General features: G+C 59.9%; 53 protein-coding genes (1 of these 53 running past the window's edge). 21 read left to right on the top strand and 32 right to left on the bottom strand.

Going from position 1 to position 56,322, the window contains the following annotated elements; translation table 11 throughout:
• Positions 1-69: 69 nt before the first annotated feature.
• The 3 genes from nadE to KGB07_RS20020 all read right to left on the bottom strand — a co-directional run bounded on the left by nadE (position 70) and on the right by KGB07_RS20020 (position 3,288).
• Complete coding sequence (gene nadE / locus KGB07_RS20010; RefSeq protein ID WP_046039857.1) at positions 70-897, bottom strand: ammonia-dependent NAD(+) synthetase; 828 nt, start codon at positions 895-897, stop codon at positions 70-72.
• 4 nt (positions 898-901) lie between these two features.
• Complete coding sequence (gene pncB, locus KGB07_RS20015) at positions 902-2,128, bottom strand: nicotinate phosphoribosyltransferase (protein WP_046039859.1); 1,227 nt, start codon at positions 2,126-2,128, stop codon at positions 902-904.
• Between the two features lie 248 nt (positions 2,129-2,376).
• A complete protein-coding gene (locus KGB07_RS20020; RefSeq protein ID WP_046039860.1) occupies positions 2,377-3,288 on the bottom strand; it encodes a LysR family transcriptional regulator in 912 nt (303 codons plus the stop codon).
• A 175-nt stretch (positions 3,289-3,463) separates the two neighbouring features.
• Here KGB07_RS20020 and KGB07_RS20025 point away from each other — a divergent pair, with 175 nt between their 5' ends.
• The 10 genes from KGB07_RS20025 to KGB07_RS20070 all read left to right on the top strand — a co-directional run bounded on the left by KGB07_RS20025 (position 3,464) and on the right by KGB07_RS20070 (position 14,499).
• The gene (locus KGB07_RS20025; protein ID WP_046039862.1) at positions 3,464-4,954 is read left to right on the top strand and encodes an aldehyde dehydrogenase family protein; all 1,491 of its coding nucleotides are present in this window, start codon (positions 3,464-3,466) and stop codon (positions 4,952-4,954) included.
• Between the two features lie 89 nt (positions 4,955-5,043).
• Positions 5,044-6,327: an NAD(P)/FAD-dependent oxidoreductase gene (locus KGB07_RS20030; RefSeq protein WP_223466344.1), complete on the top strand. Its 1,284-nt coding sequence runs from the start codon at positions 5,044-5,046 to the stop codon at positions 6,325-6,327.
• A gap of 362 nt (positions 6,328-6,689) precedes the next feature.
• Positions 6,690-7,823, top strand: coding sequence for an ABC transporter substrate-binding protein (locus KGB07_RS20035; protein ID WP_008048115.1), 1,134 nt, complete (start codon positions 6,690-6,692; stop codon positions 7,821-7,823).
• A gap of 239 nt (positions 7,824-8,062) precedes the next feature.
• Positions 8,063-8,977 carry an ABC transporter permease subunit gene (locus KGB07_RS20040; protein WP_046039867.1) on the top strand — a complete coding sequence of 305 codons (915 nt, stop codon included), beginning with the start codon at positions 8,063-8,065 and terminating at the stop codon, positions 8,975-8,977.
• A gap of 3 nt (positions 8,978-8,980) precedes the next feature.
• Positions 8,981-10,264 (top strand): high-affinity branched-chain amino acid ABC transporter permease LivM, encoded by a 1,284-nt coding sequence (gene livM, locus KGB07_RS20045; protein WP_046039868.1) that lies wholly within the window; start codon positions 8,981-8,983, stop codon positions 10,262-10,264.
• A complete protein-coding gene (locus KGB07_RS20050) occupies positions 10,261-11,133 on the top strand; it encodes an ATP-binding cassette domain-containing protein (RefSeq protein ID WP_046039870.1) in 873 nt (290 codons plus the stop codon). The genes livM and KGB07_RS20050 overlap by 4 nt, the downstream gene beginning before the upstream one ends.
• Positions 11,130-11,846: an ABC transporter ATP-binding protein gene (locus KGB07_RS20055; protein ID WP_007979701.1), complete on the top strand. Its 717-nt coding sequence runs from the start codon at positions 11,130-11,132 to the stop codon at positions 11,844-11,846. The genes KGB07_RS20050 and KGB07_RS20055 overlap by 4 nt, the downstream gene beginning before the upstream one ends.
• A 204-nt stretch (positions 11,847-12,050) precedes the next feature.
• Positions 12,051-12,299 (top strand): hypothetical protein, encoded by a 249-nt coding sequence (locus KGB07_RS20060; RefSeq protein WP_046039871.1) that lies wholly within the window; start codon positions 12,051-12,053, stop codon positions 12,297-12,299.
• A gap of 297 nt (positions 12,300-12,596) precedes the next feature.
• Complete coding sequence (locus KGB07_RS20065) at positions 12,597-13,358, top strand: SDR family oxidoreductase (RefSeq protein WP_046039872.1); 762 nt, start codon at positions 12,597-12,599, stop codon at positions 13,356-13,358.
• 235 nt (positions 13,359-13,593) lie between these two features.
• Entirely contained in the window at positions 13,594-14,499 is a 906-nt protein-coding gene (locus tag KGB07_RS20070; protein WP_223466346.1) for a cation diffusion facilitator family transporter, read from the top strand.
• Between the two features lie 7 nt (positions 14,500-14,506).
• On the opposite strand, the gene KGB07_RS20075 is transcribed toward KGB07_RS20070, so the two are convergent.
• The 7 genes from KGB07_RS20075 to KGB07_RS20105 form a co-directional block, all read right to left on the bottom strand.
• The gene (locus KGB07_RS20075) at positions 14,507-15,646 is read right to left on the bottom strand and encodes an AGE family epimerase/isomerase (RefSeq protein WP_223466347.1); all 1,140 of its coding nucleotides are present in this window, start codon (positions 15,644-15,646) and stop codon (positions 14,507-14,509) included.
• Positions 15,647-15,847: 201 nt separating this feature from the next.
• The gene (locus KGB07_RS20080) at positions 15,848-16,420 is read right to left on the bottom strand and encodes a HupE/UreJ family protein (protein WP_046039875.1); all 573 of its coding nucleotides are present in this window, start codon (positions 16,418-16,420) and stop codon (positions 15,848-15,850) included.
• Positions 16,421-16,449: 29 nt separating this feature from the next.
• Positions 16,450-17,064, bottom strand: coding sequence for an urease accessory protein UreG (ureG, locus tag KGB07_RS20085; RefSeq protein WP_046039876.1), 615 nt, complete (start codon positions 17,062-17,064; stop codon positions 16,450-16,452).
• 22 nt (positions 17,065-17,086) lie between these two features.
• On the bottom strand, positions 17,087-17,761 hold the full coding sequence (locus KGB07_RS20090; RefSeq protein ID WP_046039877.1) for an urease accessory protein UreF: 675 nt from the start codon (positions 17,759-17,761) through the stop codon (positions 17,087-17,089).
• Positions 17,758-18,258 carry an urease accessory protein UreE gene (ureE, locus tag KGB07_RS20095; protein WP_046039879.1) on the bottom strand — a complete coding sequence of 167 codons (501 nt, stop codon included), beginning with the start codon at positions 18,256-18,258 and terminating at the stop codon, positions 17,758-17,760. The genes KGB07_RS20090 and ureE overlap by 4 nt, the downstream gene beginning before the upstream one ends.
• Before the next feature lie 293 nt (positions 18,259-18,551).
• Positions 18,552-19,184, bottom strand: a complete 633-nt coding sequence (locus KGB07_RS20100; RefSeq protein ID WP_046039880.1) for a TetR family transcriptional regulator — start codon at positions 19,182-19,184, stop codon at positions 18,552-18,554.
• A 172-nt stretch (positions 19,185-19,356) separates the two neighbouring features.
• The gene (locus KGB07_RS20105; protein ID WP_223466348.1) at positions 19,357-19,869 is read right to left on the bottom strand and encodes a hypothetical protein; all 513 of its coding nucleotides are present in this window, start codon (positions 19,867-19,869) and stop codon (positions 19,357-19,359) included.
• Between the two features lie 387 nt (positions 19,870-20,256).
• Here KGB07_RS20105 and KGB07_RS20110 point away from each other — a divergent pair, with 387 nt between their 5' ends.
• The gene (locus KGB07_RS20110) at positions 20,257-22,326 is read left to right on the top strand and encodes an AsmA family protein (protein ID WP_223466349.1); all 2,070 of its coding nucleotides are present in this window, start codon (positions 20,257-20,259) and stop codon (positions 22,324-22,326) included.
• Between the two features lie 69 nt (positions 22,327-22,395).
• On the opposite strand, the gene KGB07_RS20115 is transcribed toward KGB07_RS20110, so the two are convergent.
• From KGB07_RS20115 to KGB07_RS20125, 3 genes are all read right to left on the bottom strand, one after another.
• Positions 22,396-23,085 carry a hypothetical protein gene (locus tag KGB07_RS20115; RefSeq protein ID WP_223466350.1) on the bottom strand — a complete coding sequence of 230 codons (690 nt, stop codon included), beginning with the start codon at positions 23,083-23,085 and terminating at the stop codon, positions 22,396-22,398.
• A gap of 78 nt (positions 23,086-23,163) precedes the next feature.
• Positions 23,164-23,934 (bottom strand): hypothetical protein, encoded by a 771-nt coding sequence (locus KGB07_RS20120; protein ID WP_046039887.1) that lies wholly within the window; start codon positions 23,932-23,934, stop codon positions 23,164-23,166.
• 204 nt (positions 23,935-24,138) lie between these two features.
• Positions 24,139-25,053: a LysR substrate-binding domain-containing protein gene (locus KGB07_RS20125; protein WP_223466351.1), complete on the bottom strand. Its 915-nt coding sequence runs from the start codon at positions 25,051-25,053 to the stop codon at positions 24,139-24,141.
• A 109-nt stretch (positions 25,054-25,162) separates the two neighbouring features.
• Between KGB07_RS20125 and KGB07_RS20130 the strand changes: the two genes are divergently transcribed.
• The 3 genes from KGB07_RS20130 (at position 25,163) to KGB07_RS20140 (ending at position 27,105) form a co-directional block, all read left to right on the top strand.
• A complete protein-coding gene (locus tag KGB07_RS20130; RefSeq protein ID WP_223466352.1) occupies positions 25,163-25,801 on the top strand; it encodes an FMN-dependent NADH-azoreductase in 639 nt (212 codons plus the stop codon).
• Positions 25,802-26,107, top strand: a complete 306-nt coding sequence (locus KGB07_RS20135; RefSeq protein ID WP_046039891.1) for a DMT family transporter — start codon at positions 25,802-25,804, stop codon at positions 26,105-26,107.
• A 107-nt stretch (positions 26,108-26,214) separates the two neighbouring features.
• Entirely contained in the window at positions 26,215-27,105 is an 891-nt protein-coding gene (locus tag KGB07_RS20140; protein WP_223466353.1) for an esterase/lipase family protein, read from the top strand.
• 14 nt (positions 27,106-27,119) lie between these two features.
• Here the strand turns inward: KGB07_RS20140 and KGB07_RS20145 are convergent, their stop codons facing one another.
• The gene (locus KGB07_RS20145; protein WP_223466355.1) at positions 27,120-27,995 is read right to left on the bottom strand and encodes a DMT family transporter; all 876 of its coding nucleotides are present in this window, start codon (positions 27,993-27,995) and stop codon (positions 27,120-27,122) included.
• Between the two features lie 97 nt (positions 27,996-28,092).
• Here KGB07_RS20145 and KGB07_RS20150 point away from each other — a divergent pair, with 97 nt between their 5' ends.
• The 3 genes from KGB07_RS20150 to KGB07_RS20160 all read left to right on the top strand — a co-directional run bounded on the left by KGB07_RS20150 (position 28,093) and on the right by KGB07_RS20160 (position 30,511).
• Positions 28,093-28,887, top strand: a complete 795-nt coding sequence (locus KGB07_RS20150; protein ID WP_046039894.1) for an AraC family transcriptional regulator — start codon at positions 28,093-28,095, stop codon at positions 28,885-28,887.
• A 64-nt stretch (positions 28,888-28,951) separates the two neighbouring features.
• Positions 28,952-29,263: a PsiF family protein gene (locus KGB07_RS20155; RefSeq protein WP_046039895.1), complete on the top strand. Its 312-nt coding sequence runs from the start codon at positions 28,952-28,954 to the stop codon at positions 29,261-29,263.
• A gap of 234 nt (positions 29,264-29,497) precedes the next feature.
• Positions 29,498-30,511 carry an AI-2E family transporter gene (locus KGB07_RS20160; protein ID WP_046039896.1) on the top strand — a complete coding sequence of 338 codons (1,014 nt, stop codon included), beginning with the start codon at positions 29,498-29,500 and terminating at the stop codon, positions 30,509-30,511.
• A 131-nt stretch (positions 30,512-30,642) separates the two neighbouring features.
• On the opposite strand, the gene KGB07_RS20165 is transcribed toward KGB07_RS20160, so the two are convergent.
• Positions 30,643-31,917, bottom strand: a complete 1,275-nt coding sequence (locus KGB07_RS20165) for an Hsp70 family protein (protein ID WP_223466359.1) — start codon at positions 31,915-31,917, stop codon at positions 30,643-30,645.
• A 298-nt stretch (positions 31,918-32,215) separates the two neighbouring features.
• On the opposite strand from KGB07_RS20165, the gene KGB07_RS20170 reads away from it, so the two are divergent.
• The 3 genes from KGB07_RS20170 to KGB07_RS20180 all read left to right on the top strand — a co-directional run bounded on the left by KGB07_RS20170 (position 32,216) and on the right by KGB07_RS20180 (position 39,231).
• Positions 32,216-33,163 carry a DnaJ C-terminal domain-containing protein gene (locus KGB07_RS20170; protein ID WP_046039900.1) on the top strand — a complete coding sequence of 316 codons (948 nt, stop codon included), beginning with the start codon at positions 32,216-32,218 and terminating at the stop codon, positions 33,161-33,163.
• 27 nt (positions 33,164-33,190) lie between these two features.
• A complete protein-coding gene (locus KGB07_RS20175) occupies positions 33,191-33,496 on the top strand; it encodes a chaperone modulator CbpM (RefSeq protein ID WP_046039901.1) in 306 nt (101 codons plus the stop codon).
• A gap of 464 nt (positions 33,497-33,960) precedes the next feature.
• The gene (locus KGB07_RS20180) at positions 33,961-39,231 is read left to right on the top strand and encodes a dermonecrotic toxin domain-containing protein (protein ID WP_223466360.1); all 5,271 of its coding nucleotides are present in this window, start codon (positions 33,961-33,963) and stop codon (positions 39,229-39,231) included.
• 66 nt (positions 39,232-39,297) lie between these two features.
• Here KGB07_RS20180 and ureC read toward each other — a convergent pair whose 3' ends face one another.
• The 6 genes from ureC to KGB07_RS20210 all read right to left on the bottom strand — a co-directional run bounded on the left by ureC (position 39,298) and on the right by KGB07_RS20210 (position 43,721).
• The gene (gene ureC / locus KGB07_RS20185) at positions 39,298-40,998 is read right to left on the bottom strand and encodes an urease subunit alpha (RefSeq protein ID WP_046039904.1); all 1,701 of its coding nucleotides are present in this window, start codon (positions 40,996-40,998) and stop codon (positions 39,298-39,300) included.
• A gap of 123 nt (positions 40,999-41,121) precedes the next feature.
• A complete protein-coding gene (locus KGB07_RS20190; protein WP_046039905.1) occupies positions 41,122-41,427 on the bottom strand; it encodes an urease subunit beta in 306 nt (101 codons plus the stop codon).
• Positions 41,427-41,960: a GNAT family N-acetyltransferase gene (locus KGB07_RS20195; RefSeq protein WP_046039907.1), complete on the bottom strand. Its 534-nt coding sequence runs from the start codon at positions 41,958-41,960 to the stop codon at positions 41,427-41,429. The genes KGB07_RS20190 and KGB07_RS20195 overlap by 1 nt, the downstream gene beginning before the upstream one ends.
• A gap of 6 nt (positions 41,961-41,966) precedes the next feature.
• Entirely contained in the window at positions 41,967-42,500 is a 534-nt protein-coding gene (locus KGB07_RS20200) for a GNAT family N-acetyltransferase (RefSeq protein WP_046039908.1), read from the bottom strand.
• A 9-nt stretch (positions 42,501-42,509) separates the two neighbouring features.
• On the bottom strand, positions 42,510-42,812 hold the full coding sequence (locus KGB07_RS20205; RefSeq protein WP_007945249.1) for an urease subunit gamma: 303 nt from the start codon (positions 42,810-42,812) through the stop codon (positions 42,510-42,512).
• 69 nt (positions 42,813-42,881) lie between these two features.
• On the bottom strand, positions 42,882-43,721 hold the full coding sequence (locus KGB07_RS20210; protein WP_046039910.1) for an urease accessory protein UreD: 840 nt from the start codon (positions 43,719-43,721) through the stop codon (positions 42,882-42,884).
• A gap of 251 nt (positions 43,722-43,972) precedes the next feature.
• Here KGB07_RS20210 and KGB07_RS20215 point away from each other — a divergent pair, with 251 nt between their 5' ends.
• On the top strand, positions 43,973-44,668 hold the full coding sequence (locus KGB07_RS20215; RefSeq protein WP_080925295.1) for a DUF4329 domain-containing protein: 696 nt from the start codon (positions 43,973-43,975) through the stop codon (positions 44,666-44,668).
• A gap of 5 nt (positions 44,669-44,673) precedes the next feature.
• Here KGB07_RS20215 and urtE read toward each other — a convergent pair whose 3' ends face one another.
• The 11 genes from urtE to KGB07_RS20270 all read right to left on the bottom strand — a co-directional run.
• Entirely contained in the window at positions 44,674-45,372 is a 699-nt protein-coding gene (gene urtE, locus KGB07_RS20220; protein ID WP_007979642.1) for an urea ABC transporter ATP-binding subunit UrtE, read from the bottom strand.
• A 106-nt stretch (positions 45,373-45,478) separates the two neighbouring features.
• Positions 45,479-46,348 (bottom strand): urea ABC transporter ATP-binding protein UrtD, encoded by an 870-nt coding sequence (urtD, locus tag KGB07_RS20225; RefSeq protein WP_046039912.1) that lies wholly within the window; start codon positions 46,346-46,348, stop codon positions 45,479-45,481.
• Positions 46,345-47,424, bottom strand: a complete 1,080-nt coding sequence (gene urtC / locus KGB07_RS20230) for an urea ABC transporter permease subunit UrtC (RefSeq protein ID WP_046039913.1) — start codon at positions 47,422-47,424, stop codon at positions 46,345-46,347. The genes urtD and urtC overlap by 4 nt, the downstream gene beginning before the upstream one ends.
• A complete protein-coding gene (urtB, locus tag KGB07_RS20235) occupies positions 47,424-48,926 on the bottom strand; it encodes an urea ABC transporter permease subunit UrtB (RefSeq protein ID WP_046039915.1) in 1,503 nt (500 codons plus the stop codon). The genes urtC and urtB overlap by 1 nt, the downstream gene beginning before the upstream one ends.
• A gap of 158 nt (positions 48,927-49,084) precedes the next feature.
• Positions 49,085-50,350, bottom strand: coding sequence for an urea ABC transporter substrate-binding protein (gene urtA / locus KGB07_RS20240; protein WP_046039916.1), 1,266 nt, complete (start codon positions 50,348-50,350; stop codon positions 49,085-49,087).
• 338 nt (positions 50,351-50,688) lie between these two features.
• Positions 50,689-51,111 (bottom strand): hypothetical protein, encoded by a 423-nt coding sequence (locus KGB07_RS20245; RefSeq protein WP_046039989.1) that lies wholly within the window; start codon positions 51,109-51,111, stop codon positions 50,689-50,691.
• A 196-nt stretch (positions 51,112-51,307) separates the two neighbouring features.
• Positions 51,308-52,318, bottom strand: a complete 1,011-nt coding sequence (locus KGB07_RS20250; RefSeq protein ID WP_046039918.1) for a FecCD family ABC transporter permease — start codon at positions 52,316-52,318, stop codon at positions 51,308-51,310.
• A complete protein-coding gene (locus tag KGB07_RS20255) occupies positions 52,315-53,274 on the bottom strand; it encodes an ABC transporter substrate-binding protein (protein WP_223466362.1) in 960 nt (319 codons plus the stop codon). The genes KGB07_RS20250 and KGB07_RS20255 overlap by 4 nt, the downstream gene beginning before the upstream one ends.
• The gene (locus tag KGB07_RS20260; protein WP_223466364.1) at positions 53,271-54,059 is read right to left on the bottom strand and encodes an ABC transporter ATP-binding protein; all 789 of its coding nucleotides are present in this window, start codon (positions 54,057-54,059) and stop codon (positions 53,271-53,273) included. Before KGB07_RS20260 ends, KGB07_RS20255 begins: the two co-directional genes overlap by 4 nt.
• Positions 54,060-54,215: 156 nt before the next feature.
• The gene (locus KGB07_RS20265; protein WP_223466366.1) at positions 54,216-55,595 is read right to left on the bottom strand and encodes a PepSY-associated TM helix domain-containing protein; all 1,380 of its coding nucleotides are present in this window, start codon (positions 55,593-55,595) and stop codon (positions 54,216-54,218) included.
• A gap of 110 nt (positions 55,596-55,705) precedes the next feature.
• A protein-coding gene (locus KGB07_RS20270) for a TonB-dependent copper receptor (RefSeq protein WP_046039927.1) crosses the window boundary here: on the bottom strand, positions 55,706-56,322 show its 3' end. Its footprint extends 1,501 nt past the window's final position; the window shows 617 of its 2,118 coding nt (coding positions 1,502-2,118); its start codon lies beyond the right edge, outside the window — the gene reads right to left on this strand; the stop codon is at positions 55,706-55,708.

A 56,322-nucleotide genomic window follows, 5' to 3' on the forward strand; every position in this document is an offset into this window, starting at 1 on the left:
CAAATGTGCTGGCCAAAGAAAAGCCCGCTGAGGATCACTCTTCAGCGGGCTTTTTCATTCACTCACGCCTCAAGGCGCAAATGGCATCACGCGCTTGTGATGGGTCTTGTTGTACGTATCAACAATGATCCTGAACGCCTCTTCACGCACCGAATTGCCGTGCAGGAAGGCGTCGATCTCGGCGTAGGTCACGCCGTGGGAGGCTTCGTCCGGTTTACCCGGCGACAGATCCTCAAGGTCGGCGGTCGGGACTTTTTCCACCAGAGACTCTGGCGCGCCGAAGCTGCGGGCGATGGCGCGGACCTGGTTTTTCACCAGGCCACTCAGTGGCGCCAGATCGCAGGCGCCGTCACCGAACTTGGTGAAGAAGCCCATCACCGCTTCCGCCGCGTGATCGGTGCCAATCACCAGGCCATGGGCCGCGCCGGCGATGGTGTACTGGGCGACCATGCGCATGCGCGCCTTGGTGTTGCCGAGCACGAAGTCCACCGACACTGCATGTTTGCCTTCGAAGGCTGCCACTTCATTGGCCAGGGATTTGACGGCCGGGCCGATGTTCACGGTGTGGCGCTCGTCCGGCTTGATGAAATCCACCGAAGCCTGGGCGTCGTGCTCATCGAACTGGGTTTCGTAGGGCAGGCGCACGGCGATGAATTTGTACGCGGCATCACCGCTGCGCTGGCGCAGTTCACGGACGGCCCGTTGGGCCAGCAGTCCGGCGGTCAGGGAGTCGACCCCGCCACTGATGCCCAGCACCAGGGTCTTGAGCCCGGAGTTGACCAGGCAGTCCTGAATGAAGGTCACCCGCCGGGCGACTTCGACCTCAAGGGCGGCCTCGTCGGCGAATGGCGGCTGGACCTTGAGCTGTTCAGCAATCTCACGCTGTACGGCTTGCATGAATTCACTCCTTGCTTGATGTACTGGAAAGGGCGGCAGGAACCTGGAAAACGTGTCGCAAGTAAGCGACGAAATTCGGGTCTTTGCAGTGCGTCTTGCCTGGCTCGTCGGATATCTTCGCCACCGGCTGGCCGTTGCAGGCGGCCATTTTAAGCACGATGCTCATCGGTTCGACACCCGGAATATCACAGGTCAGGTTGGTGCCGATGCCGAAGCTGACATTGATCCGACCGCGCAGCGCCCGGAATATTTCCAGGCACTTGGGTAATGTCAGGCTATCGGAGAAGGTCAGCGTCTTGCTCATCGGGTCGATGCCGAGCTTGTGATAGTGGGCGATGGCTTTTTCCGCCCAGATCACCGGGTCGCCCGAGTCGTGGCGCAAACCGTCAAAAAGCTTGGCGAAAAACAGATCGAAATCGCCGAGGAAGGCATCCATGGTGATGCAGTCGGTCAGGGCAATCCCCAGCAGGCCACGGTATTCACGGACCCAGCAATCGAGCGCGGCGATCTGGCTGTCGATCAGCCGCGGGCCGAGTTGCTGGTGCGCCATGATCCATTCGTGGGCCATGGTGCCCAGGGGTTTCATGTCCAGCTCCCGGGACAGGTGCACGTTGCTGGTGCCGACGAAGCGTCCTGGGAAGTCGTGCTTGAGCACATTCACCACTTCTTCCTGCACGCGGTAAGAAAAACGTCGGCGTGTGCCGAAATCGGCCACCTGCAATTCGGACAATTCATCACTGCTGGCATTGGCGCTCAGCCAGTCGAACTTGCGGTAGAGCTGCTCGCGGGCCTGCTCCAGCACGACCTCGCGGTAGCGATAGCGGTTGCGCACCTCGCTGACCAGCGCCAGCAGCGGCACTTCGAACAGGATCACGTGCAGCCAGGGGCCACGCAGGCGGATAAACAGCTCACCGTTTTCGAGGCCGGTGTGGATGTAGCGCAGGTTGAAGCGAAACAAACCGAGAAAACGCAGGAAGTCCGGCTTCAGGAAGCTGATGCGCTCCAGAAAGCTCAACTGGTCGGCGCTCAGGCTCAACTCGGCCAGGCGCTCGATCTGGAAGCGGATTTCCGCCAGGTACGGGCGCAAGTCCTCGCCGTTACGGCAACGAAACTCCCATTCGACTTCGACGTTCGGGTAGTTGTGCAGCACCGCCTGCATCATCGTCAGTTTGTAGAAGTCGGTGTCGAGCAGGTTCTGCACGATGCGATCGGCAAACACACTCTCGCTCATAACGGGAATCTCCAGCGTTGCAGCAGTATTGATCAGTGGCGCTAGTGGCGCATATCAGCGGCAGGGATTGCCAGCAATTTTTTAGACCGCAGCAGATCCCTGCAGGTGTGAGCTTTTGTGGCGAGGGGGCTTGCCCCCGTTCGGCTGCGCAGCAGTCGCAATAGCTCCAGCTACGAAGTTGCAAATTTTGGGGCTGCTGCGCAACCCAACGGGGGCAAGCCCCCTCGCCACAGGGAAAGTGCAAGACGTTAGTGCTGCACCACATCCGGGCTATCAATCTGCTCCAGCATCCACTTCACAAAGTCCCGCACCTTGGGCACTTCCGCCGAGTGCTCCGGGTAGGCAAGGTAATAGGCGTCGGTGCTGGGCATTGCATGCTGCCAGGGAATGACCAGTTTGCCGTCGGCCAGTTCCTCTTCCACCAGAAACCGCGGCAGCAACGCCACGCCGCAGCCAACCTGGGCGGCGCGGATGCACATATAAAAGGTTTCGAAGCGCGGGCCGTGGTAGCTGTGCTCGGTGTGGTAGCCCTGATGCTCGAACCAGTCGTGCCAGGCCTGGGGGCGGGAGGCGTTTTGCAGCAGTACCAGGTCGGACAGTTGCGTCGGATCGGTGAACGGTTGGGCAGGCAGGCTGCCCGGGGCGCACACCGGCACCAGCTCTTCGCCGAACAGCTTCAGGCACTCGGTGCCCGGTCGCGAGCCCTGGCCGAAGTAGAACGCCAGGTCGCTGCGACCTTGCAGCAGATCGTCGGCTTCCTGCTCGCTGCACAGGTCCAGGTGAATCGACGGATGACGCAGGCGCCAGCCTTTCAGGCGCGGCACGAGCCAGCGTGCGCCGAAGGTCGGCGGTGTCGAGACGCGTAGTACTTCTGTTTCGCCACCGTAGGAACGCAGGTAATGGGTCGACATCTCGACCTGCGTGAGGATCTTTCGTACCTCAACCAGGTACAGATCGCCTGCCGGCGTCATCTGCAGGCGGCGGCGTACCCGGCGAAACAGCAGGTGCTGCAACAGCTCTTCGAGTTGCGCGACCTGCTTGCTCACGGCGCTTTGGGTCAGGTTCAACTCTTCGGCGGCGCGGGTGAAGCTCAAGTGCCGGGTGACGGCCTCGAAGCACTGCAACGCAGCGATCGATGGCAAGTAGCGTTTATTCAGCATGGGCGGTCCTTGGTTCTTGTCTCTTTATTGCCAGCAATGCACAGCATGAATAAACGGAATGATATCTCTCTTAATGGTCGTTTGTTGAGTAACCTCCGGGCAGCTAAAACTATAGGTCTGATCAGCCGTGAATTTCCGGCTGCACGTGTTCTGTCTTTTGCTTGAGGAGTGACCCATGGTTGCCGCATTGCTTGATCGTCTAGGTGTGAACCCGGCCCTGTACCAGAACGGCAAAGTGCCGGTGCATTCGCCGATCGATGGCAGCAGGATCGCCGCCGTGAACTGGGAAGGCGCTGCTGAAGTCGAGCAGCACATCAGTCGCGCAGATCATGCGTTCGATCTGTGGCGCAAGGTCCCGGCACCGCGCCGTGGCGAACTGGTGCGGCAACTGGGTGACATCCTGCGTGAATACAAGGCCGATCTCGGCGAGCTGGTGTCCTGGGAGGCCGGCAAGATCACCCAGGAAGGCCTGGGTGAAGTTCAGGAAATGATCGACATCTGCGATTTCGCCGTCGGCCTCTCCCGTCAGCTGTACGGTTTGACCATCGCCTCCGAGCGACCTGGCCACCACATGCGCGAAACCTGGCATCCGCTGGGCGTCGTCGGCGTGATCAGTGCGTTCAACTTCCCGGTCGCGGTCTGGGCCTGGAACGCCACGCTGGCGCTGGTCTGCGGCAACCCGGTGATCTGGAAACCGTCGGAAAAGACCCCGCTGACCGCACTGGCTTGCCAGGCGCTGTTCGATCGCGTGCTGAAGAATTTCAGCGATGCGCCACCGCACCTGAGCCAGGTGATCATTGGCGGTCGCGATGCCGGCGAAGCCCTGGTCGATGATCCGCGTGTCGCGCTGGTCAGCGCCACCGGCAGCACCCGCATGGGCCGTGAAGTGGCGCCGAAAATCGCCGCCCGCTTCGCCCGCAGCATCCTGGAACTGGGCGGCAACAACGCGATGATCCTCGGTCCAAGCGCCGATCTGGACATGGCCGTTCGCGCGATCCTGTTCAGCGCCGTCGGCACTGCCGGTCAGCGTTGCACCACCCTGCGTCGCCTGATCGCCCATGAGTCGGTGAAAGAAGAAATCGTCACCCGCCTGAAAGCCGCGTACTCGAAAGTGCGTATCGGCCATCCGCTGGAAGGCAATCTGATCGGCCCGCTGATCGACAAGCAAAGCTTCGACAACATGCAGGATGCTCTGGAACAGGCCTTGAGCGAAGGCGGACGGGTGTTTGGCGGTGAGCGTCAGCTGCAAGACAAGTTCGCGAATGCCTACTACGTGTCGCCGGCCATCGTTGAAATGCCGGAGCAGAGCGATGTGGTCTGCCACGAAACCTTCGCCCCGATCCTGTACGTGGTCGGCTACAGCGACTTCCAGGAAGCCCTGCGCCTGAACAACGCCGTGCCACAGGGCCTGTCCTCGTGCATCTTCACCACCGACGTGCGTGAAGCCGAGCAGTTCATGTCGGCGGTGGGCAGCGACTGCGGCATCGCCAACGTCAACATCGGCCCGAGCGGCGCGGAAATCGGCGGCGCGTTCGGTGGCGAGAAAGAAACCGGCGGTGGTCGTGAGTCCGGCTCCGATGCATGGCGCGGCTACATGCGCCGCCAGACCAACACCGTGAACTATTCGCTGGAGTTGCCGTTGGCGCAGGGTATTACGTTCGATTAAGCAGCTTCAAGCTACAAGCTACAAGCTTCAAGCAAACTGGCTTGCAGCTTGTAGCTTGCGGCTTGTAGCTGCTCCGACAGGAGCTTGCAATGCCGTTACGCGAAGAGTGTCTGTGGGAAAAACTGACGCCGCAAAGGCCGGACAATTCGGCTCTCAAGGGTGAGGTTTCGGTGGATGTCTGCGTCATCGGCGCCGGGTTTACCGGTTTGTCGGCGGCGGTGCATCTGCTGGAGCAAGGCAAGACCGTTTGTGTGCTGGAGGCTCATCGCGCCGGCCATGGTGGTTCGGGGCGCAACGTCGGGCTAGTCAATGCCGGGATGTGGATTCCACCGGACGAGATCGAAGCCGGGTTTGGCGAGGCGGTCGGCAGCCAGCTCAACCGCATGCTGGGGGCAGCGCCATCCCTGGTGTTCAGCCTTGTGGACAAGTACAACATCGATTGCCAGTTGCGTCGCGAAGGCACGCTGCACATGGCGCACAACGCCCGCGGCGAAGCCGATCTGCGCAGTCGTGAAGAACAATGGAAGCGCCGTGGGGCGCCGGTGGAATTGTTGACCGGTCAGGCCTGTGAACAAGCGACGGGCACCAAGAAGATCGCCGCCGCGCTGCTTGATCGCCGCGCCGGCACGCTCAACCCGATGGCCTACACCACAGGGCTGGCCAAAGCGGCCATCGGCCTGGGTGGTCAATTATTCGATCATTCTCCGGTCACCCGACTCGAACGTCAGGGCCAGCGCTGGTCTGTGCAAACCGCCCAGGGCTCGGTCATGGCTGAGAAAGTGGTGATCGCCTCCAATGCCTACACCGAAGGCGACTGGACGGAACTGCGGCGCAATTTCTTCCCCGGTTATTACTATCAGGTGGCCTCGGCCCCGCTGACCGAAGAAGCCGCCCGGCAAATCCTGCCCGGGGGCCAGGGTTCCTGGGACACCCGCCAGGTGCTGAGCAGCATCCGTCGGGATAAAGACGGTCGCCTGCTGCTTGGCAGTCTGGGTAATGGCAATCAGAAACCGGCCTGGTTCCTCAAGGCTTGGGCCGATCGCGTGCAGCGACATTACTTCCCTTACCTGAAACCGGTGGAATGGGAGTGCACCTGGACCGGTTGCATCGCGTTTACTCCCGACCATTTGATGCGTCTGTTCGAACCGGCGCCCGGTTTGGTGGCAGTCACCGGTTACAACGGCCGGGGCGTGACCACGGGAACGGTGGTTGGCAAGGCCTTTGCCGATTACCTGTGTAACGGAAATCCTCAAGCGCTACCGATTCCCTTTGCTCCCATGCAGCCATTGGCCGGGGTGGGGTTGCGCAGCTGTCTGTATGAGGCGGGATTCTCGCTGTATCACGCAGGCCAGTGCCTGCGGATCGTGATCTGAAGGTTGATTTTTGCAGTGGGAAGCGGCGCTTTTTCGATCTGCAGCTAGCCTGTAGTGGTGCGGGTTGTAGCAGTCTCGCACCAGCAGTGTGCACTTCGGTGACGCACGTTGTTACAGGCTGGTTGCACGTCGTTTAAAGCCGCGGTTGCAATGATGGCGCAGGAGGGTTGCGCCTCAAAAAAATAATGGTTTTACCTTCCGCGGTTTAGACGGTTGCACGCCCAATGAAAATGGGCCCGAAACAGTCGAAATAACAAGAAAGCAGCGACTTTTTTCAGAATAAAAAACCGATGGCACGGCCCTTGCTCTGAGCATTCAGTGAAGTCGCAGTGCCAATTAAAAAAACCATGGAGCACCACCTCATGTCCCAGACGTTTTACAAGAAAGGTTTTCTGGCCCTCGCAGTGGCAACTGCGCTGGGTGTTTCTGCGTTTGCTCAGGCTGACATCAAGATCGGCGTAGCGGGACCAATGACTGGCGCCAACGCGGCATTTGGCGAACAGTACATGAAGGGTGCACAAGCGGCGGCCGATGCGGTCAACGCGGCGGGCGGGGTAAACGGGGAAAAAATCGTACTGGTCAAGGGCGATGACGCCTGCGAACCGAAACAGGCTGTGACGGTCGCCAAAGACCTGACCAACCAAAAAGTCGCCGGCGTGGTCGGTCACTTCTGCTCCTCGTCGACCATCCCGGCCTCCGAGATCTACGACGAAGCGGGCATCATTGCCATCACTCCAGGCTCCACCAACCCGGCTGTGACCGAGCGCGGCCTGAGCGCCATGTTCCGTATGTGCGGGCGTGATGACCAACAAGGCATCGTGGCCGGCGACTACATTGTCGACGTGCTCAAGGGCAAGAAAGTGGTCGTGCTGCACGACAAGGACACCTACGGCCAGGGCCTGGCGGATGCCACCAAGGCTCAACTGGTCAAGCGCGGCGTAACGCCTGTGCTGTATGAAGGCCTGACCCGTGGCGAGAAAGACTTCAGCACCATCGTGACCAAGATCCGCGGCGCCGGCGCTGACGTCGTCTACTTCGGTGGCCTGCACCCGGAAGCCGGTCCTCTGGTGCGTCAACTGCGTGAACAAGGCCTGAAAGACGTCAAGTTCATGTCCGACGACGGCATCGTGACCGACGAATTGGTGACCACCGCTGGCGGTCCGCAATTCGTTGACGGCGTGCTGATGACCTTCGGCGCCGACCCACGCCTGCTGCCAGACAGCAAGACCGTGGTAGACGCCTTCCGCAAGGCCGGTACCGAGCCTGAAGGCTACACCCTGTACGCCTACGCTTCGGTCCAGACCCTGGCAGCAGCCTTCAACGGCGCCAAGTCCAACAAGGGCGAAGAAGCGGCTGCATGGCTGAAGAAGAACCCGGTCAAGACCGTCATGGGCGAGAAGACCTGGGACAGCAAGGGCGACCTGAAAATCTCCGACTACGTGGTTTACCAGTGGGACAAGGATGGCAAATACCACCAGCTGGAAAAACAGAAGTAAGGGCTGACTCAATCGGGTGAACCCCAAGGGTCCCCTGTGGGAGCGAGCTTGCTCGCGATGACGGACTGGCAGGCGACAACTTTGTTGAATGTTCAACCGCTATCGCAGGCAAGCCAGCTCCCACAGGGGCCGTGGTGGCTTGCCTGATCGTGGCTGACATTGCTCCGACGTAAATCTGTATTTTCCTTAGAAGAACCGCACAGCCACATGTGCAGGTTCTCATTGCGTGAGATTGCGTTATGGATGGTATTTTCCTGCAGCAACTGGTCAACGGCCTGACCCTCGGGTCGGTCTATGGCCTGATCGCCATCGGCTACACAATGGTCTATGGCATCATCGGCATGATCAACTTCGCCCACGGCGAGGTTTACATGATTTCCGCTTACCTCGCGGCAATCAGTCTGGCTCTGCTGGCTTACTTCGGTATCGAATCTTTCCCGCTGCTGATGCTTGGCACACTGATCTTCACCATCGTCGTCACGGCGGTGTATGGCTGGGTCATCGAGCGTGTCGCCTACAAACCCCTGCGTAACTCCACTCGACTCGCACCGCTGATCAGTGCGATCGGTATTTCCCTGATCCTGCAAAACTACGCACAGATCTCCCAGGGCGCGAAGCAACAAGGCGTTCCGACTCTGCTCACGGGTGCCTGGCGCGTTGATATCGGTACCGGTTTCGTTCAGTTGACCTACACCAGGGTCTTCATTCTGGTCGCCGCGTTTGTCGGGATGGCCGCGCTGACCTACATCATCAAGTACACCAAGCTCGGCCGCATGTGCCGTGCAACCCAGCAAGACCGCAAGATGGCTTCGATTCTGGGGATCAACACCGATCGGGTGATTTCCTACGTGTTCATCATCGGTGCAGCGATGGCGGCCCTGGCCGGCGTGCTGATCACCATGAACTACGGCACATTCGACTTCTATGCCGGCTTCATCATCGGGATCAAGGCGTTCACCGCCGCGGTGCTCGGCGGGATTGGTTCGCTGCCCGGCGCGATGCTTGGCGGGATCATCCTCGGGATTTCCGAGTCGCTGTTTTCCGGTCTGGTGAACTCAGACTACAAAGACGTTTTCAGCTTCTCGTTGCTGGTCCTCGTTCTGGTCTTTCGGCCTCAAGGCCTGCTCGGCCGTCCTCTTGTGTCGAAGGTGTAAGCGATGTCTTCAACCACTAAAAAAACCATTGATATCAAAAAAAGTCTGGTTGACGCGATTCTTGCCGGCCTCGTGGCTCTGATTGTGTTCGGCCCGATTGTCGGCATCGTCCTCGATGGCTACGGCTTCAATTTGCAGCCCACTCGCGTGGCGTGGATTGTCGCTATTGTCATGGCCGGTCGTTTTGCCCTGAGCATGTTCCTGCAGACACCCAAGGGCCTGAAAATCCTCGAAGGCTTTGAAACGACAGGCTCCGGGGTGCATGTGCTGGCGCCGGACTACAAGTCGCGGTTGCGCTGGATCATCCCGCTGATGATCGTCATTGCCGTGGTGCTGCCGTTTTTCTCCAACTCCTACCTGCTGGGCGTGGTCATCCTCGGGCTGATCTACGTGCTGCTGGGACTGGGACTGAACATCGTGGTCGGCCTGGCCGGCCTGCTCGACCTCGGTTACGTGGCGTTCTACGCCATCGGTGCCTACGGCCTGGCGCTCGGTTATCAATACCTTGGGTTGGGCTTCTGGACGGTGTTGCCGCTGGCGGCGATTACCGCCGGCCTGGCCGGTTGCATCCTCGGTTTCCCGGTGCTGCGCCTGCACGGTGACTACCTGGCGATCGTGACCCTGGGCTTCGGCGAAATCATTCGCCTGATCCTCAACAACTGGTTGTCGCTGACTGGCGGCCCGAACGGCATGCCGGCACCTCTGCCGACCTTCTTCGGCCTGGAGTTCGGCAAGCGGGCCAAGGACGGTGGAGTTCCATTCCATGAGTTCTTCGGCATCGCCTACAACCCCGACGTGAAGTACTACTTCATCTACGCGGTGCTGTTCCTGGTGGTGCTGGCCGTGCTGTACATCAAGCATCGCCTGACCCGCATGCCGGTCGGCCGCGCCTGGGAAGCCCTGCGCGAAGACGAAATCGCCTGCCGCTCCATGGGCCTGAACCACGTGCTGGTCAAGCTCTCGGCATTCACCATCGGCGCCTCTACAGCCGGTCTGGCCGGGGTGTTTTTCGCCACCTACCAGGGCTTCGTCAACCCGACCTCGTTCACCTTCTTCGAATCGGCGCTGATCCTCGCCATCGTGGTACTGGGTGGCATGGGTTCGACCATCGGCGTGGTGATTGCAGCCTTCGTGCTGACCGTCGCCCCGGAACTGCTGCGCGGCTTTGCCGAGTACCGCGTGCTGCTGTTCGGCATCCTGATGGTGTTGATGATGATCTGGCGACCGCGCGGTCTGATTCGGATCAGCCGTACCGGTGTGACCCCGCGTAAAGGAGTAGCGCCATGAGCGAAGTCGTACTCAGTGTAGAAAAGCTGATGATGCACTTCGGCGGCATCAAGGCGTTGAGCGATGTCAGCCTGAAAGTGCACCGTAACTCGATCTTCGCCCTGATCGGCCCTAACGGCGCCGGCAAGACCACGGTGTTCAACTGCCTGACCGGGTTCTACAAAGCTTCCGGCGGCAAGATCGAACTCAACATTCGTGGGCAACAGACCAACGTCATCAAGTTGCTGGGCGAGCCGTTCAAGCCAACGGATTTCGTTTCGCCGAAATCCTTCGCCAGTCGGCTGTTCTACAAGGCGTTCGGCGGCACCCACCTGGTGAACCGCGCAGGCCTGGCGCGGACCTTCCAGAACATTCGCCTGTTCAAGGAAATGTCGGTGCTGGAAAACCTGCTGGTGGCCCAGCACATGTGGGTCAACCGCAACATGCTGGCCGGCATCCTCAATACCAAGGGCTATCGCAAGGCCGAAAGCGATGCACTGGACCACGCGTTCTACTGGCTGGAAGTGGTGGACCTGGTGGACTGCGCCAACCGCCTGGCCGGTGAACTGTCCTACGGCCAGCAGCGTCGCCTGGAAATCGCCCGCGCCATGTGCACCCGTCCGCAGATCATCTGCCTCGACGAACCGGCCGCCGGCCTCAACCCTCAGGAAACCGAAGCGCTGAGCGCGATGATCCGGCTGCTGCGCGACGAGCACGATCTGACCGTGGTGCTGATCGAACACGACATGGGCATGGTTATGAGTATCTCCGACCACATCGTGGTGCTGGACCACGGTATCGTCATCGCCGAGGGTGGACCCGATGCGATTCGTCACGATCCGAAAGTGATTGCGGCCTACCTGGGCGCCGAAGAAGAGGAGGTGGTATGAGTAAACCCATCCTCGAACTCAAGGATCTGGACGTGTTTTACGGCCCGATCCAGGCCCTTAAAGGTGTCTCGCTGCACATCAACGAAGGGGAAACCGTCAGCCTGATCGGCTCCAACGGTGCCGGCAAGTCGACCCTGCTGATGTCGATCTTCGGCCAGCCACGGGCAGCCGACGGGCAGATCCTCTATCAGGGCGTGGACATTACCCACAAGTCGTCCCACTACATCGCCTCCAACGGCATCGCGCAATCGCCGGAAGGGCGGCGGGTGTTCCCCGACATGACCGTCGAGGAGAACCTGCTGATGGGCACCATCCCTATCGGTGACAAGTACGCCAAGGAGGACATGCAGCGCATGTTCGAGCTGTTCCCTCGGCTCGAAGAGCGGCGTACCCAGCGTGCGATGACCATGTCCGGCGGCGAGCAGCAAATGCTCGCCATCGCCCGTGCCCTGATGAGCCGGCCCAAGTTGTTGCTGCTCGATGAGCCAAGCCTGGGCCTGGCGCCGATTGTGGTGAAGCAGATCTTTGCAACACTGCGGGAACTGGCCAAGACCGGCATGACCATCTTCCTGGTGGAGCAGAACGCCAACCACGCGTTGCGGTTGTCGGACCGGGCGTACGTGATGGTCAACGGCGAAATCCGCATGACCGGCACCGGCAAGGAGTTGTTGGTCAACGAGGATGTGCGTAACGCCTATCTCGGCGGGCACTGAGTCTGCTTTGTTATGCACAAGCCCCGGCGCGCAATCGCCGGGGCTTTTTTACATCTCCAATACCCCGCTCCCACAGGGTTTTGGCATGCCTCTGGGAAATTGTGGAAAACAATATTCCCAAGCTCGTAAAGCGCGACATAAAGCCGCTGCAAATAGTTGTTTTGTCACGGTTTTGACTTGTCCCCGTTTGCTGTGGAACCGGCTGTGAATAACGTGGGAGTAGCTGGCTGGGGGCCTTTTAAACCGTGGCTTGCAGAGGTGTGGTTGTTTTTTGATCAGGCGTTTTTGCGCAGCTTGCAGACCGCTTTGTCAACCTTTTTGTTCGGGATGAAAAGGCATGGAATTGGCGTGGACAAGCCTGTGGATAAGTCTGTGACTAAACTCTGGAAAGACTCGGCTGAAGGCCGTGGTTACTGGCTTGGCGCCATCGTCGGTTTGACCCGTCAGTCATGAAAATGGCCAAGGGCTACACGGCAGGCGGTCGAGGGTCAAGTAAAAAAGTTTCAAAACCCCGCGCAAAGCCTTGTGGATAGCGGCTTGCAGCTTTTCCACTTGCCCCCAAAGACTGTGGACCGGCCTGTGGATAACGTGCGCGCACATGGCTGTAGGCCACGCTGGTCAAGGGCTTGCCGGGATTGAGCGTTTTTTGAACAGATTGAACGGTGGTTGCCGCTGTGAACAAGGCCGGGCATGCTGCCTGCTGATTTTCTATTCCAATGGCTGGCGATCAGCCGAAGCAAGGAGAACACGATGTCCAACACCCTGTTTATTACCGGCGCGACCTCCGGTTTTGGTGAAGCCTGCGCCCGTCGTTTTGCCGAGGCCGGCTGGAAACTGGTGCTGACAGGCCGTCGTGAAGAGCGCCTCAATGCGTTGTGCGCCGAGTTGTCGAAGCAGACCGAAGTCCATGGCCTGGTGCTCGATGTGCGTGATCGCAAGGCTATGGAGGAGGCGATTGCCAATCTTCCGCCATCCTTTGCCAAGCTGCGCGGGTTGATCAACAACGCCGGACTGGCCCTGGGGGTTGATCCGGCGCCCAAGTGCGATCTGGACGACTGGGACACCATGGTCGATACCAACGTCAAAGGCTTGATGTACAGCACCCGTCTGCTGTTGCCGCGCCTGATTGCCCACGGTCGTGGTGCCGGTATCGTCAACCTGGGGTCCATCGCCGGCAACTACCCGTACCCGGGCAGCCATGTGTATGGCGCGACCAAGGCGTTCGTCAAACAGTTCTCCGTGAACCTGCGCTGCGACCTGCAGGGCACGGGCGTACGGGTCAGCAACATCGAACCGGGCCTGTGCGAGAGCGAGTTCTCGCTGGTGCGTTTTGCCGGTGACCAGGAGCGCTACAACGCCACTTATGCCGGCGCCGAGCCGATTCAGCCGCAGGACATCGCTGACACCATCTTCTGGGTGCTTAATGCCCCGGCGCACATCAACATCAACAGCCTGGAGCTGATGCCGGTCAGCCAGACTTGGGCCGGGTTTTCGATCGAGCGTAAGTCTTAATTGTGGCGAGGGGGCTTGTCGGACCGCCGCACCGCCCCGTTGGGCTGCGCAGCAGCCCCGAAACCATAGCGCTCAATTTTTCAGATGTACTTCATCCACCGGTTTTCGACTGCTCCGCAGCCGAACGGGGGGCAAGTCCCCTCGCCACAAGAGCGGTCAAAACCGGACATCAGCTAGACTCCTCCCTCAAGCAACCCGCCACACCCGGCGGTCTAGAGGTTTTAGAGGAGATCAAGTGAGTAATCGAGGCGAGCAGTCGCTGCTCAAACAATCGACCTTCCTGATGCTCGCCGTGACATTCGCCGGGATCATCACCGGTTTTGTTTCGGGCGCCCAATCCATCCTGTTCGATGGCTTCTTTTCGCTGATCGCGGCCTTCATCAAGGTGCTGATGCTGATCACCGCCCGGCTGATCGCCAAGGAAAGCAACCAGCGCTTCCAGTTCGGATCCTGGCACCTGGAACCCATGGTGCTGGTGATTGAGGGCAGCTTCATTTTCCTGGTCGCCATTTATGCCTTTCTCAACGGTGTGTTCGGCATCATCAGTGGTGGTCGCGAGGTCGAACTGGGGCTGGTGATCTTCTACGCGGCGTTCTTCACTGTCGTTGAGCTCATTTATTATTTCTACGTCCGCGAACGCAATCGCACGCTTAAGTCATCGCTGATCCAGTTCGACAACATCAGTTGGCTGGTGGACGCGATGCTGTCGGCGGGGCTGTTGGTGAGTTTCCTCATCGCGCTGCTGCTCAAGACTCAGGGTTACGACCAGTGGGCGGTGTATGTCGACCCGATGATCCTGATCCTGCTGGCCTTGGGCATGCTCCCCCCTGCGTTCAAAATCCTCGGCCCGGCATTGCGCGATGTCTTGGGGATCGTCCCGGATCAACTGGACGACAAGGTGCGTCAGGTGATGGAGGTGGCGAAGGTCGAGCATGGTTTCGACGACTACATTTCCTACGTGCAGAAACACGGCAGGGCCTGTTTTATCGAGATTCACATCGTATTGCCGAAGGATTACTGGCTGGACGGTGTAGGGCAACTGGACAGTCTGCGTGAGGAGATTTCCGCGAAGCTCGGTAAGCCGGATGCAGCGCGATGGCTGACCATCAGCTTTACCGGGGATCGCAAGTGGACTGAGTGATTGGATTTCACCTTGTGGCGAGATATTCCACCAACCCGCGATAACAGGTTGCCAGGTGATAGGGCGTGGTCGACGGCATGTCGCGGCGGCTGACTTCACCGTGCTCGTCACGGCATTCGTACCAGCCCCCGGAATGCAGCGAGCGCTGCTGCAACGCCTGCAACTGGCGCAGCACAGCGGCCTCGCTGTCCGGGCGCAGCGTCAATGCGCGCAGGTACTCGGCCTGGGCCCAGATACGCTGCGTGGCGTCCCGGACGCCGCCATCCGGTCCGAAGTCGAGCATCGCCCGCACGGCGCCAGTCTGCAGATCGACGCCCATCTGCTCGGTAAAGGCGAAGGCCCGCTCCAGATCGGCATGCAGCGTCGAATTGCGCAACAGCGCCGAGGATTCCAGCAGGAAATACCACTCGAACTGATGCCCCGGTTCAAACCAGTTATCCACAGAGCCCAGCGGCTTTTCCATCAACACGCCGTGCTGCGGATCGATGAAGCGTGCGTGCATGGCTGTGCATAACTCGACGAGCGCCTGTTGCACGTCGAGGTCTTCACGCACCGACAGGGTGGCGAGGAATGCTTCGGCCAGGTGCATCAGCGGATTCTGCAAAGGGCCGCTGTCTAGCGACGACCAGTCGCGGTCGAGGGTGGCTTCGTACAGACCGTCGTCCGTGGCGAAACGTTGCGCGACCACTTCCAGCGAGGCATCGAGCACCGACTCCACCAGCGGCTCGCGGACCTTGTCCCAGTAATGGGCGCAGGCGAACAGGATGAAGGCGTGGGTGTAGAGGTCCTTGCGCTGGTCCAGCGGCGCACCTTGAGCATCGACGCTGTAGAACCAGCCGCCGTGCTCGGCATCGTGGAAGTGCCGCTGCAAGGAGCGGAACAACGCGGCGGCACGCTCTTCGGCGCTCGGCACCTGACCGATCAGGCTGGCAAACAGGTACAACTGCCGCGCACAGGCCATGGCCCGGTAGCGTTGCGGTGGCAGCGGTTGGTGTTCGGCATCCAGCGCCTCGTAGGGCAACGCCATGTCGGCATTCCAGCCCGGACCTTGCCAGAGCGGCACGATGACGTTCAGGAAGTGCTGTTGCACCGAGGCGAACAGGGCGGTCAGTTCAGGCTGGGAGGCGGAGCGGGAAACAGGCGGCATTGGCTGGCGTCGTCACGGCAGGGGCGATTGCGCGACATGTTAGCAGAGAGGTCGGCCTGAGCGATGCGGTGTCTGTCAGGCCGCCTTCGCGAGCAAGCCCGCTTCCACAGGGACCCGCGGTGTAAATGCGATCGTAACCACACTTCAAAAACCTGTGGGAGCGGGCTTGCCCGCGAAGAGGCCAATTCAGGCGCTAGAGAACTAGCCTACCAGCAACCACACCCCGGTCGCCGCCGAAGCCGCGCCCGCCAGTCGCACCAGAGGCGCTGCGGCCTGCGGCAACACCCGCACCAGCGCATAACCCGCCGTGTGCAACACCGCCGTCGTCGCGACAAAACCAGTGGCATAGGTCCAGGGACTCGACATGTCCGGCAACTCAAGACCATGCGCCACGCCATGGAACAGCGCAAACAGCGCCGTCGCACCTACCGCCATGCTCAGCGGTGGGCGCACTGCCAACGCGACTGCCAGGCCCAACGCGAGCACCGACGCAGCAATCCCACTCTCCAGTGCCGGCAGGTTCAATCCTTCAAAACCCAACAGTCCGCCAATCAGCATGGTCCCGACGAAGGTGCACGGCAGCGCCCAACGCGCAGTACCTTGCTGCTGTGCGGCCCACAGACCGACCGCGAGCATCGCCAGCAAGTGATCGAGCCCGCCAAGCGGATGGCTGATGCCGGCGATCAAGCCGTTGTCGCCATGCCCCGGATGGGCGAAGGCGAGGGCCGGGGTCAGCAGCAGGGCCAGGGCGCCCAGAATGCGTTTGAGTGTCATGGATAAGCTTCCTTGTTGATAAGTCGTGATCAGGCTGCGGTCAGCAAACCCTGGCGTTCGATGAAGGCGATGATCTCTTCCAGGCCGAGGCCGGTTTTCTGATTGCTGAACACGAACGGCTTGCCGTTGCGCATGCGCTGGGTGTCGCTGTTCATCATCTCCAGCGAGGCACCGACCAGCGGCGCCAGGTCGATCTTGTTGATCACCAGCAGGTCGGATTTGCAGATTCCCGGTCCGCCCTTGCGCGGCAGCTTGTCGCCGGCCGAGACGTCGATCACGTAGATCGTCAGGTCGGACAGTTCCGGGCTGAAAGTGGCGGAGAGGTTGTCGCCCCCGGACTCCACGAGAATCAGGTCCAGCCCCGGAAAGCGGCGGTTGAGCTGATCCACGGCTTCGAGGTTGATCGAGGCGTCTTCGCGGATGGCTGTGTGCGGGCAGCCACCGGTTTCCACGCCGATGATGCGCTCCGGCGCCAGGGCTTCGTTGCGCACCAGAAAGTCGGCGTCTTCGCGGGTGTAGATGTCGTTGGTCACGACGGCCAGGTTGTAACGCTCGCGCAGGGCCAGGCACAGGGCCAGGGTCAGGGCGGTCTTGCCGGAGCCGACCGGGCCGCCGATGCCGACACGCAGGGGTTGTGTGTTCATGTGATTCTCCAAAATAAGGGCCCTAGGAACGGAACAGGCGGCTGTACTGGCGCTCGTGGGCCATACACGCCAGGGACAGGCCGAAAGCGGCGCTGCCGTAATGATCGGGGTCGATTCGGGTGGCGTTCTGTTGAGCTTGTTGAAGCAGCGGCAACAGTTCGCTGGTCAGGCGTTGGGCGGCTTGCTGACCCAGGGGCAGGGTCTTCATCAGCACGGCCAACTGGTTTTCCAGCCAGCTCCAGAGCCATGCAGCCAGGGCGTCCTGCGGGCTGATCTGCCAGGCGCGCGCGGCCAAGGCCCAACCCAGGGCCAGATGTGGCTCGCTGCGTTGTTCGAGAAAGGCGCGGGCGGGTGTGTCGAGTTCCGGCAAGCCATTGAGCAATTGTTGCAACGAGTAGCCCATCTGTCGGCTCTCCTGATGCAACTCGCGGGTTTCGCGACTGGCGCGATGCGCTTCGCAGTTCTGCAGCAATTCGTCCCAGTTTTCCTCGCTGGCGGCCATGCAATGGGCGAGCAGCAACGGCGCTTCGAAGCGTGCCAGATTAAAAAGCAACTGATCGCTGATCCAGCGTCGCGCACTGTCGGGGTCGTGAACCCGGCCGTTATCCACAGCCATTTCCAGCCCTTGGGAGTAGCTGTAGCCGCCAATCGGCAATTGCGGACTGGCCAGGCGCAACAGCGCCCAGGCCGGGTTCATGTGCGTACGCCGAACTGGTGCAGTTTCGGCGCGTAGTTGAAGTCTTCATCGCCGTGGCGCGAGTGGTGATGGCCACCGCCGTAGGCGCCATGTTCCGGCTGGAACGGCGCCTCGATGTTAGCGGCAACGGCACCGAGTTGTTCGAGCATGGCCTTGAGCACGTAATCGTCGAGCAGGCGTAACCAGCCGTCGCCGACTTGCAGGGCGACATGCCGGTTGCCCAGGTGATAGGCCGCGCGGGTCAGTTCGAAGGCATTGGCGCAGGTGACGTGCAGCAATTGTTCGGGGCGGGCGCAGACCCTCACGATTCGCCCGTCTTCGGCCTGCAGGCATTCGCCGTCATGCAACGGCGGCTGACCGCGCTCCAAAAACAACCCGACGTCTTCGCCTTCGGCACTGAAACAGCGCAAACGGCTTTTGCTGCGGGCTTCGAACGTCAGGTGCAGTTCGGCGGCCCAAACGGGTTGAGGGTCGATTCTGCGATGAATCACCAGCATCGGAAGGCTTCCAGCAATGGACAATGCTCAGGCTAGAGCAAGGGGCTTGCCAATTGACTGATGTGTAGGAAATGGCTGACGGAGATGTGGGATGGGTGTCGATGGAGTGAGTTTTTTGACTGAAGTTGGTGCGTTGTTTTTGAGTTGCGCACCAAGTTGAAGCGATGAGCCTCAATGTGGGAGCGAGCTTGCTCGCGAAAGCGGAGTGTCTGTCACATCGACTCTCTATGTGCCGACGCTATCGTGAGCAAGCTCGCTCCCACAGGGGCCTGATCCAGACTGAAGGTTAAGGGTTACTCAGTACTTCCAAGCCCTTGCCAATGCTTGAGGCCGATAAAGATAAACCGCAACTGCTGGGTGATTTTCGCCTGGGGCGTCAGGTGCTCAGGCAGGGCCTCGGCTGGCGGGTCGATGATGTCCGGCAGAGTGGCGAACACGCTCTTGACGATCAGATCCGCCATGACGCTGAGATCGGCGATGTCCAGATGCTGCAGTTTCGGCATCAGTGACAAATCCGCCGCCAGGTCCGAGCTGATGTCTTCACGCAAACGGCCAATGGCCTGGCGCACCGGCAGCGAACCACCGTACTGCTCGCGGGCGAGAAACAGGAACTGCGAACGGTTGGCGCTGACCACGTCGAGAAAGATACGTACCGAGGCATCGATGATGCCGCCCATCACGAATTCGTTGTGTCGCACCAGGCGAATGGTTTCGCGGAATGTCTGGCCGACTTCGCTGACCAGCACCAGGCCCAATTCATCCATATCGGCAAAATGGCGGTAGAAACCGGTCGGCACGATCCCGGCGGTTTTCGCGACTTCGCGCAGGCTCAGGCTGCCGAATCCTCGGCCGCCATCCATCAGGCGCCGGGCAGCGTCCATCAGGGCGTTACGAGTTTGTTGTTTCTGTTCGGCGCGGGGCAGCATCGCAAGGGCGTTTTCTGGACAGTGACGCGGCGCACTCTAGCAAATCGGCTTTGCCGGCGTCGAACGACTGTGGGGGATCAAGCGGGGGAAGTGCGGCATCTATCAAGCGGAGCGCTGAAAAGTCAAAAGCCCAATCCGGGGATTGGGCTTTTTTTCAAGGCGGCCATGGGGCTTAGCTCACGGCGCTGTTGCGTTCGATTACACGGTCACCACCACCTTCAGCGAGGGTTTGACCTTGTGGAGTGCGATCCGCACCATCGGCAGCGAGGGTTTGGCCTTGTGGAGTACGATCCGAACCATCTGCGGCGAGGGTTTGGCCTTGTGGAGTACGGTCGGTGCCATCAGCGGCGAGGGTTTGGCCTTGTGGAGTACGGTCGGTGCCATCAGCGGCGAGGGTTTGGCCTTGTGGAGTACGGTCGGTGCCATCAGCAGCCAGGGTTTGGCCTTGTGGAGTACGATCCGAGCCATCTGCGGCGAGGGTCTGGCCTTGTGGGGTGCGGTCCGAGCCATCCTGAGTGATCAGGCCTTTTTCTTTCAGGCGATCATTACCACCTTCGGCGACGGTCTGGCTGAACACCGAGTGGTTTTGTTTCACTTGTGGAGTGGCCTGGTCAGCCGCTGGCAGGGCAAAAGCAGTGCTGGCCAGCATCGAGAGTGTAAGGCTGAGCAGTAGTTGGCGTTTCATGATTATTTTGCTCCTTGGGGGTGCGAATAAGTGGGTACGAGAGCAATGCTACTCTCGATAAATCGATATGAAAGTTCATAAACGCAATGGTAATAATCAATGGAATTGATTGTTTGCTGCGGAGGCCCTAGGCCGGGCGTTTCCGGAGAATTGTCTTTCGCTTTTATGGGTATTTTCGACCCACCTATGACGTGCAAAAGTGCAGGTCCGGTAACGCAGGCAGACTGGCTGGTCAGTATTGGACTGGATGAATCCGGCGAAATCGGTCTATCGATTAAACCTGCCGGGTTTTTATCAGTCGTAGTTTTCATGGTGGGCCGTTTGCGGCTCACCGTTTCACATGTGCGTCGCAGTCAGGGCGCTCAGTCGTATCAGGAGCCCCGTGCAATGACGCGCACTCAAAAGACGTTGGTCTGGACCCTTTCCACTTTCCTTACCTTATTGATGGTGCTGGTGCTGATCATCGTGTTCTTCGACTGGAATCGGATCAAACCGCCACTCAACGCCAAGGTTTCCGAAGAGCTGCACCGCGCTTTCGCCATCAACGGCAATCTGTCGGTGGTCTGGCAGCCCGAGCCCGATGAAAGCGGCTGGCGCGCCTGGGTGCCGTGGCCTCATGTGGTGGCCGAAGACTTGAGCCTGGGCAATCCCGACTGGTCGAAACAGCCGCAGATGGTCACTCTCAAGCGGGTGGAACTGCGTATTTCACCCCTGGCATTGCTGGCGCAGCGAGTGGAGATCCCACGTATCGATCTCACCGAGCCCAATGCCCAACTGCAACGCCTGGCTGACGGGCGCGCCAACTGGACCTTCAAATTCGACCCAAAGGACCCGAACGCCGAGCCTTCGAGTTGGGTGCTGGATATCGGTGCGATCGGCTTCGACAAGGGCCACGTCACCCTCGACGACCATAGCCTGAAGACACAACTCGACGTGCTGATCGATCCGTTGGGCAAACCGATTCCGTTCAGCGATATCGTTGGCGACAAAGCGGCGAAAGCTGCGCAGGAAAAGGGCTCGTCACCCCAGGATTATGCGTTCGCCCTCAAGGTCAACGGCCAGTACCACGGCCAGAAACTCGTGGGCCAGGGCAAGATTGGCGGGCTGTTGGCGTTGCAGGACGCGGCACGGCCGTTTCCGCTTCAGGCACAGGTGAAGATCGCCGATTCCAGCGTTGAACTGGCCGGCACCCTGACCGATCCGCTGAACCTTGGCGCCCTGGACCTGCGCCTGAAACTGGCCGGCACCAGCCTGGGCAACCTCTACCCGCTGACCGGTGTGATCCTGCCGGACACGCCACCTTATGCCACCGACGGCCATCTGATCGCCAAGTTGCACGAGGTGGGTGGCGCAGTGTTCCGCTATGAGGAATTCAACGGCAAGATCGGCGAAAGCGACATCCATGGCAATCTGACCTACGTGGCCAGCCAGCCACGGCCAAAACTCAGCGGCTCGCTGTTGTCCAATCAATTGCTGTTCGCTGACCTGGCACCGCTGATCGGTGCCGACTCCAACGCCGAACAGAAGGCCCGGGGCGGTGACAGCAAACAACCGGCGGACAAAGTGCTGCCGGTCGAAGAATTCAAGACCGATCGCTGGCGCGATATGGACGCCGATGTCGAGTTCACCGGTAAGCGCATCGTGCACAGCGAAAAACTGCCGTTCAACGACCTCTATACCCATCTGGTGCTCACCGACGGCGTACTCAGCCTCGAACCGCTGCGTTTCGGTGTGGCCGGCGGCAATCTGGATGCGCAGATTCGCCTGAACGGGCACACCGATCCACTGGAAGGCCAGGCCAGACTCACGGCGCGAGGCTTCAAGCTCAAGCAGTTGTTCCCCGGCTTTGAACCGATGAAAACCAGTTTCGGCGAACTCAACGGCGACGCTGATATCAGCGGGCGCGGCAATTCGGTGGCCAAACTGCTGGGCAGCGCTAATGGCAATCTGAAAATGCTGATCAACGATGGTGCCATCAGTCGCGAATTGATGGAGCTGGCGGGCCTGAACGTCGGCAACTACGTGGTCGGCAAGATCTTTGGCGACAAGGAAGTGAAGATCAACTGCGCCGCCGCCGACTTCGGCATCCAATCCGGCCTGGCGAGTACCCGCTTGTTTGTGTTCGACACCGAGAACGCCATCATCTACATCGACGGCACGGCGAACATGGCGACTGAACAACTGGACCTGACCATCACCCCGGAATCCAAGGGCTGGCGCCTGATTTCATTGCGCTCGCCGTTGTATGTGCGCGGCAAGTTCATCAAGCCCGATGCCGGGGTCAAGGCCGTACCGTTGATGTTGCGCGGAGCCGGGATGGTGGCGCTGGGCGTGATCGCCGCACCGGCCGCAGGTTTGCTGGCGCTGGTGGCGCCAAGCGGCGGCGAGACGAACCAGTGTGCGCCTTTGCTGGAGCAGATGAAGGCCGGCAAGGCGCCGAAGACTGTCAAAAACTGAATTTGTTGGTGAACAGTGTTCAAGCGTCCCGACTCCGGGGCGCTTGAACGGCCTACGAGGCTTGATTTTTCAACTCGAGTCGGTGGGCTCATGGATTTGCAATAACTCCGTTTCCATCCTGCTACCCAGTTTCTTGAGAATGTCATCTCTTACGCGATTGTATTGGCGCCCATCCAGCAAGGTACTCATAAGCCAAATGTTGGTCTTGTGTTCGTTGGTGGCGTTCAAAACCGGCTGGTCGAGAATATCTATTGCAATCTCTTGGGCTGTTTCGAACGCCACTTGCAGAGTTACCACGGTTTTATCGTTGCGAATAATCGTCAGCAGAATAGCCGTTGAAACCAGTATGTCCGTGGTGGTGTTGCTCAGAGTAGCGTTTCTTTGAAGTTTCTCGACGATTGCCTTGATCGCTGGCGAATCACTCTGGAGATTGGCCAATTGATCCAATGCATTAGTGAGCGCTTGCCGTTCATCTTGTGGTAAAGCACTCCCGGCGCTTTGTTCAATAATATTCAAAAGGCTACTGTTTTCAAATTCGAGTTGCTGGGTCGTCCGGCTATTGACAGTCCAGCCAATTTTTTGAACGGTATCTGTATAAGTTGGCCAAGAAACTTCACGATGTCTGCTTTTTTGTGCTGCCACCAACTCGCCTAGCAGACTGGAGGCTAGAATGTCTTTTTTAAAACTGTCGGTGTGCGAACCACAGAAAATTGTTATGTTGCCATTGACCAGCCAGGTATCAATTGTTGTTTCTTTCATATTTTGACCTGCGCGCAGTGGGTGCGAAAAGTTGTTTAAATCGGCGCGCTATGGCCGATTTAAACATGTCAGTGGCTGTTAGAAGTCAGGCAGGTCTTCAATGAATTTCTTACCGCTGTCGCTGAACTTCTTGTACAGGTCGCCACGCAGGCCGGAAAAAGTCTTAGTGTCCAGGTAAGTGCGCACTGCGCCCGTTTTTATCGTGGTTGACTGGCGGGTCGATTTCCAGAACAGAATGCCGCGGGTGCTCTCCCTTGCATCCAGGGCGATGCAGTTGAGGACCATGTTTGGTTGCCCGCCGTTATCAAGCCAGATCGGTGCGATATCGAATTTTGCCTGAGTGCCCAGCTTGGAGTTGCGGTCAAAAATCTGAATGGCACCGGGATTTTTCTGTACTGCCTCAACGGCCTTTTTCGCAACGTCAGCCAGAGTTTTAGCAGCATTGCTGCCGATCAATCCTGCTGTCACTTCCAGGGCCACCTGATCCATCGTCAGGCCAACGCGCTTGATTGTGACTTCCTGGATGTTCCTGTTTTGAGTCACCCAGCCTAGTTTGCTCAGGCCGTCAACATAGTAGCGATACCATTCAAAGAGTTGCGCGTCTCCGGGGAAGAGTTTGGTAGCGGCGTTCTGCATGACCAGTTTGCACAAGTTGACGTCGTCGATGGTGTCTTGCGAAACACCGGGCAGAAACGCATCGATGGTGCCAGGCATTACACTGGCGGTGGGTTTGTTGACGTCATGTTCGGGTTGGTCAGAGAACGTACTAATGACAGGTGTCGAGCGTTGCGTGATGATAGGGAATGTTGGCAGGGAATCAATAAATTCGAGTCGTTGTTCAAGTAGCATGAAAGTAATCCTTTACTTGTTGGTGTGAACAGCCGGCTGGCTGTGGCTGTTAGAATAAGTATGTGGATTTTAAAGTCTAGTTGTGGATTGTAACTTCAGGTTTTAGTTGTGTTTGGTGTTTGGTGTTTGGTGTTGTTTTAATGCATGTGGTGAACTTAAGTTGTTGTTCAACTTGAAAGCACTTGAGCGGTTGTCGAACCTTGATCAGCGCACCGCATGCCCGGACAACAACGCTTCTTCACGCAACCACGCAAAAAAAGCCCGAACCGGTGGATGTCGCTCACGCCCCGGTACGCACAATGCGCTGTAGCCGGCGCCATCGACCTGGACTTCCCCCCGGTATGGCAACAACAGACCACTGGCCACGCTTTCCGACACAAGAATATTGCTCGCCAGCACCAAGCCTTGCCCGGCAATCGCCGCTTGCAGGGCGTAATGCTCTTCGTCGTATTCGCGCACGGCGGGCCGGCCGCTCAGCCAGGTTTCGCCGGAGCGAGCGCACCAGGCCTCCCAGCCATGGGCATAGAGTTTGGAGTTATGCCAGCGCACGCTGATCAGCGTTGGGGTGCGGTTCGACGCCAGGGCCACTTGTTCGGGCGAACCGTAGACGCCGAAAGACTCATCGAACAGGCACTGACCGTACAGGTTGGGGTAGTCGTCGAGGCTGTAGCGCAGCACCAGATCGACACTGGCGTCCTGGTGCAGGTCGATGACTTCGCAGTGGGTATCGAGGCGCACGTTGATGTTCGGATGACGGGCGTAGAAGCGCCCCAACCGTGGTACCAGCCACAGGGCGGCGAAAGCAGCGGTGGTGGAGACTGTCAGGCTGGCGCCGCTGCGTTGCGGGCGCAGGGTATCGACACTTTGCGCCACTTCGAGGAAAGCCCCGTGCAGGCTCTGGAACAGCCGTTCACCGCATTCGGTCAGTCGCACCCGGCGTGGCAGGCGCTCGAACAACGGCACGCCGAGCCAGCTCTCCAGGGAGCGGATCTGGTGGGACACCGCCGTCGGGGTGACGGACAGTTCTTCGGCGGCGGCCTTGAAGCTCAACAGGCGTGAGGCGGATTCAAAGGCCCGCAGGGCGGTCAACGGCAACGAGGCAAACATTGAACACTCCATGGATGAAATGGATTCATCCGGACTGATTTCTGCTCATTTGAACGAGGACGCTGGTGAGCTTCAAGCTGCAAGCCACAAGCCGTTTGAGTTTAGCCCTGAGGAGAGACAGATGAGTAGAATTCTTGCTGTTCACGCCAGCCCACGTGGTGACCGTTCGCACTCCCGGCGTTTGGCCGAAGTGTTTCTGTCGGCCTGGCAGGCCCGCCATCCACACTCGCAGTTGACCCGACGCGAAATCGGTCGTGCCCTGATTCCGCCGGTAAACGAGGCATTCGTGGCCGCCGCGTTTTACCCCGAGCCCGACGCCCGGCCACTGTCGATGCAGGCCGACCTGGCACTCAGCGATGAACTGGTTGGCGAGCTGCTTGGCCACGATGTGTTGCTGATATCCACGCCGATGCACAACTTCAGCGTACCGAGCGGCCTCAAGGCCTGGATCGATCAGATCGTGCGGGTGGGGGTGACCTTCGATCACACCCTGGACAATGGCGTGGCCCAGTACGAGCCGTTGGTACAGGGTAAAAAGGCCCTGATCATCACCAGCCGTGGCGGCTTCGGTTTTGGCCCGGGCGGCGAACTGGAAGCCATGAACCATGCCGACCCGCTACTGCGCACGGTGCTCGGATTCATCGGCATCACCGACGTCACCGTGGTCGCTGCCGAGGGCGAAGAGTCCGCCGAGCGCAGCTTTGAAATCTCTGCCGCCGAGGCTGAGCAGCGCTTGTTGGCACTGGCCGGGGAGTTCTAGATGGCCTGGCTGTTTCTGCTGGTCGCCGCCGGGTTCGAAGTCACCTTCGCCATGGGCATGAAGTACGCCGAGGGCTTCACCCGGCTCTGGCCTTCACTGGTCACCGTGGTGGCCGCTGTGGGCGGGATCTACTTCCTGACCCTGGCCATGCGCGAGTTGCCGGTGAGCATCGCGTACCCGATCTGGACCGCCATCGGTTCGCTGGGCACGGTGTTTCTCGGTTTCGCGCTGCTGGGTGAAAGCCTGACCGTGATCAAGCTGGTCTCGGTCGGGCTGATCGTGGCAGGCGTAGTGGGGTTGAAGTAGGGAGGATGACATAGACTTGTCGCTGAGTTGTCATCTTCGCTGGCGATGCTTGGCGGATGTCTTGCATCACGCTTTGCGTCACCGTCCGACCACAAGGATGTCCGCCCATGTCGCAAGGTTCTGCCCCGCGCTACCCGCTGGTGCTGGTCCCGGGAATGCTCGGGTTCATCCGGTTGGTGCTTTATCCGTACTGGTACGGGATCGTCGAGGCGTTGCGCCATGGCGGTGCGGTGGTGTTCGCCGTGCAGGTCTCACCGCTCAATTCGAACGAAGTGCGCGGCGAGCAATTGCTGGCGCGCATCGACGAAATCCTGCGGGAAACCGGGGCCGCCAAGGTCAACCTGATCGGCCATAGCCAGGGCTCGCTGACCGCCCGTTATGCAGCGGCCAAGCGTCCTGACCTGATCGCTTCGGTGACCTCGGTGGCGGGGCCGAACCACGGTTCGGAGCTCGCCGATTACCTGCACGAGCAATACCCCCATGACAGTGTCCGTGGTCGTCTGTTGTGCTTTTTACTGCGAATGGTTGGGACGCTGATGGGGTGGCTGGATACCGGTTACCGCGGGCCGAAGTTGCCGGTGGATATCCATGCGTCCCATCACTCCCTCACCAGCGCTGGCGTGGCGCTGTTCAACCAGCGTTATCCACAGGGGCTGCCCGAGACCTGGGGCGGTCAGGGGCCGGAGGAGGTCAATGGCGTGCGCTATTACTCCTGGTCCGGCACGTTGCAACCGGGCATAACGGATCGAGGGCGCAATCTGCTGGACGGCACCAACCGCAGCTGCCGGCTGTTCGCCAAAACCTTCGTCCGAGAAGTCGGGCATTGCGACGGCATGGTCGGGCGCTACAGCTCGCACCTGGGCACGGTGATTGGCGATGAATATCCGCTGGATCACTTCGATATCGTCAACCAGTCGCTGGGGCTGGTGGGCAAGGGGGCCGAGCCGATCCGCTTGTTTGTCGAGCATGCGGCGCGGTTGAACGCGGCAGGGCTTTAGACCTCCACAAAAAGCTAGGAGCGGCCCAACACCGTCGTCCAGCGCTCGGAAACAATCACTCCACCCAAGGTCAACACCCCGCCCACCAGGTGATACAGCGCCAGTTGTTCATGCAGCACCACCGCCGCAATCAATGCGGTAATCAACGGCAGCAAATTGAAAAACTGCGTGGTCCGGCTCGGCCCCAAACGCACCACGGCCTGCATCCACGCCAGCGGCGCGACCATCGAAGCCAGCAGGCAGGCGTACAGCACCAGCGGAATGTTTTGCAGGGTCGGGCCGACTTTCGGCGAGGCGATGAACAATGGGAACAGCACCACCACGGCCACCAGCACCTGCAGATACAGGAGCACCAGTGGCGGCAGTTTCAGTTGCCATTTTTTCAACAGGGTGCTGTAGACCGCGTAGGCCAGGGTGGCGACCAGCATCATTGCGTCGCCCAGGTTGACCCCGTGTTCGAGCAATGCGCCAAGGCTGCCGGACGACACCACCACCAGAACGCCGGCGAATGACAGCACCGCACCGGCCAAGGCGCCCATGGTCAGGCGCTGGCCGAGGCTGATGATCGCCATGGCAAGCGACATCAGCGGCATCAGTGACAGGATGATGCCCATGTTGGTAGCCGAGGTCAGGCTCGCAGCGAAGTACGCCAGGCTTTGATAGACCGCCATGCCGAGAACGCCGAGGACAAAGATCTTGCCCAGTTTCGGGCGGATCAGCGGCCAATGGGCGAGCATCGGTTTGAGCATGAAGGGCGTGAACAGCAACCCGGCCAGTAGCCAGCGGTAGAAACCGATCTCGGCGGGGAAGATCGCCCCGGCCGACATTTTGGTGATCACGGTGTTGCCGGCCCAGATAAAAATGGCCAGCAGGGGATAAGCGTATTGCATCGGGAAAAACCAGAACGTTAATGAAGGGCAATTATCCACTTGTCTGGATGCAAGCCTATACTTCAACCCAGACAACCGGCCCCTGATGACGGACAGCATGAGCAGTAAACACATCGACCTGCTGGATTTCAGCGAACTGCCGTCGGCGGTGTATTTCCGCTACGCCGATTTCGACGCCCACGAATACGCCGCGCCCCATCGACATCCGTGGGGGACGCTGGAATACGCCGCCCATGGCGTGCTGCACATGGACGTCGAGGGCAGCCGTTTCATGTCACCGCCGCAATACGCAGTGTGGGTGCCGCCGCAGATCGAGCACAGTTTCTACAGCCACCAACCGGTCAACTACCGTGCGGTGTGCCTGGCACCCAAAGTCTGCACCGATCTGCCGCCGCGGGCCTGCACCCTGGCCATCAGCGACATCCTCAAGGCGATCCTCAAGGACTTCGCCGCCCGCGACGTGAAAATCCCCGATCAGGCCGCCGACCAGCGTCTGGCCCAGGTATTGGTGGACCAGTTGCAACAGGCTCCGGTGCACGAGTGCTACCTGCCTTATGCCAGCAGCCCAAGGTTGCTCGGGATCCTGGAAGCGTTGCAGGCCGAGCCAGGGGATAACCGGCCGCTGTTGGAATGGGCCGCACGCATCCATGTCAGCGAGCGCACCCTCGCGCGGCAGTTCGTGCGGGAACTGGGCATGAGTTTCGGTGAGTGGCGTCAGCGCCTTCGTTTTCTGGCAGCGATCGAGGCGCTGGATAGTCAGCGCAGCATTCAGGAAATTGCCTTCGACATGGGCTACAGCACCGGCTCGGCGTTTATCGCGATGTTCCAGCGCCAGGCCGGATGTACGCCTGAGCAGTATCGCCGCAGCCATTTGGAGAACAGGAAGGTGTAACAGGGGTTGTCTACACTCCAGTACAAGGCCGCGCCCCTCGGCGTGGCGACCAGGAGAAAACTCCATGAAGATGATGCGTGCCCCTTTGTTGATGATCGGTTTGCTGCTGTGCTCCCAGGGATTTGCCGCCAATACGGCCCAGCAAGAGAAGATGACCACCTGCAATGCCGATGCTACGGCTAAAAGCCTCAAGGGCGACGAGCGCAAAGCCTTCATGAGCACCTGCCTGAAGGCGACTCCGGCGGCAAACGATGCCGGTAAGGCCTTGACCCCACAGCAAGAGAAGATGAAGACCTGCAACGCCGACGCCGCCACCAAAGCCCTCAAGGGTGACGAGCGCAAGGCATTCATGAGTGATTGCCTGAAGAAAAAATAAACCCGGTTCAGGAACTGTGGGGGCTGTGTTGGCCCCATCGCGAGCAAGCTCGCTCCCACATTTGCCAGGTGTACCCGGTTCCACTGTGGGAGCGAGCTTGCTCGCGATGAGGCCAGTCGAGGCGCTGCAAACATCCAGAGCCCCCACTAAGGTCGCCCCACACAATCCCTAGTGCTCGCACCGGATCGCTGGCAGACTGCCAATCCTTTTTACGCCGTTCGTTTTTGAGGCTGTATGCCAACGTTTTCTCAGCGTCAAGTCTTGCTGGTCATCAGCTGGGTCATCATTTTTGGCGGGCTACTGCTGGTCCTGCCGCTACGGTTGCTGCCCAGCCTGCTCGCCGGGCTGCTGGTGTTCGAACTGGTCAACATGCTCACCCCGCAACTGCAACGGCTGATCGAAGGCCGGCGCGCGCGTTGGCTGGCGGTGGCGTTGCTGGGGACTCTGATTGTCAGCGTGCTGTCGCTGATCTTTGCCGGTGCCTTCAGCTTCCTGCTGCACGAGGCGGAAAACCCTGGCGCGTCCCTCGACAAGTTCATGGGGGTGGTCGACCGCGCACGCGGGCAACTGCCACCGTTCATCGACGCCTACCTGCCGGCCAGTGCCGCGGAGTTCCGCGTGGCGATTGGCGAGTGGGTCAGCAAACACCTCAGTGATTTGCAATTGGTGGGCAAGGACGCGGCGCACATGTTCGTGACCTTGCTGATCGGCATGGTGCTGGGTGCGATCATTGCCTTGCAGCGTGTGCCGGACCTGACCAAGCGCAAACCGCTGGCTGCGGCTCTGTTCGAACGTCTGCACCTGCTGGTCCAGGCGTTTCGCAACATTGTGTTCGCCCAGATCAAGATTTCCTTGCTCAATACCTTCTTCACCGGGATTTTCCTGGCGGTGATCCTGCCGATGTTCGGTATCAAGCTGCCGCTGACCAAAACCCTGATCGTGCTGACGTTCCTGCTCGGCTTGCTGCCGGTGATCGGCAACCTGATGTCGAACACCCTGATCACCATCGTCGGTTTGTCGTTGTCGATCTGGGTCGCTGTGGCGGCGCTGGGTTACCTGATCTTTATCCACAAGCTCGAATACTTCCTCAACGCGCGCATCGTCGGCGGGCAGATCAGTGCCAAGTCGTGGGAGTTGCTGCTGGCGATGCTGGTGTTCGAGGCCGCGTTCGGCCTGCCGGGGGTGGTGGCGGGGCCGATTTACTACGCGTATCTGAAGAGTGAGTTGAAGCAGGTGGGGATGGTTTGATCTGCTTCAGATCTAGCTGTTGATCAAATTGTGGCGAGGGAGCTTGCTCCCGCTGGGGCGCGTAGCGGCCCCAAAAATGGGACTGCTGCGCAGTCCTACGGGAGCAAGCTCCCTCGCCACAGAGATTGTGTTCAGTCCATGGAGCCGTATCGCTTGGCCGCTTCAATCGCCAGACCGCTACCGATACTGCCAAAGATGTTCCCTTCCACATGCCGCGCCTTCGGCAACATCGCCGAAACACTGTTGCGCAGTGCCGGAATCCCGCTCGAACCACCTGTGAAGAACACCGTATCAACCTGATCGACCCGCACATTGGCGTCTGTCAGCAGTTGGGTGACGCTGTTGCGCACCCGCTCCAGCAGGCTGTCGATGGCCGACTCGAATAGTGCACGGCTCAGGTCCACGCTCAGGCCCGCTTCAATGCGGTCCAGCGGCACGTGGCGGCTTTCGGCGTGGGTCAGCTGGATCTTGGTTTCTTCCACTTCCATGGCCAGCCAGTGCCCGGCGCGCTGTTCGATCAGCTTGAACAGGCGGTCGATACCGCCGGTGTCTTCGATGTCGTAGCGCATGCTACCCAGGGCCAGTTGCGACTTTTGCGAGTACACCGAGTTGATGGTGTGCCAGGTCGCCAGGTTCATGTGGTGACTGGTGGGCATGTAGGCGCCGCTCTTCATGCGGCTACCATAGCCGAACAGCGGCATCAGGCCTTGCAGGCTGAGCTGTTTGTCGAAGTCGGTTCCGCCGATGTGCACGCCGCCGGTGGCGAGGATGTCCTCGTGGCGGTTATTCACACCCCGACGCTCCGGCGAAAGGCGCACCAGGGAGAAGTCGGAGGTACCACCGCCGATGTCGACGATCAGTACCAGCTCTTCTTTCTCGATGGTCGACTCGTAGTCGAACGCCGCGGCAATCGGTTCGTACTGGAACGAGACTTCCTTGAAGCCGATCTTGCGTGCCACGTCTACCAGGGTGTCCTCGGCTTCTTTGTCGGCCATCGGGTCATCGTCGACAAAAAACACCGGGCGGCCCAGCACCACTTCTTCGAATTCCCGACCGGCGGCGGCTTCGGCGCGGCTCTTGAGCTGGCCGATGAACAGCCCGAGCAGGTCCTTGAACGGCATTGCCGTGCCGAGGACGCTGGTGTCGTGCTTGATCAGCTTGGAACCCAGCAGGCTCTTGAGCGAGCGCATCAGGCGGCCTTCGTAGCCTTCCAGGTACTCGTGCAGCGCCAGCCGGCCGTACACCGGGCGACGTTCTTCGATATTGAAGAAGACCACTGACGGCAGGGTGATCTTGTCGTCCTCCAGCGCGATCAGCGTTTCCACGCCGGGGCGCAGCCAGCCGACAGTGGAGTTGGACGTGCCAAAGTCGATACCCAAGGCACGGGCTGGAGATGCGTTGTTCATGTCTTTCAGGTTCCGGTTAAAAAACGGCCGCGCAGTGTATGTCAGAGCGCGCCAGATTCGAAGGCCGGTTATCTGCTAATTCTTCGCAGACAATGCCTTGAAAGATGGGTCATCCCCCCCAAACTACCCTGCATCAACCGGACAGCCGCGGGAGTGCTCGCAAGAAGCCCCGCATGCTGCCGATAAACTTCTGCTGCGCCGCCCGGTCACAAACTTGAGATCGGTCAAACCAATGGCTGCAAACAAGCGCATGCTGTGGCCTGTGGCGCGATTCTGATAACGGATGGTGATTCCCTCGATGGACTTCAAAGACTATTACAAGATTCTCGGTGTGGAGCCGACCGCAGACGATAAGGCGATCAAGGCCGCCTATCGCAAGCTGGCGCGCAAATACCACCCCGACGTCAGCAAGGAAAAGGATGCCGAGGCGAAGTTCAAGGACGCTTCGGAAGCCTATGAAGCGCTGAAAAGCGCCGATAAACGCGCCGAATACGATGACTTGCGCCGCTATGGCCAGCACGGCCAGCCGTTCCAGGGACCACCGGGCTGGCAAAGCCGTGGCGGTTTCGGTGGCGGTGGCCAGGACACGGGCGATTTCTCGGACTTCTTCAGTTCGATCTTCGGCAACCGTGGGCCTGGTTTCAGTGGTGGTGGACAGTCGCGTCGCAGTACCGGACGTCGAGGGCAGGACGTGGAAATGGAGCTTGGGGTTTTTCTCGAAGAAACACTGTCGACCGAATCGAAGAAGGTCACCTTCCAGGTACCGCAGTACAACGCGGCCGGCCAGCATGTGAGCAACACCAGCAAGAGCCTGAACGTGAAGATTCCGGCCGGTGTAAGCGACGGCGAGCGTATTCGCCTCAAGGGGCAGGGCGCACCGGGTGCCGGTGGCGGGGCCAATGGCGACCTGTACCTGACGATCCGTTTTGCACCGCACCCGAAATTCGACGTCGAAGGCGAGAACCTGATCATCACCTTGCCACTGGCGCCGTGGGAACTGGCGCTGGGCGCTGAAGTCGCCGTGCCGACCCTGACCGGCAAGATCAACCTCAAGGTCCCGGCCGGCAGCCAGAACGGCCAGCGCATGCGCGCCAAGGGCCATGGCCTGATGAACAAGGCCGGTGAGCGTGGTTACCTGTTCGTGCAACTGAAAGCCGTGATGCCGAAGAAATCCGACGATGACATCAAGGCCCTGTGGCAGGAGCTGGCGAAAAAAGCCGCGTTCGACCCGCGAGAGCATTTCTGATCCCTTAGAACCAAGGAGTCACTGACTATGAGCAGTCCCCTGATCGTTCAACTGGACATGGCAGAATTCTGTGAGGCGGCCGAGTTGTCGGACGTCTACGTGATCGAAATCGTCGAGCACGGCATCCTCGAACCTCAGGGTTCTCAGCCCAAGGACTGGGTTTTCAACGACTACGAGCTGACTCTGGCCAAGCGCGCCGCCAAGCTGCGGCGCGACCTTGACCTGGAATGGGAAGGCGTCGCCCTGGCGCTGGACCTGCTCGAAGAGGTCCAGCAGTTGCGGGCCGAGAACCGGATGTTGAAGCAGCGGTTGGGGCGGTTGGTGGTGGAGTAACTCAAAGAGTGGCACCCAACCTGTGGCGAGGGAGCTTGCTCCCGCTGGGCTGCGCAGCGGCCCCAAACATATCCGGTCAGCGCATTTCAACAGGTTCAGCGCAATTGCAGAGCTTGCGACCGCTTCGCACTCGAGCGGGAGCAAGCGCCCTCGCCACAAAAGCCTCCCCTCGGCAAACGTCTAGACCTTCCTGGTCAACACCACGGTAAACGTCGTGCCATCAATCTCACGGGAACTGACCTCGATCGTCCCCTGATAGTAGTCCCTTTGCCTGAAAAAAAACGACCGCTCATGCCGAGGCACAGGCGGACATGTCGATGGCGGTAGATATATGTTTTTGGCTCCCTGATTTTCGATCACCCGGAGCCTTTTCAGGGGGCTGGCCAAGCAGCTATTTGGACTTTTTTTTCAGATGCGGGTGAATAAGCTGATGGTTCTTTTCTTGTCATCAAGGTGATTCAAAAGTGTCTGATTTGCATGGAAGCAACTCACAGAAAATACCGGATGGAGTGTCCATCGATAGTCACGGGATACATTACCGTCGTGCAAACGACGTGATCCCCGGGGCCATCAAGAATGCGCCGGTGGAGAGGTTGAAGTCCCTGCTGGCGCTCGAGCCGCAAATGCCCGAGTGGTATGGCGGCGCGCGGGAAATCGACCGTCAATACCTCAAGCAGTCGATGGATGAGCGCTGGCGTTTGCAAGACGTGCTGGACCAGACTCAGGGTGACTTGAAGCACGACATCAATGCCTTCGCCGAACCCTTGCTCAAAACGGCTTTGCAGTCGAAATTCAACACGGTCGAGAACTTCAATGAGCTCACCGTACAGCTTGAAGTGCCGAGCACGATCATTTTCGGCATCGATACCGGGGCCAGTCGTGTCCGCCAATCCACGTTGCTGGAAGCAGCGCTGCACAACTTCGAAGAGTCCGAGGCCACCGAAGGTGCGTTCCGAAACAGCTCCGGTATTTACCGCAAGGACACTCGAGGCAGTCTCAGTCTTGAACCGGCCATTACCCTCCCAGCGTTTGCAGCCTTGTGCCGAAGCCTGGACATCGGCGGGCAATACCAACGACACATCAAGTCCGTCCTGTTGCCCGATACCCCACAGGCACAGCGAACCTTGCAACAGGATTCGGTGGCCAGTGAAAAGGCGGCCTTCAATGTGGCCGCACTGATTGCCCGATTGAAGGGTGAAATCAGTGACCATGCCTTCGGAAAACTGGGCCAGGTGCGTGAGGGGCGGACAAACATCTCACTGTACGACCAGCCGTTGCATTGTCATCGGTTGTCGCTGATGGGCTTTCGAATGACTGGCATCGTGCTGTTCAGCGCAGTCACTGAGCCATCGCAAGTAAAGCGCGAAGTTGAAGCCTTGACGCCGGCCCTGTTGAGCTTTTGGATAGACTGGTCGCGCCGCCTTTCGGTACTGCCGGGCCAGGAATATGATCGATTCAAACTGCTGCAAGCCTTCTTTGCCAATGGACCGCAAGGCTTGAGTGATGAGCTGTTGCGTCGCGAAGACATATATCAACAGAGTCGATTGACCGGTCCGTTGATCGCCTATGTCCCGGATGATCCAGAGCATCCCCTCAAGGAATATCCGTCGCTGACCGCGTTCATGAAGGAGCTGCTCGGTCAGTTGAGAAACACGGATTACCAGACCTTTTTCAGCCGCTTTGTGGCGCAGAAGGACAAAGGACAGTTTTTCGCCAGGGTCAACGAACGTCTCACGACTTTCACCTGGCACGAGCGCGAGCCGCTCGACATGGGCCCGTGGTGGCGTGAAACAGCGGTTGAAAACCCCGAAGCAGAGCCCATCACCAACCAGGTGATGGGTGATCTGTGGGTGACGCTGTTTCTGCAGCGCCGGGACAAGGCCATTGCCGATGCCAGGCTCATCGCAGTGCCGACCGACGATGAGGATGCCAACGCACGCTTCAAACGCTTGACCGGTTACCTGTCGATCGGCTGGAACGTCTTCAATTTCGCCGCAATGCTGGTGCCCGGACTGGGCGAAGCCATGCTCGGCATCATGGTCGCGCAGATGCTCGCCGAGGTGGCCGAAGGCGTCGATGACTGGAGCAAGGGTGACAAGGAGCAAGCCTCTGCCTACTTCAACGGGGTCTTGATCAATTTCGCGCAATTGGCACTCATGGGCGTCGGACATGTACTGCCCGGCACCGGTGTCGCGCCGATCAAGGTGTCGCCGTTTGTCGAGGGCCTCAAACCCGTGGAGGTCGGCGGCAAGGAGCGTTTGTGGAACCCTGACCTCGGCCCCTATGAACAACCGGTCGTGTTGCCCGATGGATTGAAGGCCAGTGATACAGGGCTGTACCGTCATCAGGATCAGGACCTGCTGCGGCTCGATGACAAATGCTACGCCGTCAGGCAAGACCCGGACACTGGCCGGCACCGGCTTCAACACCCGACTCGCGCCGATGCATATCAGCCGCTGTTGGAGCACAACGGTGCCGGTAGTTGGAAGACGGAACTCGACCAACCGCTCGAATGGGACAAGGGGCAAATACTCAGGCGTCTGGGCGCTTCGGTGGACGGACTCTCCGATGAAACCCTGGAGCAGGTTCTGACCGCCAGCGGCGTGCACGAAAATGTGCTGCGCCGGCTTCACGTCGAACAGGAGACCCCTCCCTCTCTGTTGGCCGATACCCTCAAGCGCTTCAAGGCCCATGCCGATGCGCAAGCCTGCGCAGAGCTGATTCTGGCCAACCGGATCGGCGAGGAATGGGCCGATTACGCCGTGCGATCCATGACCGAAATGGGCGGCTGGCCTGGCGACAAGGCCATTGAAGTCTTCCAGGGGCCGGGACTGACGGGGGCGGCGATCAAGGACGGCTATGCCCAGGCGACACCGGCCAATACGTTGCAGATGACCTGGACTGACCTGCTGGCGGGGGCGCTGCCCGAGCGGGTGGTGGGGTTCCTTGACGAACAGGCGCTTCGAGAACTGCTCGACCAATGGTTATCCGGTGACGCGCAGATGCGTACCGAAGCATTGCGCGAGCAATGGGCGGCACAGATGGGCCAGCGCAAGTGGCAGTTGTTCGACCTTCTGTACAGTCGTCGGACCCGTTCGGACGATCCTTTGGTGAATTTGCTCAAGGAGGATTTTGCAGAGATCTCGATCAGCCAGGCGCAAGAACTGCTGGGTGAGGCGCACCCCTCGGACGTGCAACACCTGAGCGAAAAAAAACGCGTGCCTTTGCGGCTGGCGGAACACGCCCGCAAGGCCGCCGAGCAACTGCGGATGACGCGGGCCTATGAAGGCCTTTACCTCGACGCCTTGCACAGTGCTGACACCGCGCGCCTGGAGTTGCACTCCCTGGCGGCCCTGCCAGACTGGCCGGCGGATTTGCGTCTGGAGGTTCGTGAGTACTCGTTCGAGGGCGCGTTGACCGACAGCCTTGGCCCCGTCGACGCGCCGATCCGCAAAGTGCTGATCCTGGATGAGGATGGCAAATACCAAGCGCGGGACGACAGCGATCAACACCTGCACGGCGCGGACAATGTGTATGCCGCGGTGCTGCATGCGTTGCCGGATTCGCAACGAACAGCCCTGGGCTTCGGTATCAACGAGGCTGCGCGGCTGGAGCAAGCGATAAAGGCACGTCCCCTGGACCGTCAGGTGTTTGAGCCGATTCTGCGGGACAACCCGAATTACAAGCCGAGCTACGATCCGACCAGCATGCGCCTGCGCGGCGGCATGCGTGGCTATGCCCGGCAAGCACCGCATGGCATGGGGCTGCGGCGACGGGCTCAGGCACTGTATCCGGATTTTACCTCGGAGGAGATCGAGACGTTGCTGGTGGAGTTCAGCCAGGGCGAAGGTACGGAGCATGAACGACTGGCCCTGCTCGAGACCGAATTCAACCAGTTGAACCGCACCCTGCAACGCTGGATGAACTTGCCGACGCAGTCCTCTCGTTTTACCCCGGCGGGCGTGGCGGAATGGCATGCGCGGAACAATATCTACAAAGCGCTCAGGCAATGTTGGCAGCGCACCGGGCCGGAGGGTATCGAGGCCTCCAGCGTAGTGCGACCACAGGCGTTGAGACTGGACAACATTCCCAGGCTGAGCCGACTGCTGGAAACCCTGCCGAAGCTGGAGGCGAACTTCGACCACGTCACCGCGTTGAGCCTGCGCAATTGCCGGTTGGGCTCCGAGCATCTGTCACTGCTCGACTCTTTTCATGAGGTGCGCTATCTCAATCTGCAAGACAATCTGCTGACGGCGCTTCCGCAGGCGGTGAAGGACATGCGTCATCTCGTTCACCTGCTTCTTGACGGCAATAATATTGAACTGGATTTAGCGGCGGTCGATCGCCTGAAGAATCTGATGCGCCTGACGTCCCTGCGCTTGCGCGGCAACCCGCTGAAGCTCATTCCGAACATCAGCCGAATGCCGCAATTACAGGTGCTGTTGCTGGGCGAAACGGGACTGGACAGCTGGCCTGTCGGGCTGTTTTCGCAATCGCGTCCGCGCAGTATCTATCTTGATCTGAGCGATAACCCGATCAGCCGGATACCCGAGGTCGCGCCCGGTTCATTTCGCGCAGAGATATTGGCGCGCACCGTGATCAGTCGGTCCCCGCGCTGGATCTCGCCGGAGAATCTCGAGATCCTCAAGTCTTACATCGAGTCGGTCGGCATGGACCCGGAGCGTCCTTATCCACCCCGTGGCGTAATCGATAGCGCGGAATGGGGGACGGGTATGTCCGAGCAAGAATGGCAGAAAAAGCAGGAAATCTGGGACGCGGTCGAGGATGAGTTCAATTCAATGCCGTTTTTCAATGAACTCGACAAACTCACAAATTCCGCTGACTTCAAGGCCGGTGGGACCTATCAGACAGAACTGACGACCAAGGTCTGGCGCATGCTCGAAGCCATGGCCCGTGATAGTGAACTGCGCATCAAGTTGTTCAACGAAGCCGCAACACCCACCGAATGCGTGGATGGCGTTACGCAACTGTTCAATGCCATGGGCGTGCAGGTGTTGGTCCACGAAGCTTACGCCCTGGAGCGTGCGGACCTGATCGAAACACAGTTGCTGGAACTGGCCCTGGGCAAGTCCCGGCTCGATGAACTCGCTGCCATTGCCCGTCGCCGGGTGTCAGAGCGGTTGGCGACGGGAGAGCGGTTTCGCCGTTACGACGCCGATGGCGAAGTGACCGGCACCATCGATGAAGTGGAAGTGCACCTGGCCTACATGACCGATCTGGCGGAGCGCCTGGATTTGCCGTGGCAGGCGCGGGGCATGCAGTTTCGCAGCATCGCCGAGGTCAGCAAAGAGATGATCGAGGCAGCGTTCCAGCGGATCAAGGCGCTGGAGGAAGGGGATCTGCTGATCGACCGGATCTTCGAGCAACGGCTCTGGAAAACCTGGCTGGAATCGACTTACCGCGAGGAATTGAACGGCTTGAAACGCCGGATCGACGCCACCATCGATTTGCAGGATGCGTTGCAGCGCAGGGCCGAGGGTACGCGGCTCACCACTGAGGAAAAGGCTGCGGTGGAGGCTGAAATCAAGGGGCTGTGCAGTGAATTGGATAAAAGTGAAACTGACTTTGCCGATGGCAGGCTGATGACTGACGAGGAATATGTGCAAGCCTTGGATGACATCGATCTGCAGATTACGCAGTTGCTGAAAAAACTGACACAGGAAGCGATGACTCGGGCCAGGCTGGATCGGCTGCGGATTGAATCCACTCAATAGCAACGGAAAAAACAAAGGCCTCTACACGCTGCGTGTGAGGCCTTTGTCTGTCATGCGGTAACCGGTTCAGAACAGGAAGTAACGCTGGGCCATCGGCAAGGTTTGCGCCGGCTCACACCACAGCAACACACCGTCAGCCTTGACCTGATAGGTCTGCGGATCAACGTCGATGTCCGGCAGGTAATCGTTGTGAATCAGGTCGGTTTTCTGCACGTCACGGCAGCCTTTGACCACGGCGATTTTCTTCTTCAAACCCAGGGCTTCGGGCAAGCCTGCATCCTGTGCGGCCTGGCTGATGAAGGTCATGCTGGTGGCGTGCAGCGAGCCGCCGAAGCTGGCGAACATCGGGCGGTAGTGCACCGGTTGTGGCGTCGGGATCGAGGCATTGGCGTCACCCATCAGGCTGGCCGCAATGGCACCGCCCTTGAGAATCAGCGTCGGCTTCACGCCAAAAAACGCCGGGCGCCAGAGCACCAGGTCCGCCCATTTTCCCACTTCGACCGAACCCACTTCATGGCTGATGCCGTGGGTGATCGCCGGGTTGATGGTGTACTTGGCGATGTAGCGTTTGGCGCGGAAGTTGTCGTTGTCTTGACCATCGCCGGGCAGCGGCCCGCGTTGTTTTTTCATCTTGTCGGCGGTCTGCCAGGTGCGGGTGATGACCTCGCCGACACGCCCCATGGCCTGACTGTCGGAGCTGATCATCGAGAACGCACCGAGGTCGTGGAGGATGTCTTCGGCGGCAATCGTCTCGCGGCGAATGCGGCTTTCGGCGAAGGCCACATCCTCGGCAATGCTCGGGTCGAGGTGATGGCAGACCATCAGCATGTCGAGGTGTTCATCAATGGTGTTGCGGGTGAACGGCCGGGTCGGGTTGGTGGAACTGGGCAGCACGTTGGTAAAACCGCAGGCCTTGATGATGTCCGGCGCATGACCGCCACCGGCACCTTCGGTGTGATAGGTGTGAATGGTGCGGCCCTTGAAGGCGGCGAGGGTGGTTTCGACAAAACCGGATTCGTTGAGGGTGTCGGTGTGGATCGCCACCTGCACGTCGAACCGGTCGGCCACGTTCAGGCAGTTGTCGATACTCGCAGGTGTCGTGCCCCAGTCCTCATGCAACTTGAGGCCGATGGCCCCGGCCTTGACCTGTTCGATCAATGGTTCCGGCAGGCTGGCGTTACCCTTGCCGGTCAGGCCGATGTTCATCGGGAACGCGTCGGCGGCCTGGAGCATGCGCGCAAGGTGCCACGGCCCGGAGGTGCATGTGGTCGCATTGGTGCCGGTGGCCGGTCCGGTGCCGCCACCGATCATGGTGGTGACGCCGCTCATCAATGCCTCTTCGATCTGCTGCGGGCAGATGAAGTGGATGTGGGTGTCGATGCCGCCGGCGGTGAGGATCATGCCCTCACCGGCGATGACTTCGGTGCTGGCGCCAATGGCGATGTTGACGTTGGGCTGGATGTCCGGGTTGCCGGCCTTGCCGATCGCCGCGATGCGCCCGTCCTTGAGACCGACGTCGGCCTTGACGATGCCCCAATGGTCGATGATCAGCGCGTTGGTGATCAGCGTGTCGACCACCTCGGCGGCCAGCAACTGGCTCTGGCCCTGGCCGTCACGGATGACTTTACCGCCACCGAATTTCACTTCTTCACCGTAGGTGGTGAAGTCCTGTTCCACTTCGATCCACAACTCGGTGTCGGCCAGGCGCACCTTGTCACCGACAGTGGGACCGAACATGTCGGCGTAGGCTTGACGGCTGATTTTCATTTCCTCGTTCCTCGGAACTGAGCTGCAAGCTTCAAGCTGCAAGCCTCAAGTAAAAGCAAAATTGTGAGTGCCGCAAAACTGCTTTTTTCTTGCAGCTTGTGGCTTGCAGCTTGTGGCTGCTCCTCAGAGATCACCCATGACCCGACCGGCAAACCCGAACACCCGACGATGCCCCGCCAAATCCACCAACTCCACCTCGCGGCTCTGCCCCGGTTCGAAGCGCACCGCGGTACCGGCAGGAATATTCAAGCGCATGCCACGACTGGCGGCACGGTCGAAAGTCAGGGCGTCGTTGGTTTCGAAAAAGTGGTAGTGCGAGCCGACCTGGATCGGCCGATCACCACTGTTGGCCACTTTCAGGCTGATCGTGCGCCGGCCGACGTTGAGCTCGATCTCGCCAGGCTGGATCTGATATTCACCGGGAATCATCAATGGGCTCCTTGGAGAATCTTGTAGTACAGGGCCGTCGGCTTGTAGCGACCGTTTGGATCGCAGGCGTAGTCGGGGATTTCACCGGCGCGGGTATAGCCCAGTGATTGGTAGAAGTCTTCGGCGGGCGAGCCGGCCTCGGTGTCGAGGTAAAGCATGCCGCGCTTGTGCTGCAGGGCGGCTGTCTCCAGGGCACTCATCAGTTGCTGGCCCAGACCGCGACGTCGCGCATGTTCGCGCACCAGCAGCTTCTGCACTTCGGCGCGGTTCAGGCCGTTGGCTTTCTGGCACAGATTCAGCTGTACGCTGGCCTGCACCTGCTCGTCCTTGACCACCACCCACAGCAACACATTGCCCTTGTTCAGGTTGTCCTGGACCTCATCAAAATAGGCGTGGGCCTGGGTCGCATCGAGGTCAGCCATGAAGCCGACACTGGCGCCATAACCGACGGCATCGAGCAGCAGATCGATCAGGCCCTGACGATAATGCGCAAAGCTTTCGACATTGACGCGTCGCAATTGGGCGGGGTTCATGGGCGATCACTCCTTGTTGGCGGCGGGTGGTTGCGCGCCAGGATTGAGGTTCAGTTGCATGAAGGTCAGGTCCAGCCAGCGGCCGAACTTGGTACCGACCTGAGGCATTTGCCCGGTGGTGATAAAGCCGATGCGCTCATGCAAGCGAATGGAGGCGGCGTTACCGCTTTCGATGGCGGCGACCATCACGTGCTTGCCGCAGCCTTTGGCGCGTTCAATCAGCGATTCCATCAGTTGCGGACCGAGGCCGTTGCCGCGCTGGTCGCTGCGCACATAGACCGAGTGCTCGACGGTGTGGCGGAAACCGTCGAAGGGTCGCCAGTCGCCGAACGAGGCGTACCCGAGCACCGTGTTGTCGGCATCGACAATCACCAGAATCGGGTACGCCTGGGATTGCCGGGCGTTGAACCAGGCCTGGCGGTTACCGAGGTCGACCGCCTGCTCGTTCCAGATCGCTGTGGTGTTGAGTACCGCGTCGTTGTAGATGTCGCGGATGGCTGGCAAGTCGGCATGCACGGCATCGCGGATGTGGTAAGTCATGGCGCGGCCTCAGGCGATGGGTTGGTGGACGGTGACCAGTTTGGTGCCATCGGGAAAGGTGGCTTCGACCTGGATTTCCGGGATCATTTCCGGGATGCCTTCCATCACTTGTTCGCGGGTTAGCAGGGTGGTACCGAAGTGCATCAGGTCGGCCACTGTCTGGCCGTCGCGGGCGCCTTCAAGCAGCGCGGCGGAAATGTAGGCCATGGCCTCCGGGTAATTGAGTTTCACGCCACGAGCCAAACGCCGCTCGGCCACCAGGCCGGCGGTGAAGATCAGCAGCTTGTCTTTTTCGCGTGGGGTCAGGTCCATTGTTGCAATCCGTATTCGGCAGTTAAAAGGTCATTCAATCTGAGAGCACAATCCCTGTGGGAGCGCATTTCAAGTGTTCCAAATTCGTGGTGGCATGGCTTCGCGCCCCAGTAGTGTCGGACGCAACAAACGCCACAAGTCAATCAACCATCCTCGCGCCAACAACGCTTCACTGGCCAGACACCGTGCAACCAGCAACCCCGGCAATTGGGTCAGATCCCCGCGCACGTCGTTGGGCAATGAACGGCAGGTTTCCAGCAAGTCGCAATCGATTTCCCCTGTCACCAACAACGTCGCAAACACCGGTTGCCCATCGAGCCCGATGGGCGAATCCAGCAAGCCGTCCGCCCCGACAATGCGCTGGCGTTCATGCCAGAGCAACTGGCCGTCGCGACGGATATCCAGTTGCGCCTGGAAGTGCCCGAGATCGAAGCGTTCGCCGCTGGCCGGACGGCCCAGGGCCACGACGTCCCAGTAGAACAGTCGCGCATCGCCTTCAAGGTCGATGCAAGTGCTGAGTTCAGCCTGGGCAGCGCTGAAAATGATCGTCTCCTGGGGCAGCCATTCCAGTGTCGCACCGGCCGCCACCTTCAACTTCAGCTGCTGATAGGCGGGGCCGGCGGCGCGATACCACTTGGCCGCACCGGGGCTGGTGATTTGTGCCCAGGCATCGCGCTCGACGCTGGCCGAGATGTCCAGCCGATCGCCACCGGCAATACCGCCGGGCGGGTGGACGATGATGTGCTGGCAGACTTCTGGCCCTTCGGCATACAGGTGTTTTTGCACGCGCAAAGGGCCTTTGTGTCGACGCTGGACCGGGCGAGTGGTGTTGTCGAATCGGGCGTAGCCCAGCTCCAGTTCGGCGTGCCAACTGGGGGTAAACAAGGCGCCAGATGCGGGAAGAGTCATAGTCAGTGCTTATCGTGAGGTCGTCACGATGTTTGCAAAGGCTGTGCCGTAAGGTATCGCAGGCAGGAGGCGGCTATTGCCTGGTTTTACGCACCAACAGGGGGCGCCCCATGAAATATGGCGCAACAAATTGGTGCTTTACCCGTCTTTTAGACATACATATGTACCGCCATCTCTACTCCCGAAGAACTCAGTATCCAGGTGTACGCTCCCTCCTGTTGCGGGGCGACTGAATATTCTGGAGCTTCTTGATGACTAGCCATACAGATCGTGAAAATGCACGCAAACTGCTTGAGCTGCTTGCAAAACTACCATCTGAGCAACCCTCTTCGGCCGCACCCGTGTTGCCACCCTTGAGCCAACCCTTCAATTTTGCGGACGAAGCCGCGTTATGGCTGCACCATCATAAACGCGAGGGTGATAGAGAATATGGTGCGCTCGTCTTGCAGCGCCCTGATGGCAAGTATGTCGCCACAATGCCTATCGAAGGTGAGGCAACTTCATTTGATTTAGAACGTTTGCTGGCATACGACCGTGAGACCCGGACAATCAGTCATCCGGCGGGATATCTTTGCGTAGGCCGTTATCACAGCCATCCGGAATATGCAGAACAGACTGCCCGGTCTCACCCCCACTACAGCGCAGACCAGATCAAGTTGCATCAGGCGCTGCCTTCGACAGTCGATCTCGCTACAACTTTCAGGCATGTCGATGTCTTCAAAAACAATTACATTTCAAGTCACGATGGTTCTCTGGTGGCCTACTCCATCAATCCACAAAACGCATCCGGCAATCCTGGATTCGGACTGGGTTCCACGCCCGAAAGTCGAATCAAGAGGATCGTGACCATTGGCCAGTTGCGTGTCCTTGATCCAGGCACGGTCTGGAGTGGATTTCGCGGCCAGATCACGTCTGATTGGGTTCCTCACCGGGCTGGCGGACAGTGATCGACTCAGATCGTGACGAGCCCACGCACACCTTCGGCCTCCATGTTTTCACCGCGCCCCTGCTGCACGATTTCGCCCCGGGACATCACCAGGTACTGGTCGGCCAGTTCGGCGGCGAAGTCGTAGAACTGCTCCACCAGTAGAATGGCCATGTCGCCCCGGGCCGCGAGTTTTTTGATCACGGCACCGATCTCCTTGATCACCGACGGCTGGATGCCTTCGGTGGGTTCGTCGAGGATCAGCAGGCGAGGGCGGCTGGCCAGCGCACGACCGATGGCCAGTTGTTGTTGCTGGCCGCCGGAAAGATCACCCCCCCGGCGTTGCTTCATTTGCAGCAGCACCGGGAACAGCTCGTAGATGAACGCCGGCACTTCCTTCGCTTCGCTGCCGGGAAAGCGCGACAGGCCCATCAGCAGGTTTTCCTCGACGGTCAGGCGGCCGAAGATCTCCCGGCCCTGCGGCACGTAGGCGATTCCGGCATGCACACGCTGGTGCGGCTTGAATGTGGTGATCGGCTTGCCTTCCCAGTTCACGGCGCCTTCCTTCGCTGGCAGCAGGCCCATCAGGCATTTGAGCAGGGTGGTCTTGCCCACGCCGTTACGCCCGAGCAGGCAGGTAACTTCGCCGACCTTCACGTCAAACGTCAGGCCGCGCAGGATGTGGCTTCCGCCGTAGTACTGGTGCAGTTTTTCGACTTGAAGCATAGGCCCTCCGGGCAGTTGTAAGCAGCAAGCTTCAAGCTGCAAGAAAAAGCCGGATATGACCCAGCTTTAACTTGCCGCTTGTAGCTAAAAGCTTGTAGCTGTCGCGTCAGCGACCGAGATACACCTCGATCACCCGCTCGTTGTCCTGTACCTGCTCCAGCGACCCTTCGGCCAGCACGCTGCCTTGATGCAACACCGTGACGTGGTCGGCAATCGAGCCGACGAAGCCCATGTCGTGTTCCACCACCATCAGCGAGTGCTTGCCGGCCAGGCTCTTGAACAGCTCGGCGGTGAATTCGGTTTCGGCGTCGGTCATGCCCGCCACCGGCTCATCGAGCAGTAGCAATTGCGGGTCCTGCATCAGCAACATGCCGATCTCCAGGAACTGCTTCTGACCGTGGGACAGCAAACCGGCGGGGCGATTGACTGAGGAGGTCAGGCGAATGGTCTCCAGCACTTGGGCGATGCGGTCTTTCTGTTCGCCGTTCAGGCGAGCCCGCAGGCTGGCCCACACTGACTTGTCGGTTTTCTGCGCCAGTTCCAGGTTCTCGAACACGCTCAAGGCTTCGAACACCGTGGGTTTCTGGAACTTGCGACCGATGCCGGCCTGGGCGATCTGCACTTCGCTCATTTGCGTCAGGTCCAGGGTTTCGCCGAACCAGGCCTTGCCGTGGCTGGGGCGGGTCTTGCCGGTGATCACGTCCATCAGCGTGGTCTTGCCTGCGCCGTTGGGGCCGATGATGCAACGCAACTCACCGACGCCGATGTACAGGTTCAGATTGTTCAGGGCGCGGAAGCCGTCGAAGCTGACACTGATATCTTCCAGGGTCAGGATGGTGCCGTGGCGGGTGTTCAGGCCTGGACCGACGCGTTGGCCAAGGCCGATGGCATCGCGGCTGCTGCCGGCGTCCTTGTTGGGCTCCACAGGAAAAAAAGCTGGTTCGAGCATGAATTCAGCCGTCGCAGTGACTCTCATAGTTCACCTCTTTTCTTCAGTAGGCCGATCACGCCTTTGGGCAGGTACAGGGTCACGACGATGAATAGCGCGCCGAGGAAGAACAGCCAGTACTCGGGAAACGCCACGGTGAACCAGCTCTTCATGCCGTTGACCACGCCGGCGCCGAGCAACGGACCGATCAAGGTGCCACGCCCACCCAGTGCCACCCAGACTGCCGCTTCGATGGAGTTGGTCGGCGACATTTCACTCGGGTTGATGATCCCCACTTGCGGCACGTACAACGCACCGGCCAAGCCGCACAACACCGCACTCAATACCCACACGAACAACTTGAAACCACGCGGATCGTAGCCGCAGAACATCAGGCGGTTTTCCGCATCGCGCAGGGCAGTCAGCACCCGTCCGAACTTGCTTTGCGCCAGGCGCCAGCCGATGTACAGGCTCGCCACCAGCAACAGCACCGTGGCGAAAAACAGCACGGCGCGGGTGCCGGGTTCAGTGATGCCAAAGCCAAGAATGGTGCGGAAGTTGGTGAAGCCGTTGTTGCCGCCGAAGCCGGTTTCGTTGCGGAAAAACAGCAGCATCCCGGCGAAGGTCAGGGCCTGGGTCATGATCGAGAAGTACACGCCCTTGATCCGCGAACGGAAGGCGAAGAAACCGAACACCAAGGCCAGCAACCCCGGCGCCAAAACCACCAGGCACAGGGTCCAGAGGAAGCTGCTGGTGCCGGTCCAGAACCACGGCATTTCGGTCCACGACAGGAAGGTCATGAACGCCGGCAAGCCATCGCCCGAGGCCTGGCGCATCAGGTACATGCCCATGGCATAGCCGCCGAGGGCGAAGAATAGGCCGTGCCCCAAGGACAGCAGCCCGGCGTAACCCCAGACCAGATCCAGTGCCAGGGCGACGATGGCGTAGCAAAGAATCTTGCCCACCAGCGTCAACGTATAGGCTGAAATATGCAGCGTGCTGTCCACCGGTAACAATGACAGCAGCGGTAGCGCCAACAGCAGAACGAGGATCATTGCACCGACAGCAATCGAGACTTTAGGGCCGGCTTTTTGGGTCGCGGTAACGAGCAGGGGCTGGTTCATCAGTCGATCACCCGTCCTTTGAGTGCGAAGAGACCTTGCGGACGTTTCTGGATGAACAGAATGATCAGCGCGAGGATGAGGATCTTGCCGAGCACGGCACCGATCTGCGGTTCGAGAATCTTGTTGGCGATCCCCAGGCCGAACGCTGCCAGCACGCTACCGGCCAACTGACCGACACCGCCGAGCACCACCACCAGGAACGAGTCGATGATGTAGCTTTGGCCGAGGTCCGGGCCGACGTTGCCGATCTGGCTCAGGGCCACGCCACCGAGGCCGGCGATGCCCGAGCCGAGGCCGAAGGCGAGCATGTCCACGCGCCCGGTGGGTACGCCGCAGCAGGCGGCCATGTTGCGGTTCTGGGTGACGGCACGAACGTTCAGGCCGAGGCGAGTCTTGTTCAGCAGCAGCCAGGTCAGCACCACCACAAACAGCGCAAAGGCAATGATGACGATGCGGTTGTACGGCAGCACCAGGTTCGGCAGCACTTGAATGCCGCCCGACAGCCACGCCGGGTTGGCCACTTCGACGTTCTGCGCGCCGAACACCAGGCGAACCAGTTGAATCAGCATCAGGCTGATGCCCCAGGTGGCGAGCAGGGTTTCCAGCGGACGGCCGTAGAGGTGGCGAATCACCGTGCGCTCCAGCGCCATGCCGATGGCTGCTGTGACGAAAAACGCCACCGGCAGCGCGATCAGCGGATAGAACTCGATGGCCTGCGGTGCGAAGCGCTGGAACATCAGTTGCACCACATAGGTCGAGTAGGCGCCGAGCATCAGCATCTCGCCGTGGGCCATGTTGATCACGCCGAGCAGGCCGAAGGTGATCGCAAGACCCAGGGCGGCGAGCAGCAGTATCGAGCCCAGCGACATACCGCTGAATGCCTGGCCGAGCATCTCGCCAACCAGCAGTTTGCGTTTGACTTGAGCGAGGCTGGTTTCGGCCGCCGTGCGCACATTGGCATCGGCCTCAACGCTAGGTTCGAGCAAGCCTTCGAGGCGTGTGCGGGCTAGCGGATCACCGGTTTCGCCGAGCAAGCGCACAGCGGCCAGCCGTACAGCCGGGTCGGCATCCACCAATTGCAGGTTGGCCAGGGCGAGGCTCAGTGCGGCATGAACGCTCTCGTCCTTCTCGCCCGCCAGTTGTTGGTCGAGGAATTTCAACTGCGCCGGCTTGGCGCTTTTCTGTAGTTGCTGCGCGGCGGTCAGACGGAGTTTGGCATCGGTGGCGAGCAACTGGTGACTGGCCATGGCCGTGTCGATCAGACCCCGCAGGCGGTTGTTCAGACGCAAGGATTTCGGCTGGCCGTCGACGCTCAACTCGCCTTGTTGCAGGGCGTTGATCAGTTCGATACGGGCCGGATCGGGTTGCGCGGCCCAAGCTTCCAACAGCCTGGCTTGCTGCACGGGATTGGCGGCGACGAAGTCTTCGGCGTCACCGGCGTGAGTGGCCATCGGCAGTAAAAATGCGATGGCCAAGATGAGACGATAAAGGGCGGTGGGCATAGATAGTCGCCTTGAAGCGGACATTGTAGGAGCGAGCCTGCTCGCGATAGCGGTTGTTCAGTCACAGAAGTGTTGAACGTGCCGCCGTCATCGCGAGCAGGCTCGCTCCTACAGGGATTTGTGTCGGGCCCGAATGCTTGGGCCCGACATCCAATGGCTCAGTTGCTCTTCACCGCATACTCCGGTTTCTTGTCGTTGCCCGGGATGAACGGGCTCCACGGCTGGGCGCGGATCGGCCCTTCGGTCTGCCACACCACGTTGAACTGACCGTCGGCCTGGATCTCGCCGATCATCACCGGCTTGTGCAGGTGGTGATTGGTCTTGTCCATGGTCAGGATGTAGCCGGACGGCGCGGCAAAGGTCTGGCCGGCCAGGGCTTCGCGGACTTTGTCGACGTCGGTGGATTTGGCTTTTTCTGCCGCTTGCGCCCACATGTGGATACCGACGTAAGTGGCTTCCATCGGATCGTTGGTCACCGCTTTGTCGGCGCCCGGCAGGTTGTGTTTCTTGGCGTAGGCTTTCCAGTCATCGACGAACTTCTTGTTCACCGGATTCTCGACCGACTCGAAGTAGTTCCACGCCGCCAGGTTGCCCACCAGTGGCTTGGTGTCGATGCCGCGCAGTTCTTCTTCGCCGACCGAGAACGCCACGACCGGAACGTCGGTGGCTTTCAGGCCCTGGTTGGCCAGTTCTTTATAGAACGGCACGTTGGAGTCGCCGTTGACGGTGGAGATAACCGCCGTCTTGCCACCGGCCGAGAACTTCTTGATGTTGGCGACGATGGTCTGGTAGTCGCTGTGGCCGAACGGGGCGTAGACCTCTTCGATGTCCTTGTCGGCCACGCCTTTGGAGTGCAGGAACGAACGCAGGATCTTGTTGGTGGTGCGTGGGTAGACGTAGTCGGTGCCGAGCAGGAAGTAGCGCTTGGCGCTGCCGCCTTCTTCGCTCATCAGGTATTCAACGGCAGGGATCGCCTGCTGGTTCGGCGCTGCGCCGGTGTAGAAGACGTTTGGCGACATCTCTTCGCCTTCGTATTGCACCGGGTAGAACAGCAGGCCGTTGAGTTCTTCGAACACCGGCAGTACCGATTTGCGCGACACGGAAGTCCAGCAACCGAACACCACGGCGACCTTGTCCTGGGTCAGCAATTGACGGCCCTTCTCGGCGAACAGCGGCCAGTTCGATGCAGGGTCGACCACCACTGGCTCCAGCATCTTGCCGTTCACGCCACCCTTGGCGTTGATCTCATCGATGGTCATCAGCGCCATGTCTTTGAGCGACGTCTCGGAGATCGCCATGGTTCCGGACAACGAATGCAGAATACCGACCTTGATGGTCTCGGCGGCCTGGACAGTCCAGGTCATGCCCATCGCGGCAATGGATGCCGAGAGTGTGAAAGCCTTGATCAAACTGCGACGCTTCATTGTGCGATCTCCATGAACTTATGAGTTTTCTTGGTTGGCAGATGCGGACTACTGAAGGTGTGTTTTGCAAGGGCTGTGCCCGGTCGGCAAAAGGCAGGGAAATGTCGTTTTAGAGCGGTTGAACGGTTTGATGGCGCACCATGAAGGATCGCGTCTGGCGCGTTGGTGCGAAGAGTTGCGCCAGATTGGGGCGGGTAGCATCGATCAATTGTGGGAGCGAGCCTGCTCTCGATAGCGCTGGGTCAGTCAACATTGGCATTACCTGAAATACCGCAATCGCGAGCAGGCTCGCTGCCACAGGATTCAACAATGGGTATCAGTTTTGTAAGCGACGAATGTCAGCTTTTAATGCAGGTTTCAAAACCATGTCCGCCACCTTCGTACTCCGGGCCGTAGTAGTACTTGGTAAATGAAGTCTTTCCGTCAGGGGTTGAAGCAATTTTCGCAATCCCGACGCCGTAATCCTTGAGCGACGGATCCGTATGGGCAAAGTAAATCGCCAGGGAACTCAAGTTGGCGGCAGCAAACCCGTCATACCGGGAGTTGTCGAGCAACGTCAGCGTAAAGCCGTAGGCACCGTGTTCGCCGGTACTCTGTTCGGCATTGAGCTTCATTTCGACAACACCTTCAAAAGGACCGATATGGCTGTCCATTCCGGTGCATTGATACCGGCCGCTGTAGTCGACGCCAGTAAAGGGTGGCTGCACTGCCCATGCGGGCGCTGAAACAAGTGCAATGGATGCGATGAACTTCTTGAACATGTTTACCTCTTCCGCTCTTGTAGGAGTTGTGGCGATTAGGTTGTAGGAATAATCGTCATTGAAGTGCGCGAGCGTTTTATAGTTGAACTCGCGAGTGCGGAGTATGAACATGATAGTGAACTTGTTACGCGTTAACTCAATACGAGGTTTTTCCAGGCGTAAATGCAGCTTTGAAACTTTTTAATTAAATACGGCGTTAACGACGTCGCATCAAGCCGATGAAGAACACCCCACCAATTGCTGCAGTGGCAACACCGATGGGCAAGTCTTCGGGGGCGATCAGTGTCCGGGCGGCGACATCGACCCAGACGAGAAACACGCTGCCGAGCAACACGCACACCGGCAGTAATCTTCGGTGTTCAGCCCCGACCAGGCGCCGCGCAATGTGCGGCACCATCAGCCCGACAAAACCGATCGAGCCGCTGATCGACACCAGAACCCCGGTCATCAATGACGCAATCAGAAACACCCGCAGGCGCACGGTGCGTGCATTCAGGCCCAGGGTCACCGCAGTCTGTTCGCCGGCCATCAGCGCATTCAGCGGACGCGCCATGCCCAACAGCAACATCAGCCCGAGCAACACACTGGCTGTCGGCACCGCCAGCAGCTCCCAGCGTGCCAACCCGAGCCCGCCGAGCATCCAGAACATCACCGCTGAACTGGCCCGATGGTCGCCCATGAACAGCAGCAAATTGGCAATCGCCATCATCACGAACGACACCGCCACGCCGCACAGCAGCAAGCGGTCACTGTCGAGGCGACCATGACGACTGGCGATCATCAGCACCACCAGCATGCTCAGCAATGCCCCGATGAATGCGGCGATCGGCAAGGTCAGCAGGCCAACGATTTCACCGACATGCAGCACCACGATCACTGCGCCAAGTGTGGCACCGGAAGTCACGCCGAGCAGGTGCGGGTCAGCCAACGGGTTGCGCGTGACCGCTTGCAGCACCGCGCCGATCAGCGCCAGGCCGGCGCCCACCAGCGCGCCGAGTAGCATGCGCGGGACGCGGATCAGCCAGACGATATGTTCCTGTCCGGGGGGCCAGTCCGACACACCGAAACCGAACAGCTTGTGCAACAGGATGCGCCACACAACATCCAGCGGCACCCGCGCCGGGCCGAAACCCAGGGACACCACGCACGACACCAGCAACAGGGCACCGAGGGCGATCAGCAACAGGGCGTAGCGACGGTTGATCATTCGCCGTGGAAACCCTTGGCCAGGGTGGCGACTGCCAGCACGTTATCGATCCCCGGCGTAGCCTGCACGTAAGGGATGACGATGAAGCGCCGGTGCTTGATCGCATCCACCGATTGCAGGGCCTTGTTGCTCAGCAGGAATTGAATCTTCTGATCGGCAGTGATTTCGCTGTAATCGACGATCACGATCACCTGCGGGTTGCGCTCAACCACGGTTTCCCAATTGACCCGGGTCCAGCTCGCGTCGACATCCTCCAGGACATTGCGCCCGCCAGCGGCGTCGATCAGCGCTTGCGGCATGCCCAGGCGGCCCGAAGTCATGGCGCGGTCTTCGCCGCTGTCGTACAGGAAGACCCGCGGTTTTTCCGCAGGCAGGTCTTTGCGAATATTCGCGACTTGCGCCTGCATGTCGGCAATCAGGGCATTGGCGCGGTCCTGCACGTCGAAGATTCTGCCGAGGTTGCGCAGGTCGTTGTAGGTGTCTTCGAGGCTGGCCGGCGGGCGCTTCATCACGAACGCGCAGGATTCGCTCAGCTCATACACATTGATGCCCAGCGGTTGCAGGGTTTGTGGCGTGAGATCGTCGCCGATACGCATGCCGTAGTCCCAACCGGCGAAGAAGAAATCGACGTTGGCATTGAGCAGGGTTTCCACCGACGGGTACTTGGCCGCCAGTTCCGGCAGGTCTTCGAGAATGCCCTGCATCTCGGGCGTCACGGCCTTCCAGCCACTGATGCCGCTGTAACCGGCCATCTGCGGCTTGAGGCCGAGGGCGAGCATCATCTGAGTCATGTTGATGTCGTGGCTGAGGGCGTGTTTTGGTGCCTGCTTGAAGGTTACCTCGCGGTTGCAGCTTTTGATTGTCAGCGGGTAGCGGGTGGCTTCGGCCAATGCCTGGGCGCTGCCCAGCAGCATCGCGAGACAGAGACAGGAGCGCAGCAGGGAACGCAAAGTCATGGTTGGGTTATCCAGGTGATTCGTGGGTAGCTGTGCAGCGGATGTTTATCGATCAGCGCTTCGACGCCGAACACACTGCGCAGCAGCGCAGCCGTCAGGACTTCTTTCGGTGTGCCGCTGGCGACGATACGACCATGGTTGATCACGTACAGCCGATCACAGAAAGCCGCCGCCAGATTGAGATCGTGGATGCTCGCCAGGGTGCCGATGTTCAAGCGCTTGACCAACTGCAAAAGCTCAAGCTGATAGCGCGGGTCGAGGTGGTTGGTCGGCTCGTCGAGGATCAGTAACTGTGGTTGCTGGGCCAGGGCGCGGGCGAGGATGACTCGCTGTTTTTCACCACCGGAGAGGGTGGCGAACCCGTGGTCTTCGAAGCCCTTGAGGCCGACGGATTCCAGGGCCTGATTGATCAGGTCGCGGTCTTCAAGGGTGTCGCCATCGAACAGGCCTTTGTGCGGCGTGCGGCCCATAGCGACCACCTCGAAGACGGTCAGGCCGAAGGCATCAGGGAATTCCTGCAACACCACGGCGATGCGTTGTGCGCACCAACGTGAGGATTGTTTCCAGACGTTCTGGTGATCGAGCCTGACCTCGCCGCTGTCCGGTTTATTGAAGCGCCAGGCACAGCGCAACAGGCTGGTCTTGCCGCTGCCGTTGGGGCCGATCAGCCCGACGAACTCACCGGCGGCAACGTGCAGCGAGGCATCACGCAGCTGGAATTGGTGATGGCAATGGCCGTGACCCAGTGGGGACCAGGTGAGGTTTGTGAGGTTCAGCGAGGTCATGCAGTGGCTCTTGAGGTGATGCCAAGGGCCCCATCGCGAGCAAGCTCGCTCCCACAGGTCTTACGCAATCCCTGTGGGAGCGAGCTTGCTCGCGATGGGGCTGAGTTGATGCGCGGGGAGTTTACAGTGCCTTTCGCCCCGCGCATCTCGCCTGTTTCAAGATGAAGATGAGGCCGATTCAGTTTGCCGGGTGAAGCGCGAAAGCAGCACACGATCCAGCACCCACACCACCACCAGCGAAGCGCCCACCAACGGGAAGGCCACCGCCAGCGCGAACATGATCACCATCGCGGTTTTCCATTTCGGCAGGTCGTGGCGCAGCGGCGGCACACCGAGTTTTCCCTGCGGGCGGCGCTTCCACCAGATCACCACGCCGCTGACCGCGCTGAGCAAAATCATCAGGCAGATCAGCAACACCACGATCTGGTTGAACACGCCGAACATTTTGCCCTCGTGCAGCATCACGCCGATTTCCGTGGCTCGGGCGACGGTGCCGTACTGCTCGAAACGTACATCGGCCAGGACCTTGCCGGTGTACTGATCGATGTGCAGCGTGGCGTCATTGCGCGGGTCGTCGGCGAACACGGCGATGGTGAACACGCCGGTTGCAGTGGTCGGCAGGGTGATGCTGTAACCCGGTTCGACCTTGCGTTCGCTGGCGATGTTTTGTACGTCCTGCAGGCGGACCAACGGCGAGGCGGGGCCGGTCGACGCTCCATCGTGAGCCATGTGCTCGGCATGGTCGCCGGACATCGGCATCGGCGTGTTTTCCATGGCCCACGGCACGGTCTGGCGGGTGGCGGTGTTGAGGGTGCGCGCCTCGACGTCGGACTTCGGCACGTCATCCCACATGGCCGCCGGGAACACGTTCCACACTTCGGCATATTGCTTGCCCCAGAAGCCGGTCCAGGTCATGCCACTCAGCAGCATCACCAGCAGCAGGGACGCGCCCCAGAACCCGGTGACCGCGTGCAGGTCGCGCCACAATACGCGACCCCGACTGTTCAGGCGTGGCCACAAAATGCCGGCCGCCTGACCGCGCGGCCACCACAGAAAGATGCCGGACACCACCAGCACCACACCCCAACCGGCGGCCAGTTCGATCAGTCGATCACCAACGGTGCCGATCATCAGCTCGCCGTGAATCGACCGGGCAATGGCTTGCAGGTTCTTCTTGGCGTCTTGCTCGCCGAGGATGTCACCGTGGTACGGATCGACGAAAACATTCAGCTCCTTGCCGCCATTGAGCACGACAAACTGCGCGCTGCGTTCGGCGTTGACCGGTGGCAGGTACTGCTTGATCGTGGCTTGTGGGTACGCGTCTTTCACGCGCTTGAGCAGGTCGTCGGCCGGGACCGTGTGATGACCGGCCGGGACGTTGAGCAGGCTGCTGTACATCAGCGAGTCAAGTTGCGGTTTGAACAGATAGATGGTGCCGGTCAGGGCCAGCATCACCATGAATGGCGCAACGAATAATCCTGCATAGAAATGCCAGCGCCAGGCCAGGTTGTAGAAATTCACTTTGGGCTGTTTCATCACGTGTGCTCCGCTAGGCTGGATCTTTTAGTTGTTTGTTTTGCGGTTGCTGCGCAACCGATCGCGGGCAGGCTCGCTCCCCTGTAGGAGCGAGCTTGCTCGCGAAGCTTTTAGAAACTCATGTCCACCTTGGTCCAGAGCGTTCGCCCCGGTTCCTTGATGGCTTGCGGGTCATTGGCCGGGTAGCCGAAACCGGCGTTGCCGGCCAGGTTCAAGTGCTCGGCGTAAGCCTTGCCGAACAGGTTGTCGACGCCGCTGCTGACCTTCCAGTTGCTGTTGATCCGATAGGCACCATTGAGGGAGAACACGCCGAAGCCCGGCGTCTTGCCGAAATCCTTGCCGACCACGTTGCCCTTGTTCTGGTCGATACGGTTTTGCGCGGCGACCACTCTCCACAGTGCGCCGGCGCTCCAGTTATCTTCGCTGTAGGTCAGACCGAAACGGGCATCCAGCGGCGGCATTTGCGGCAATGCACTGCCATCGCTGCTGTTCTTGCCCCAGGCGTAGGCCAGGGTCGCGTCGGCTTTCCAGTTGTCAGTGAGGTTGTAGGCGGCGCCCAGTTCGCCGCCCATGATTCGCGCGTCGATGTTTTCGGCTTGCGAGGTCGTACCCATCATCGTCGGGGTGTAGTTGAACAGGATGTAATCGCGCACCTGCCCGACGTAAGCCGAGGCCCAGGCTTCGAGGTCTTCGGTCTTGTATTGCAGGCCGAAATCGAGCTGGGTGG

This window comes from Pseudomonas sp. GL-RE-26, from assembly GCF_019956275.1.
GTDB lineage: Bacteria > Pseudomonadota > Gammaproteobacteria > Pseudomonadales > Pseudomonadaceae > Aquipseudomonas > Aquipseudomonas grandcourensis.

What these genes read in the sequence shown, in the direction of transcription:
- KGB07_RS20145 (WP_223466355.1), bottom strand. Translation starts at nt 27,995, where the DNA reads ATGCAATACGCTTATCCCCTGCTGGCCATTTTTATCTGGGCCGGCAAC.
- KGB07_RS20080 (WP_046039875.1), bottom strand. Translation starts at nt 16,420, where the DNA reads ATGACACTCAAACGCATTCTGGGCGCCCTGGCCCTGCTGCTGACCCCG.
- KGB07_RS20055 (WP_007979701.1), top strand. Translation starts at nt 11,130, where the DNA reads ATGAGTAAACCCATCCTCGAACTCAAGGATCTGGACGTGTTTTACGGC.
- KGB07_RS20115 (WP_223466350.1), bottom strand. Translation starts at nt 23,085, where the DNA reads ATGAAAGAAACAACAATTGATACCTGGCTGGTCAATGGCAACATAACA.
- KGB07_RS20125 (WP_223466351.1), bottom strand. Translation starts at nt 25,053, where the DNA reads ATGGAGTGTTCAATGTTTGCCTCGTTGCCGTTGACCGCCCTGCGGGCC.
- urtE (WP_007979642.1), bottom strand. Translation starts at nt 45,372, where the DNA reads ATGCTTCAAGTCGAAAAACTGCACCAGTACTACGGCGGAAGCCACATC.
- pncB (WP_046039859.1), bottom strand. Translation starts at nt 2,128, where the DNA reads ATGAGCGAGAGTGTGTTTGCCGATCGCATCGTGCAGAACCTGCTCGAC.
- KGB07_RS20040 (WP_046039867.1), top strand. Translation starts at nt 8,063, where the DNA reads ATGGATGGTATTTTCCTGCAGCAACTGGTCAACGGCCTGACCCTCGGG.
- KGB07_RS20250 (WP_046039918.1), bottom strand. Translation starts at nt 52,318, where the DNA reads ATGATCAACCGTCGCTACGCCCTGTTGCTGATCGCCCTCGGTGCCCTG.
- KGB07_RS20050 (WP_046039870.1), top strand. Translation starts at nt 10,261, where the DNA reads ATGAGCGAAGTCGTACTCAGTGTAGAAAAGCTGATGATGCACTTCGGC.
- KGB07_RS20075 (WP_223466347.1), bottom strand. Translation starts at nt 15,646, where the DNA reads ATGCCGCCTGTTTCCCGCTCCGCCTCCCAGCCTGAACTGACCGCCCTG.
- KGB07_RS20245 (WP_046039989.1), bottom strand. Translation starts at nt 51,111, where the DNA reads ATGTTCAAGAAGTTCATCGCATCCATTGCACTTGTTTCAGCGCCCGCA.
- KGB07_RS20260 (WP_223466364.1), bottom strand. Translation starts at nt 54,059, where the DNA reads ATGACCTCGCTGAACCTCACAAACCTCACCTGGTCCCCACTGGGTCAC.
- KGB07_RS20205 (WP_007945249.1), bottom strand. Translation starts at nt 42,812, where the DNA reads ATGGACCTGACCCCACGCGAAAAAGACAAGCTGCTGATCTTCACCGCC.
- urtB (WP_046039915.1), bottom strand. Translation starts at nt 48,926, where the DNA reads ATGCCCACCGCCCTTTATCGTCTCATCTTGGCCATCGCATTTTTACTG.
- KGB07_RS20170 (WP_046039900.1), top strand. Translation starts at nt 32,216, where the DNA reads ATGGACTTCAAAGACTATTACAAGATTCTCGGTGTGGAGCCGACCGCA.
- KGB07_RS20035 (WP_008048115.1), top strand. Translation starts at nt 6,690, where the DNA reads ATGTCCCAGACGTTTTACAAGAAAGGTTTTCTGGCCCTCGCAGTGGCA.
- ureC (WP_046039904.1), bottom strand. Translation starts at nt 40,998, where the DNA reads ATGAAAATCAGCCGTCAAGCCTACGCCGACATGTTCGGTCCCACTGTC.
- KGB07_RS20020 (WP_046039860.1), bottom strand. Translation starts at nt 3,288, where the DNA reads ATGCTGAATAAACGCTACTTGCCATCGATCGCTGCGTTGCAGTGCTTC.
- KGB07_RS20150 (WP_046039894.1), top strand. Translation starts at nt 28,093, where the DNA reads ATGAGCAGTAAACACATCGACCTGCTGGATTTCAGCGAACTGCCGTCG.
- ureE (WP_046039879.1), bottom strand. Translation starts at nt 18,258, where the DNA reads ATGCTGGTGATTCATCGCAGAATCGACCCTCAACCCGTTTGGGCCGCC.
- KGB07_RS20210 (WP_046039910.1), bottom strand. Translation starts at nt 43,721, where the DNA reads ATGACTCTTCCCGCATCTGGCGCCTTGTTTACCCCCAGTTGGCACGCC.
- KGB07_RS20110 (WP_223466349.1), top strand. Translation starts at nt 20,257, where the DNA reads ATGACGCGCACTCAAAAGACGTTGGTCTGGACCCTTTCCACTTTCCTT.
- KGB07_RS20190 (WP_046039905.1), bottom strand. Translation starts at nt 41,427, where the DNA reads ATGATTCCCGGTGAATATCAGATCCAGCCTGGCGAGATCGAGCTCAAC.
- KGB07_RS20120 (WP_046039887.1), bottom strand. Translation starts at nt 23,934, where the DNA reads ATGCTACTTGAACAACGACTCGAATTTATTGATTCCCTGCCAACATTC.
- KGB07_RS20160 (WP_046039896.1), top strand. Translation starts at nt 29,498, where the DNA reads ATGCCAACGTTTTCTCAGCGTCAAGTCTTGCTGGTCATCAGCTGGGTC.
- ureG (WP_046039876.1), bottom strand. Translation starts at nt 17,064, where the DNA reads ATGAACACACAACCCCTGCGTGTCGGCATCGGCGGCCCGGTCGGCTCC.
- KGB07_RS20175 (WP_046039901.1), top strand. Translation starts at nt 33,191, where the DNA reads ATGAGCAGTCCCCTGATCGTTCAACTGGACATGGCAGAATTCTGTGAG.
- livM (WP_046039868.1), top strand. Translation starts at nt 8,981, where the DNA reads ATGTCTTCAACCACTAAAAAAACCATTGATATCAAAAAAAGTCTGGTT.
- KGB07_RS20135 (WP_046039891.1), top strand. Translation starts at nt 25,802, where the DNA reads ATGGCCTGGCTGTTTCTGCTGGTCGCCGCCGGGTTCGAAGTCACCTTC.
- KGB07_RS20030 (WP_223466344.1), top strand. Translation starts at nt 5,044, where the DNA reads ATGCCGTTACGCGAAGAGTGTCTGTGGGAAAAACTGACGCCGCAAAGG.
- KGB07_RS20265 (WP_223466366.1), bottom strand. Translation starts at nt 55,595, where the DNA reads ATGAAACAGCCCAAAGTGAATTTCTACAACCTGGCCTGGCGCTGGCAT.
- KGB07_RS20165 (WP_223466359.1), bottom strand. Translation starts at nt 31,917, where the DNA reads ATGAACAACGCATCTCCAGCCCGTGCCTTGGGTATCGACTTTGGCACG.
- KGB07_RS20100 (WP_046039880.1), bottom strand. Translation starts at nt 19,184, where the DNA reads ATGCTGCCCCGCGCCGAACAGAAACAACAAACTCGTAACGCCCTGATG.
- KGB07_RS20140 (WP_223466353.1), top strand. Translation starts at nt 26,215, where the DNA reads ATGTCGCAAGGTTCTGCCCCGCGCTACCCGCTGGTGCTGGTCCCGGGA.
- KGB07_RS20215 (WP_080925295.1), top strand. Translation starts at nt 43,973, where the DNA reads ATGACTAGCCATACAGATCGTGAAAATGCACGCAAACTGCTTGAGCTG.
- KGB07_RS20130 (WP_223466352.1), top strand. Translation starts at nt 25,163, where the DNA reads ATGAGTAGAATTCTTGCTGTTCACGCCAGCCCACGTGGTGACCGTTCG.
- urtA (WP_046039916.1), bottom strand. Translation starts at nt 50,350, where the DNA reads ATGAAGCGTCGCAGTTTGATCAAGGCTTTCACACTCTCGGCATCCATT.
- KGB07_RS20200 (WP_046039908.1), bottom strand. Translation starts at nt 42,500, where the DNA reads ATGACTTACCACATCCGCGATGCCGTGCATGCCGACTTGCCAGCCATC.
- KGB07_RS20255 (WP_223466362.1), bottom strand. Translation starts at nt 53,274, where the DNA reads ATGACTTTGCGTTCCCTGCTGCGCTCCTGTCTCTGTCTCGCGATGCTG.
- KGB07_RS20195 (WP_046039907.1), bottom strand. Translation starts at nt 41,960, where the DNA reads ATGAACCCCGCCCAATTGCGACGCGTCAATGTCGAAAGCTTTGCGCAT.
- KGB07_RS20025 (WP_046039862.1), top strand. Translation starts at nt 3,464, where the DNA reads ATGGTTGCCGCATTGCTTGATCGTCTAGGTGTGAACCCGGCCCTGTAC.
- KGB07_RS20105 (WP_223466348.1), bottom strand. Translation starts at nt 19,869, where the DNA reads ATGAAACGCCAACTACTGCTCAGCCTTACACTCTCGATGCTGGCCAGC.
- nadE (WP_046039857.1), bottom strand. Translation starts at nt 897, where the DNA reads ATGCAAGCCGTACAGCGTGAGATTGCTGAACAGCTCAAGGTCCAGCCG.
- urtD (WP_046039912.1), bottom strand. Translation starts at nt 46,348, where the DNA reads ATGAGAGTCACTGCGACGGCTGAATTCATGCTCGAACCAGCTTTTTTT.
- KGB07_RS20155 (WP_046039895.1), top strand. Translation starts at nt 28,952, where the DNA reads ATGAAGATGATGCGTGCCCCTTTGTTGATGATCGGTTTGCTGCTGTGC.
- KGB07_RS20065 (WP_046039872.1), top strand. Translation starts at nt 12,597, where the DNA reads ATGTCCAACACCCTGTTTATTACCGGCGCGACCTCCGGTTTTGGTGAA.
- KGB07_RS20090 (WP_046039877.1), bottom strand. Translation starts at nt 17,761, where the DNA reads ATGAACCCGGCCTGGGCGCTGTTGCGCCTGGCCAGTCCGCAATTGCCG.
- urtC (WP_046039913.1), bottom strand. Translation starts at nt 47,424, where the DNA reads ATGAACCAGCCCCTGCTCGTTACCGCGACCCAAAAAGCCGGCCCTAAA.